Annotated in this window: 49 protein-coding genes and 2 pseudogenes (1 of these 51 cut by a window edge); 25 read left to right on the top strand and 26 right to left on the bottom strand. The window is 67.4% G+C overall.

All coding sequences use genetic code 11. From position 1 onward, the window contains the following. Positions 1-1,287, top strand: the 3' portion of a protein-coding gene (gene ptsP, locus J2852_RS27545) for a phosphoenolpyruvate--protein phosphotransferase (RefSeq protein ID WP_209881872.1). Its footprint begins 492 nt before the window's first position; the window shows 1,287 of its 1,779 coding nt (coding positions 493-1,779); its start codon lies beyond the left edge, outside the window; its stop codon occupies positions 1,285-1,287. Positions 1,288-1,332: 45 nt separating this feature from the next. Here the strand turns inward: ptsP and J2852_RS27540 are convergent, their stop codons facing one another. Next, complete coding sequence (locus tag J2852_RS27540) at positions 1,333-2,277, bottom strand: D-2-hydroxyacid dehydrogenase family protein (RefSeq protein ID WP_209881870.1); 945 nt, start codon at positions 2,275-2,277, stop codon at positions 1,333-1,335. A gap of 16 nt (positions 2,278-2,293) precedes the next feature. Beyond that, positions 2,294-3,268, bottom strand: a complete 975-nt coding sequence (locus J2852_RS27535) for a phosphoribosylaminoimidazolesuccinocarboxamide synthase (protein ID WP_209881868.1) — start codon at positions 3,266-3,268, stop codon at positions 2,294-2,296. A gap of 91 nt (positions 3,269-3,359) precedes the next feature. Here J2852_RS27535 and J2852_RS27530 point away from each other — a divergent pair, with 91 nt between their 5' ends. The 4 genes from J2852_RS27530 (at position 3,360) to J2852_RS27515 (ending at position 7,329) form a co-directional block, all read left to right on the top strand. Beyond that, on the top strand, positions 3,360-4,085 hold the full coding sequence (locus tag J2852_RS27530; protein ID WP_209881867.1) for a 4'-phosphopantetheinyl transferase family protein: 726 nt from the start codon (positions 3,360-3,362) through the stop codon (positions 4,083-4,085). Between the two features lie 59 nt (positions 4,086-4,144). Next, complete coding sequence (gene dacB / locus J2852_RS27525) at positions 4,145-5,557, top strand: D-alanyl-D-alanine carboxypeptidase/D-alanyl-D-alanine endopeptidase (RefSeq protein WP_209881865.1); 1,413 nt, start codon at positions 4,145-4,147, stop codon at positions 5,555-5,557. 87 nt (positions 5,558-5,644) lie between these two features. Beyond that, positions 5,645-6,304 (top strand): chemotaxis protein, encoded by a 660-nt coding sequence (locus tag J2852_RS27520; protein ID WP_209881863.1) that lies wholly within the window; start codon positions 5,645-5,647, stop codon positions 6,302-6,304. Positions 6,305-6,348: 44 nt separating this feature from the next. Beyond that, a complete protein-coding gene (locus J2852_RS27515; protein WP_209881861.1) occupies positions 6,349-7,329 on the top strand; it encodes an endonuclease/exonuclease/phosphatase family protein in 981 nt (326 codons plus the stop codon). An 8-nt stretch (positions 7,330-7,337) separates the two neighbouring features. On the opposite strand, the gene J2852_RS27510 is transcribed toward J2852_RS27515, so the two are convergent. The 3 genes from J2852_RS27510 to J2852_RS27500 form a co-directional block, all read right to left on the bottom strand. Then, a complete protein-coding gene (locus tag J2852_RS27510; protein WP_209881859.1) occupies positions 7,338-7,877 on the bottom strand; it encodes a hypothetical protein in 540 nt (179 codons plus the stop codon). A gap of 86 nt (positions 7,878-7,963) precedes the next feature. Further along, complete coding sequence (locus J2852_RS27505) at positions 7,964-8,194, bottom strand: hypothetical protein (protein ID WP_209881902.1); 231 nt, start codon at positions 8,192-8,194, stop codon at positions 7,964-7,966. 409 nt (positions 8,195-8,603) lie between these two features. After that, the gene (locus J2852_RS27500) at positions 8,604-10,250 is read right to left on the bottom strand and encodes an electron transfer flavoprotein-ubiquinone oxidoreductase (protein WP_209881857.1); all 1,647 of its coding nucleotides are present in this window, start codon (positions 10,248-10,250) and stop codon (positions 8,604-8,606) included. 138 nt (positions 10,251-10,388) lie between these two features. On the opposite strand from J2852_RS27500, the gene J2852_RS27495 reads away from it, so the two are divergent. From J2852_RS27495 to J2852_RS27470, 6 genes are all read left to right on the top strand, one after another. After that, positions 10,389-11,252 (top strand): uracil-DNA glycosylase, encoded by an 864-nt coding sequence (locus J2852_RS27495; protein WP_209881855.1) that lies wholly within the window; start codon positions 10,389-10,391, stop codon positions 11,250-11,252. 364 nt (positions 11,253-11,616) lie between these two features. Beyond that, a complete protein-coding gene (locus J2852_RS27490; protein WP_246500030.1) occupies positions 11,617-13,578 on the top strand; it encodes a lytic transglycosylase domain-containing protein in 1,962 nt (653 codons plus the stop codon). Continuing rightward, a complete protein-coding gene (moaB, locus tag J2852_RS27485; RefSeq protein ID WP_209881851.1) occupies positions 13,565-14,101 on the top strand; it encodes a molybdenum cofactor biosynthesis protein B in 537 nt (178 codons plus the stop codon). The genes J2852_RS27490 and moaB overlap by 14 nt, the downstream gene beginning before the upstream one ends. Positions 14,102-14,118: 17 nt before the next feature. Next, entirely contained in the window at positions 14,119-15,108 is a 990-nt protein-coding gene (locus tag J2852_RS27480; protein WP_343206834.1) for a phosphotransferase family protein, read from the top strand. 103 nt (positions 15,109-15,211) lie between these two features. Then, positions 15,212-16,957, top strand: a complete 1,746-nt coding sequence (locus J2852_RS27475) for a tetratricopeptide repeat protein (RefSeq protein WP_209881849.1) — start codon at positions 15,212-15,214, stop codon at positions 16,955-16,957. 94 nt (positions 16,958-17,051) lie between these two features. Continuing rightward, positions 17,052-18,065, top strand: coding sequence for a 4-(cytidine 5'-diphospho)-2-C-methyl-D-erythritol kinase (locus tag J2852_RS27470; RefSeq protein ID WP_209881846.1), 1,014 nt, complete (start codon positions 17,052-17,054; stop codon positions 18,063-18,065). A 7-nt stretch (positions 18,066-18,072) separates the two neighbouring features. Here J2852_RS27470 and J2852_RS27465 read toward each other — a convergent pair whose 3' ends face one another. Next, positions 18,073-18,546 carry a glycine zipper 2TM domain-containing protein gene (locus J2852_RS27465; protein ID WP_209881844.1) on the bottom strand — a complete coding sequence of 158 codons (474 nt, stop codon included), beginning with the start codon at positions 18,544-18,546 and terminating at the stop codon, positions 18,073-18,075. A gap of 163 nt (positions 18,547-18,709) precedes the next feature. Between J2852_RS27465 and J2852_RS27460 the strand changes: the two genes are divergently transcribed. The 4 genes from J2852_RS27460 to J2852_RS27445 all read left to right on the top strand — a co-directional run bounded on the left by J2852_RS27460 (position 18,710) and on the right by J2852_RS27445 (position 21,480). Beyond that, a complete protein-coding gene (locus tag J2852_RS27460) occupies positions 18,710-19,789 on the top strand; it encodes a PA0069 family radical SAM protein (RefSeq protein ID WP_209881842.1) in 1,080 nt (359 codons plus the stop codon). A gap of 105 nt (positions 19,790-19,894) precedes the next feature. Then, a complete protein-coding gene (locus J2852_RS27455; RefSeq protein WP_209881840.1) occupies positions 19,895-20,314 on the top strand; it encodes a hypothetical protein in 420 nt (139 codons plus the stop codon). A 155-nt stretch (positions 20,315-20,469) separates the two neighbouring features. Next, positions 20,470-20,976, top strand: a complete 507-nt coding sequence (locus J2852_RS27450) for a DUF411 domain-containing protein (protein WP_246500029.1) — start codon at positions 20,470-20,472, stop codon at positions 20,974-20,976. A 36-nt stretch (positions 20,977-21,012) separates the two neighbouring features. Further along, positions 21,013-21,480 (top strand): c-type cytochrome, encoded by a 468-nt coding sequence (locus J2852_RS27445; RefSeq protein ID WP_343206833.1) that lies wholly within the window; start codon positions 21,013-21,015, stop codon positions 21,478-21,480. A gap of 28 nt (positions 21,481-21,508) precedes the next feature. Here the strand turns inward: J2852_RS27445 and J2852_RS27440 are convergent, their stop codons facing one another. The 5 genes from J2852_RS27440 to J2852_RS27420 are packed head-to-tail and all read right to left on the bottom strand — an operon-like array spanning position 21,509 to position 23,911. Continuing rightward, positions 21,509-21,874: a DUF1428 domain-containing protein gene (locus J2852_RS27440; protein ID WP_209881838.1), complete on the bottom strand. Its 366-nt coding sequence runs from the start codon at positions 21,872-21,874 to the stop codon at positions 21,509-21,511. 12 nt (positions 21,875-21,886) lie between these two features. Continuing rightward, positions 21,887-22,357, bottom strand: coding sequence for a VOC family protein (locus J2852_RS27435; RefSeq protein WP_209881836.1), 471 nt, complete (start codon positions 22,355-22,357; stop codon positions 21,887-21,889). Beyond that, entirely contained in the window at positions 22,354-22,791 is a 438-nt protein-coding gene (locus J2852_RS27430) for a VOC family protein (protein ID WP_209881834.1), read from the bottom strand. Before J2852_RS27430 ends, J2852_RS27435 begins: the two co-directional genes overlap by 4 nt. A gap of 18 nt (positions 22,792-22,809) precedes the next feature. Continuing rightward, positions 22,810-23,274, bottom strand: a complete 465-nt coding sequence (locus J2852_RS27425; protein ID WP_209881832.1) for an SRPBCC family protein — start codon at positions 23,272-23,274, stop codon at positions 22,810-22,812. Continuing rightward, positions 23,267-23,911 carry a TetR/AcrR family transcriptional regulator gene (locus J2852_RS27420; protein ID WP_211112359.1) on the bottom strand — a complete coding sequence of 215 codons (645 nt, stop codon included), beginning with the start codon at positions 23,909-23,911 and terminating at the stop codon, positions 23,267-23,269. Before J2852_RS27420 ends, J2852_RS27425 begins: the two co-directional genes overlap by 8 nt. Before the next feature lie 127 nt (positions 23,912-24,038). Between J2852_RS27420 and J2852_RS27415 the strand changes: the two genes are divergently transcribed. Then, positions 24,039-25,097, top strand: a complete 1,059-nt coding sequence (locus J2852_RS27415; RefSeq protein ID WP_209881830.1) for a DUF808 domain-containing protein — start codon at positions 24,039-24,041, stop codon at positions 25,095-25,097. 76 nt (positions 25,098-25,173) lie between these two features. After that, positions 25,174-26,154 carry a S1C family serine protease gene (locus tag J2852_RS27410; RefSeq protein WP_209881828.1) on the top strand — a complete coding sequence of 327 codons (981 nt, stop codon included), beginning with the start codon at positions 25,174-25,176 and terminating at the stop codon, positions 26,152-26,154. 27 nt (positions 26,155-26,181) lie between these two features. Here the strand turns inward: J2852_RS27410 and J2852_RS27405 are convergent, their stop codons facing one another. From J2852_RS27405 to J2852_RS27385, 5 genes are all read right to left on the bottom strand, one after another. Further along, the gene (locus tag J2852_RS27405) at positions 26,182-28,320 is read right to left on the bottom strand and encodes a putative bifunctional diguanylate cyclase/phosphodiesterase (RefSeq protein WP_246500027.1); all 2,139 of its coding nucleotides are present in this window, start codon (positions 28,318-28,320) and stop codon (positions 26,182-26,184) included. A 313-nt stretch (positions 28,321-28,633) separates the two neighbouring features. Continuing rightward, positions 28,634-29,512 carry a universal stress protein gene (locus J2852_RS27400; RefSeq protein ID WP_209881824.1) on the bottom strand — a complete coding sequence of 293 codons (879 nt, stop codon included), beginning with the start codon at positions 29,510-29,512 and terminating at the stop codon, positions 28,634-28,636. Between the two features lie 53 nt (positions 29,513-29,565). Continuing rightward, positions 29,566-30,126: an Hsp20/alpha crystallin family protein gene (locus J2852_RS27395; protein WP_209881822.1), complete on the bottom strand. Its 561-nt coding sequence runs from the start codon at positions 30,124-30,126 to the stop codon at positions 29,566-29,568. 304 nt (positions 30,127-30,430) lie between these two features. Then, complete coding sequence (locus J2852_RS27390; RefSeq protein ID WP_209881820.1) at positions 30,431-32,395, bottom strand: PAS domain-containing protein; 1,965 nt, start codon at positions 32,393-32,395, stop codon at positions 30,431-30,433. A 144-nt stretch (positions 32,396-32,539) separates the two neighbouring features. Beyond that, positions 32,540-32,722, bottom strand: coding sequence for a hypothetical protein (locus tag J2852_RS27385; protein ID WP_343206835.1), 183 nt, complete (start codon positions 32,720-32,722; stop codon positions 32,540-32,542). A 59-nt stretch (positions 32,723-32,781) separates the two neighbouring features. Between J2852_RS27385 and J2852_RS32440 the strand changes: the two are divergent. Beyond that, positions 32,782-33,204, top strand: a pseudogene (locus J2852_RS32440) (IS701 family transposase); the annotation flags it as partial. A gap of 106 nt (positions 33,205-33,310) precedes the next feature. On the opposite strand, the gene J2852_RS27375 reads toward J2852_RS32440, so the two are convergent. The 7 genes from J2852_RS27375 to J2852_RS27345 all read right to left on the bottom strand — a co-directional run bounded on the left by J2852_RS27375 (position 33,311) and on the right by J2852_RS27345 (position 43,076). Continuing rightward, on the bottom strand, positions 33,311-34,024 hold the full coding sequence (locus J2852_RS27375) for a DUF2270 domain-containing protein (RefSeq protein WP_209881818.1): 714 nt from the start codon (positions 34,022-34,024) through the stop codon (positions 33,311-33,313). A 148-nt stretch (positions 34,025-34,172) separates the two neighbouring features. Continuing rightward, positions 34,173-35,489, bottom strand: coding sequence for an MFS transporter (locus J2852_RS27370; RefSeq protein ID WP_209881816.1), 1,317 nt, complete (start codon positions 35,487-35,489; stop codon positions 34,173-34,175). A 440-nt stretch (positions 35,490-35,929) separates the two neighbouring features. Continuing rightward, entirely contained in the window at positions 35,930-37,387 is a 1,458-nt protein-coding gene (locus J2852_RS27365; protein WP_209881814.1) for a sulfatase family protein, read from the bottom strand. Positions 37,388-37,475: 88 nt separating this feature from the next. Then, positions 37,476-39,161, bottom strand: a complete 1,686-nt coding sequence (locus J2852_RS27360; protein ID WP_209881812.1) for a GMC family oxidoreductase — start codon at positions 39,159-39,161, stop codon at positions 37,476-37,478. A gap of 17 nt (positions 39,162-39,178) precedes the next feature. Then, positions 39,179-40,132, bottom strand: a complete 954-nt coding sequence (locus tag J2852_RS27355) for a PDR/VanB family oxidoreductase (protein WP_209881811.1) — start codon at positions 40,130-40,132, stop codon at positions 39,179-39,181. 17 nt (positions 40,133-40,149) lie between these two features. Then, on the bottom strand, positions 40,150-41,595 hold the full coding sequence (locus tag J2852_RS27350; RefSeq protein ID WP_209881810.1) for a Rieske 2Fe-2S domain-containing protein: 1,446 nt from the start codon (positions 41,593-41,595) through the stop codon (positions 40,150-40,152). Between the two features lie 26 nt (positions 41,596-41,621). Beyond that, complete coding sequence (locus J2852_RS27345) at positions 41,622-43,076, bottom strand: NAD-dependent succinate-semialdehyde dehydrogenase (RefSeq protein WP_209881809.1); 1,455 nt, start codon at positions 43,074-43,076, stop codon at positions 41,622-41,624. Between the two features lie 608 nt (positions 43,077-43,684). Here J2852_RS27345 and J2852_RS27340 point away from each other — a divergent pair. The 3 genes from J2852_RS27340 to J2852_RS27330 are packed head-to-tail and all read left to right on the top strand — an operon-like array spanning position 43,685 to position 45,591. Further along, positions 43,685-44,482, top strand: a complete 798-nt coding sequence (locus J2852_RS27340) for a GntR family transcriptional regulator (RefSeq protein WP_209881808.1) — start codon at positions 43,685-43,687, stop codon at positions 44,480-44,482. A 48-nt stretch (positions 44,483-44,530) separates the two neighbouring features. Further along, positions 44,531-44,830, top strand: coding sequence for a hypothetical protein (locus tag J2852_RS27335; protein WP_209881807.1), 300 nt, complete (start codon positions 44,531-44,533; stop codon positions 44,828-44,830). Positions 44,831-44,832: 2 nt separating this feature from the next. Beyond that, positions 44,833-45,591 carry a class I SAM-dependent methyltransferase gene (locus tag J2852_RS27330; protein ID WP_209881805.1) on the top strand — a complete coding sequence of 253 codons (759 nt, stop codon included), beginning with the start codon at positions 44,833-44,835 and terminating at the stop codon, positions 45,589-45,591. Positions 45,592-45,853: 262 nt separating this feature from the next. Here the strand turns inward: J2852_RS27330 and J2852_RS32435 are convergent. After that, a pseudogene (locus J2852_RS32435) lies at positions 45,854-45,958 on the bottom strand (integrase core domain-containing protein); the annotation flags it as partial. A 206-nt stretch (positions 45,959-46,164) separates the two neighbouring features. Continuing rightward, complete coding sequence (gene pdxR, locus J2852_RS27320) at positions 46,165-47,652, bottom strand: MocR-like pyridoxine biosynthesis transcription factor PdxR (RefSeq protein WP_209881801.1); 1,488 nt, start codon at positions 47,650-47,652, stop codon at positions 46,165-46,167. Positions 47,653-47,764: 112 nt separating this feature from the next. Here pdxR and J2852_RS27315 point away from each other — a divergent pair, with 112 nt between their 5' ends. Further along, entirely contained in the window at positions 47,765-48,997 is a 1,233-nt protein-coding gene (locus tag J2852_RS27315; RefSeq protein WP_209881799.1) for a benzoate/H(+) symporter BenE family transporter, read from the top strand. A 904-nt stretch (positions 48,998-49,901) separates the two neighbouring features. Further along, complete coding sequence (locus tag J2852_RS27310; protein WP_209881797.1) at positions 49,902-53,696, top strand: ATP-binding protein; 3,795 nt, start codon at positions 49,902-49,904, stop codon at positions 53,694-53,696. A gap of 234 nt (positions 53,697-53,930) precedes the next feature. On the opposite strand, the gene J2852_RS27305 is transcribed toward J2852_RS27310, so the two are convergent. Continuing rightward, complete coding sequence (locus tag J2852_RS27305; protein WP_209881795.1) at positions 53,931-54,533, bottom strand: GNAT family N-acetyltransferase; 603 nt, start codon at positions 54,531-54,533, stop codon at positions 53,931-53,933. Between the two features lie 209 nt (positions 54,534-54,742). Here J2852_RS27305 and J2852_RS27300 point away from each other — a divergent pair, with 209 nt between their 5' ends. Both J2852_RS27300 and J2852_RS27295 read left to right on the top strand, forming a co-directional pair. Then, positions 54,743-56,137 carry a tetratricopeptide repeat protein gene (locus J2852_RS27300; protein ID WP_209881793.1) on the top strand — a complete coding sequence of 465 codons (1,395 nt, stop codon included), beginning with the start codon at positions 54,743-54,745 and terminating at the stop codon, positions 56,135-56,137. 149 nt (positions 56,138-56,286) lie between these two features. Beyond that, on the top strand, positions 56,287-56,980 hold a 694-nt coding region (locus J2852_RS27295), incomplete at its 3' end, for a transposase (protein WP_246500026.1).

The following is a 56,980-nucleotide window of genomic DNA, read 5'->3' as shown; positions in this document are numbered from 1 at the left end:
GCCTTCTCGCTGCTGCCCCCCGGCACGGTGATCCTGGCGGAGGAACTGACCCCCGCCGACACCGCCCTGCTGGACCCGCGCCGCGTCGCCGGATTCGGCACCGTGTTGGGCGGGGCGGAGGGGCACACCGCCATCATGGCCCGCTCGCTCGGCCTGCCGGCCGTGCTGGGCGTGGCCGGGCTGCTGACAGGGCTGAAGAACGGCACGACCGTCATCGTGGACGGCGTGCAGGGCCGCGTCATCATCGACCCCGCGCCCGAGGTTCTGGAGGAGTACGGCCACCGCCGCGCCGAGCGTGAGCGCGAGCGCGAGCAGCTGAAGAGCCTGCGCAAGCTGCCGGCGGTCACCCGCGACGGCACGGCGGTCACGTTGCAGGCCAATCTGGAACTGCCGCGCGACCTCGACCACGCGCTGGAGAACGGGGCGCAGGGCATCGGCCTTCTGCGCACCGAGTTCCTGTTCATGAACCGCGACCACCTGCCCGACGAGGACGAACAGTACGACGTGCTGCGCGCCATCGTGGAGGGCATGGGCGGCCGCACCGTGACCGCCCGCACCATGGACGTGGGCGGCGAGAAGCTGGCCGGCTGGATGGCCGGCCGCTACGGCGAGCCCGCCAACCCCGCGCTCAGCCTGCGCGCGGTGCGCCTCGGCCTGCGCGAGCCGAAGCTTTTGGAAACCCAGCTCGCCGCCATGCTGCGGGCCGGGGCCCACGGGCCGTTGCGCATCCTGCTGCCGATGATCTGCTCGGTCAGCGAGGTGCAGCGCGTGCGCGAGATGATGGGCCAGGTGGCCCGCCGCCTGCGCCGCCGCGGCGTCGCCATTGCCGACCCGCTGCCCCCCGTGGGCGTGATGGTGGAGGTGCCGGGCGCCGCCCTGTCCGCCGACGCGCTGGCCTACGCCGCCGACTTCTTCGCCATCGGCACCAACGACCTGACGCAATACACGCTGGCCATCGACCGTGGCGACGAGGCCGTGGCCTCCCTCTACGACCCGTTGCACCCGGCGGTGCTGCGCCTGATCCAGTTCACCATCGAAGCGGCTCTGCGCTCCCGCATCCCCGTCTCGGTGTGCGGCGAGATCGCCGGCGATCCGCGCTACACGGCGCTGCTGCTGGGTCTGGGCGTGCGCGACCTGTCCATGGCCCCGCCGTCGATCCCGGTGGTGAAGCGCCGCATCCGCACGGTGGACCTGATGGAAGCCAGCCGCCGCGCCCGCGTCATCATGGACCAGAGCGACAGCGGCCGGATTGCCGCGCTGCTGGACGATTTCAACGCCGTGGGGTGAAGGAGATACCCCCTCTCCCCTCTGGGGAGAGGGAGAAAAAAACCGCTACGCCAACACCCTCACCGGGTTCCCCGCGTGCCACGCGAGGATATCCTCCAGCGCATCCCGGTAGAACACCTCGTAATTCTCGCGGGTCACATAGCCCAGATGCGGAGTCAGGACCGTGTTCGGCGCGCTCCGCCACGGGCTGTCGGCCGGCAGCGGTTCGGCCGGGAACACGTCGATGCCCGCCCCCGCGATGCGATGTTCATGCAGCGCGGCCAGCAGCGCCGCCTCATCCACCAGCCCGGCGCGCGAGGTGTTGACGAAGAAGGCCGTCGGCTTCATCGCGTCCAACTCCTCCGCGCCGATCACGCCGCGCGTGCGGTCGCTCAGCACCAGATGGACGCTGACGATGTCCGACGTCGCGAAGAGGTCGCGCTTGTCCAGGCGGACGACGCCCGCCCCGGCGGCACGCTCGTCGGTCAGGTTGGGGCTCCAGGCCGCGACCTCCATGCCGAAGGCTTGCCCGACCCGCGCCACCTGCGTGCCGAGCTTGCCCAAGCCCACGAGGCCCAGCCGCTTGCCGGCCAATCCTTGCGTCAGGCCAAGCTGCCAGCGTCCCTCGCGCAACGCCCGCTCCTCGGCGGGAATCCGCTTGGTCAACGCCAGGATCAGGCCCCAGGTCAGCTCCGCCGCAGGCGTGCCGACCATGCCCGTGCCGCACACGGCGATGCCCCGCGCCTTGCAGGCCTCCAAGTCGATGGACAGGTTGCGCATGCCGGTGGTGACCAGCAAGCGCAGGTTGGGCAGCCGTTCGATCAGTGATGCGGGGAACGGCGTGCGCTCCCGCATGATGACGAGGACGCTGTAGGGTTCCAGCAGCGCCGCCAGTTCGTCCGCCGGAATCGGGCGGTCGAACACGGTCAGCGCGCTGCCGGTCGGCAGACGGTGCCATTCCGCGAGATCGCGGGCCACGTTCTGGTAATCGTCGAGGACAGCGATCTTCACGGCAACGGCATCCGGCTTAGAAATAGCGCGTCAGGTTCTCGCGGATGCGCTCGACGACCGGGGTGCCCTCGGCCGGCACCTGGAAGGTCTCGCCGGTGATGGTCTCGTAGGCCTCGATGTAGACGCGGGCGGCCTCCAGGATGACCTCGGCCGGGATTTCCGGAATCGGGTCCTTGTAGGGGTCGCAGCGCTGGGTCACCCAGCTGCGCACGAAGTCCTTGTCGAAGCTCTCCGGGCGCTGCCCGGCCTCGTACCGCTCCGGATAGCTGGCGGCGAACCAGTAGCGGCTGCTGTCCGGCGTATGGATCTCGTCGGCCAGGATGATGTTGCCGGCCTCGTCGAAGCCGAACTCGTACTTGGTGTCCACCAGGATCAGGCCGCGCTTGGCCGCCATCTCGCGCCCACGGGCGAACAGGGCCAGCGCCTTGGCCGTCACCTCGTCCCACTGCGCCTGGGTCAGCAGGCCGCGCTCCACGATCTCGGCGGCCGTCAGCTCCTCATCGTGGCCGGCGTCGAAGGCCTTGGTGGTCGGGGTGATGATGGTCTGCGGCAGCTTCTGGTTTTCGCGCAAGCCGTCCGGGAAGGTATGGCCGTACATCTCGCGACGGCCCTTCTTGTACATGGTCCACAGCGAGGTGCCGGTGGTGCCGGCCAGATAGTCGCGCACCACGATCTCAACCGGCATGATGGTCAGGCGCTTGGCCACCACCACGTTGGGGTCGGGGTATTCGATGACGTGGTTGGCGCAGATGTCCTTCGTCGCCTCGAACCAGTAGCGGGCGGTCTGGGTCAGCACCTGTCCCTTGAAGGGAAGAGCCGTCAGGATGATGTCGAAGGCCGACAGCCGGTCGGTGGCGATGATGACACGGCGCCCGTCCGGCAGGTCGTAGTTCTCGCGCACCTTGCCCCGGTAATGGTTGGGCAGTTCGGGAATGGCGGCGTCCTTGACGACGTTCGACAGGTGCGGGGCGAGCTGGGCGGTATCGACCATGGTTCCAAATCCGGCAAAAAGGGAGCCGCATGATAACGCAATCGCCGCGTGGGGCTAGTATGATCCGGCTTTCCGCCGAAGAGGTTCTGGCATGATGAAAGACGGGGAGATCCGCGTCTGCCACGCCGATCTGCGCACGCTCACGGGGCAGTTGGAGGCGTTGCGCCCCCTGCTCTCCCCCGACGAGGCCGAGCACGCCGCCCGTTACAAGGTGGCTGAATTGCGCGACCGCTGCGTGCTGCGGCGCGGGGTGCTGCGGCTCATGCTCGGCCGCTGCGTGGGGCGGGCGCCGGAAACGCTGGCGTTCGACTATGGCCCCCAGGGCAAGCCGCTGCTGCCCGGCGGCCCCGCCTTCAACCTCGCCGACTGCAAGGACGATGTGCTGATGGCCGTCGCCCCGGCGGCCGATTCGGGCGTGGATCTGGGCGTGGACATCGAGCGGATGCGAGTGCTGCCCGACGCCGACGGCATCGCCGGGCGCTTCTTTGCCCCGGCCGAGCGCACCGCCTTCGCCGCCGTGCCGGAGCCGTTGCGGGCTGAAGCCTTCCTCAACGCCTGGACCCGGAAAGAGGCCTTCATCAAGGCGACCGGCGCCGGCCTGTCCATGCCGCTAGACCAGTTCGCGGTGGAGCTGACGCCCGGCCGCCCAGCCCGCCTGCTGAGCATCGACGATTCGCTGGGCGCGGGGCGTGCGGAGGACTGGTCGCTGTTCGATCTGCGTCGCACGCCGGACACGGTCGCAGCGCTGGCCGTGCGTGGGACCGGCTGGCGGATCGTCACGATGCCTGTGGACGAGTTGCTGTCCAACGGGACGTGATCTGCCCCCTCATCAATGATACGGGCGGCGATCACAGGGTTGAGGTAGACTGCCGGACCATGCGGATCCTGCTCTATCCTGTACTCCTGCTGCTGGCCTTTGCCGCCTGCGCAGCCCCCTCCACCCCCGACGACCGGGAGGTGATCGCGCGCAACGGATTCCGGGGCGACGAGGTCGGCTACAGCCTGTTCGATCTGGACAGCGGAACCGTCCTTGCCGAACGGCAACCGGACAAACCCTTCGTCCCGGCCTCCGTCGCCAAGCTGCCCGCCATGGCAGCGGCGCTGGCCGTGCTGGGGCCGGACCATCGCTTCGACACCACCCTGCATGCGACCGGCACGCTGACGGACGGGGTTCTGCACGGCGACCTGATTTTGAAGGGCGGCGGCGACCCGTCGCTGACGACCGAAGGGTTGCTGGATCTGCTGGGCGAGTTGCAGACCATGGGCATCGCGCGGGTCGCCGGCCGGTTCCTGTACGACGCCTCCGCCCTGCCCGAACTGCCGGAGATCGACGCCGGGCAGCCCTGGACGGCGGGCTACAACACCGGGGTCGGGGCGCTGTCCCTGAACTTCAACCGCTTCCAGCTGTCCTGGACGCGCGCGGCGGGCCAGCCTGTAAAGGCGACCGCCTGGTCGGTGTCCGACGCCGGCCGCTTCCCCCTCGACAGCGTCGGGGTGGAGATCGCCACGGACGGCACCGCCCCTTTCACGCCCGTGCAGGCGGCGGACGGGGAGCGCTGGCGCTTCGCCCCACGCCCCGGCGTGGCGTCGGCCGTGTGGCTGCCGTTGAGCCGGCCGGGCCTCGCCGCCGCCCACGTCTTCCGCCGCGTCGCCGAGGGGGCCGGCGTCGCCCTGCCCGCCCCCGCTCCCGGCCTTGTTCCGCCCGAGGCCACCCTGGTCGCCCTACACCGGAGCGAGCCGCTGGCCGTGCTGGCCCGGCAGGTGCTGCGCCATTCCAACAACCTGTCGGCGGAGCTGATCGGCCTTGCCGCCGCGCGCCGCCTCGACCCCACGGTGACGACCCTGGCGCAGTCGGCCGCCGTGCTGACCGCGCAGCGCGCCTTGAGAGCGCCCGAAACCGATTGGATGGGCCTGCGCCTCGTAAATCATTCGGGGCTCAGCGCCCAATCCCGCATGACGCCGAACCAGATGGCCGCCCTGCTGCGCGGCGCCGGGCCGGAGGTGCTGGCCCTGCTGCCCGGCGAGGACGAGGGCAAGGTCATGCCCCCCGGCGTGCGGGCCAAATCGGGGACGCTGGCCTACGCCAAGGCGCTGTCCGGCACCCTGACCACGGCGGATGGGCGGCGGCTCGGCCTCGCCTTCTTCGTCACCGACGAGACGCAGCGCCGCGCCATGGACGCCACGATGGACCGCCGCATCGCCGAGATGCCGCCGGAGGCGCGCGCGTGGCTAGCCCGCGCCCGGTCACTCCAGGCCGACCTGCTCGCCCTGTGGATCGCGAAAATGTAAGGCAAATCCCCGAAGTTGCGAAGCCAGGGCACCGCCATACATAATTTCGCCATTCACAGTTTCGCGGTGCCCTTTCAAAGGACCCCCATGCCGACCTTATCGCCCAGGCCGACCTCATCACTCCGGCCGACCGGACTGCTGCGCAGGCGCTTGGAGCAGCAGGACATCGCGGCCAACCGCTACCACGACCAGCGGCTGGGGGCGGAGGTGGTGAACATCGTTGTCGGCGGCTGCGTGGTCAGCGACGATCCGAACGTGATCATCACCACCACGCTGGGGTCTTGCGTGGCGGCCTGCGTCTTTGACCCGGTCGCCGCCATCGGGGGCATGAACCACTTCCTTCTGCCGGATTCGGGCACCGACCGGCTGTCCATCTCCTCCCGCTACGGCAGCGCGGCGATGGAGCAGCTGATCAACCGCATGCTGGCGGTCACCGGCCGGCGCGACCGGCTGCGCGCGAAGGTGTTCGGCGGCGCCAACGTCAACATGGGCACGCCGCGCAGCGGCGGCATTGGCGAGCGCAACGTTGAGTTCGTCATGGATTATCTGGCGACCGAAGGCATTCCGACGATGAGCTGGGACGTCGGCGGTGCGACCCCGCGCGCCGTGCGCTTCTTCCCCACGACCGGCCGGACGCAACGGCGTCTGATCGGCGACGAAAACGCCCGCGACATCGCCCGTTCCGAAGCCTCCTTCATGGAGCGTCTGCGCACGACCGAGATCGAAGGCGATATCGAGCTGTTCTGAGCGGACGCGCGACCCGCAGGCGAACCCGCTAGCAACGAGGGGCCATGAGCCGAAGCTTCCGCATCGCCACCTTCAACCTGGAAAGCCTGGACGACACGGCCGAGCCGCCTTTCGATGAGCGCGTCGCCGTCCTGCGTCCCCAGTTGGAGCGGCTGAACGCCGACATCCTCTGCCTTCAGGAGGTCAACGCCCAGCGCATCGCCAAGGGCGAGCCGCGCATCTTCCGCGCGCTCGACCGCCTGCTGGAGGGGACGCCCTACGCCGGCTTTCACCGCACGGCCGGCGATCCGGGTCACAAACTGTCCGACCGCCACAACCTCGTGCTGCTCAGCCGTTGGCCCATCGTGGAGGCGCGGCTCCATCGCCACGATCTGGTGCCGGCGCCGCAGATGCGCCTCGTCACCGCCGACCCGGCCACCACGTCCTCCGATCCCGTCACCTGGGACCGCCCCGTCCTGCACGCCGAGATCGAGCTTCCCGGCGGGCAGCGGCTGCACGTCTTTGACCTGCACTTGCGCGCGCCCATCGCAGCACCGGTGCCGGGGCAGAAGAAGAACGCCTCCACCTGGAAGACGGTCGGCGGCTGGGCCGAAGGGTTCTACCTCGCCGCCATCAAGCGGGCCGGGCAGGCTTTGGAAACGCGGCTGGCGGTGGATCGGGTGTTCGACGCCGATTCACAGGCGCTGATCGTGGTGGCGGGCGACCTCAACGCGGAAATGGAGCAGACCCCGGTCCGCATCATCCGCGCCGATCTGGACGAGACGGGCAACGGCCATCTGGCCGGGCGGGCGCTGGTGCCTCTGGAACGTTCGGTGCCCGAGGAGCGGCGCTTTTCCGTGCTGCACGGAGGCGAGGCGGTGATGCTCGACCACCTTCTGGTGTCACGCGGCCTGCTCGGCTGGTTCCGCACGGCGGAAATCCACAACGAAGCGCTGGGGGACGAGTTGATCGCCCACGCGACTGTCAGCCACTCCCCGGAGAGCTACCACGCCCCGGTGGTCGCGACCTTTGAAATGCCGGGGTGAAACGCTGCCTACACCGTGACGGACACCAGCCCGCCCGGCGCGCCGCCGCTACTCGTGCCAGCCGACACAGACGCGCCACCGCCGGAAAAGCCCCCCGGCGCGGGTGAGGCGGCGTAGCCGGGCACGGTGGACGGGGCCGAACCGACGCCGGAGCCGCCGTCCGATGTCGGCGTATAGGTCGGCGTATAAGACGATTCCATCGCACCGGGTTCCGCCGCCCCGCTCCCGGTTGTCGTCCCCGCCCGATCGGACGATTCGCCTGCCCCGCTACCGAGGCGGACAGCGTTGCGCCGGTATTCCTCGACGACGCGCTCGGCCGGGATCTGGTCCTTGGTCTCGCCGGTGTCGGTGTCGCGGTAATAAAGGACCGCAACGCGCGCGATCTGGTCGTAGCGGAGCACCGGACTGATGAAGCCGCCGTTGGACTGGCCATCGTCTGGTCTTGGAGACCGCGCCGCATAAGCGTTCGTGGGGGCGGCGGTCGCGGACGCGACGGCGGCTGCCGCCGGCCGGTTCGCCGGGATGCTGGAAACGCTTCGGATTTCCATCGCTGCCCCGCCTTTCGCTTCAGTTCACACGACCTTCGGTTCCCGTCGCCGCGAACAGACCATCGACGACCGACAACGCCCTTCGGTCAGGCGGTGATGTTCAGGTTCTGCCCACGGGTCGGCGTCGTGTACCCGCCGCCCTGCTGGGCCTGATTCTGCTGGGTTTGATTCTGCTGGCCCTGCTGGCGCCGCGCCTCGTCGGCGGCCTGCGCCTCCTGGTTCGGGTCCGCCTGCTTGGTCTGCTGCGCGGCCGCCGGGCCGCTGCTCAGCGGGGTCGTGTACGGCTGTTGATAGACGCCGATGCCGGTGACGCCCATGGTTCGCACTCCTCCCTGTCCACACGCCTACGGAGGAGAGTAGGCAATTTTTGCCGCACCTGCAAGGTGGGTTGGCGAGCATTCGTTAACAAACGACGGGCAAATTGTCGCTCTGACAACGCTCAACCGCGAATTGTTGGTTAACGCCGTACGATTCCAATGCGCCGAACCACCCCACTCGCCAAACCGGAGCAAAGCGTCATCCTGTTCGCGCTGTGGTGGCTGCTGGATCGGCCATAAAAATAGGCTGTTGATGAACTTCGCACCGTTGCACGAAGACGATTCCGGCAACCGTGTCGGTGCACCTCTTGTTGGCGCACCTCGTCCCCGGCTGGCGGCTGCACGCCGCCGAGCCTTTGGGGACGCGAGGAGGAGCGTGATCGCCCTCCCCCGTCACATGCCGCTGTTGTTACATGCCGCCAGGATAGTTGGGCCCGCCGCCGCCCTCGGGGACGACCCAGTTGATGTTCTGGGTGGGGTCCTTGATGTCGCAGGTCTTGCAGTGCACGCAGTTCTGCGCGTTGATCTGCAGGCGCGGGGCGGTGCCGTCCTCGGCGCGCACGATCTCGTACACCCCCGCCGGGCAGTAGCGCGTCTCCGGCGCGTCGTACAGCGCCAGGTTCACCCGGATCGGCGTCTCCGCGTCGCGCAGCGTCAGGTGCGCCGGCTGGTTTTCCTCGTGGTTGGTGTTCGACAGGTACACCGAGGACAGCCGGTCGAACGACACCACCCCGTCCGGCTTGGGGTAGACGATCGGCGGCGCCTCGGCAGCCTTCTTCAGCGTCGTGTGGTCGGCGTGGTGGTGCAAGGTCCACGGCGACTTGCCCCTAGTCGCCGTCTCGAACGCCGCGTTGGCCAGCCCCGCCCACAGCCCCTTCTGGAAGCCCGGTCGGATGTTGCGCACCGCGTGCAACTCCGACCACACCCACGACGCCTTCAACCGCTCCGGGTATTCGGTCACCTCGCGGCCGTTGCTGCCGCCGGTCAGGTGCTCATAGACGGCTTCCGCCGCCACCATGCCCGACTTCATGGCGGTGTGGTTGCCCTTGATCTTGGGCACGTTCAGGAAGCCCGCCGCGTCGCCGACGATCAGCCCGCCGGGGAAGGTCAGCTTGGGGATCGACTGGAAGCCGCCCTCCGACAGCGCGCGGGCACCGTAGGCGATGCGCCGGCCGCCCTCGAAGGTCGGGCGGATGGCCGGGTGCGTCTTGTAGCGCTGGAACTCCTCGAACGGGCTGAGGTGCGGGTTGGCGTAGTCGAGCCCGACGACGAAGCCGACTGACACCAGATTGCCGTCCATGTGGTACAGCCACGAGCCGCCGTAGGTCTTGGCGTCCATCGGCCAGCCGATGGTGTGGACGATCAGGCCGGGCTGGGACTTGGCGGGGTCGATCTCCCACAGCTCCTTGATGCCGAGGCCGTAGGTCTGCGGATCGACGCCGTCGCGCAAGGAGAACTTGTCGAAGAGGGTCTTGGTCAGCGAGCCGCGGCAGCCCTCGGCGAAGATGGTCTGCTTGGCGTGCAGCTCCATGCCCGGGGTGTAGTTGGGCGTCTTCGCGCCGTCCTTGCCGATGCCCATGTCGCCGGTGGCCACGCCCTTGACGGCGCCCTGCTCGTCGTACAGCACCTCGGCGGCGGCGAAGCCGGGGTAGATCTCGACGCCGAGCTCCTCGGCCTGGGCGGCCATCCAGCGGGCGAGGTTGCCGAGGCTGATGATGAAGTTGCCGTGATTGTTCATCTGCGGCGGGGTGACCGGGAACTTGTGCGCCTTGGTTTCGGTGAGGAAGACGAAGTGGTCCTCGCGGGCCGGCGTGGTCAGCGGCGCGCCTTTGTCCTTCCAGTCGGGGATCAGCTCGTCCAGCGCGTGCGGCTCGAACACGGCGCCGGAGAGCAGGTGGGCGCCGACCTCCGAGCCCTTCTCGATCACGCAGACCGACAGCTCCTGCCCGGCCTCATTGGCGAGCTGTTTCAGGCGGATGGCCGCGCTCAAGCCGGACGGGCCGGCGCCGACGACGAGGACGTCGTATTCCATCACCTCGCGCGGTTCGCGATCCATGACCCCAAATCTCCCGATTGTCGTTGCCGCCGCCGGGGTCCGATGCGGTATTCCCGGAGGCGGTGGATGCCGTTCGCATCCGCCAAAATGGGTATCTAAGTCCATGTAAGACCACAGGAGCCGTGCTAAGGTCAAACGATGAGTGACCCAAGCCACACCCCAGCGGCCGACATCCTTGCCGCCCTGCGTTGGCACGCGGACATCGGCTGCGACGAGGCCATCAGCGACGAGCCCACGGACTGGACGACCTTCGCCGCCCGTCCGGCGGTCGCGCGCGCGCCGATGGCGCCGCCGCCGGGCGGGGGCGCGGCGCGTCCGGGCGCCACTCCGGCCGCGACTCCGCGCGCCGCGTCCTACGCGCCCGCCCCGGCCGCGTCCCAGCCGCTCGGCGCCAGCGAGGCCGGGGCCAGCGCGCGGGCGCGCGCCAAGGAGGCCCGGACGCTGGAGGAACTGGAATCCGCCCTGCGTGCCTTCGACGGCTGCCCGCTGAAGGCCACGGCGATGAACACGGTGTTCGCCGACGGCAACCCGGACGCCCGCGTCATGCTGATCGGCGAGGCGCCGGGCGAGGACGAGGACCGGCAGGGCAAGCCCTTCGTCGGAGTCAGCGGCAAGCTGCTGGACCGCATGCTGGCGCAGATCGGGCTGGACCGGACCAACGTCTACATCAGCAACATCCTGCCCTGGCGCCCGCCCGGCAACCGCTCCCCCACGCAGGCGGAGATCGCCGCCTGCCTGCCCTTCCTGGAGCGGCATGTGGAGCTGATCGGCCCGAAGGTGCTGGTGCCGCTGGGCGGCACCTCGGCCAAGACACTGCTGAACCGGGCGGAGGGCATCACGCGCCTGCGCGGGCAGTGGTTCGACTACAGCTCGCCCGGCCTTCCCGGTTCGGTGCCGGTCATCCCGATGCTCCACCCCGCCTATCTGCTGCGCAACCCCATCGCCAAGCGGGAGGCGTGGCGCGACCTGCTGGCCCTGAAACAGAAGATTCTAAACATCTAGAATATTGTTCTTTTTTGATCGTTTTCGGCGCAACTAGTCTTTCTTGTGGAGAGCGTAGATATTCGAAGCAATGTCCAGACACTCCGAACGATCGGTAAGAACCGGAAAGTCGCCGCTAGGCGCATGCGCCGAACACGACAGAATGACGCATGACCTTGCGCCAATCGGGTCTTACGGTCGGGTTAGAGCGATTTTTCCAGCCGAGCTAAGTCGCTGAAAAGCATCGTGAATACGGGCGCCTCGACCGGGCCATGCGAATCGTCTTCTTGCGGTTCGCGCGCCAAGAGGTTAGACCTTTTCCATGCTCCGGATATCTTGCAGTGCAGCAAAACCCGTCTCGCTGCGGCGGAAACTCCTGGGGGCTTTGGGACTGGCGGCTGCGCTGTGCGCGGCCCCCGACCCGGCCGGCGATTATCGCTCGGCCCAGGCCGCCCTTGTCATACACGCGCCGGATGGACGTCCCGTCATTCCGCCGGGCTTCGAACGCGCCGACCAGCCCCTGCTTCTGGCCGCGGACGCCGAGGCGCGTTCGGTCCAGCTGACGGAAGAGGATGCCCACCGTTACCGCCGCGTCTTCGCCCTCCAGGAACAGGGGGAGTGGGAGGCGGCCGACTGGGAAATCCGCCTGCTGAAGGACAAGCGCCTAGTCGGCTACGTGCTGCGCCAGCGCTACCTGCACCCCGACCGCAAGGCGAGCTACGACGAACTGGCCGACTGGATGCAGCGCTTCGGCGATCACGCCGGGGCGGAGCGCATCCACAACCTCGCCCAGCGCCGCCAGCCCGCCGGCCAGCGCGCGCCCAAGCCGCCGCGCGGCGACGACGGGGTGCGCCTGACCGGCTCCCTGGAACGGCTCGGCGGCCTGCGTCCCGAGCCCGATCCCTCACCCGAGGAAAAGATCGCGGACGACAAGACGGCCGAGGAGAAGGCCGGCGAGGACAAGGTCGGCGAGGCCGAACCCGAAGAGAAAATCACCGTCGCACCGCGCAGCCGCACCACCACGCGCCCGCGCGCCGACCATTCCGCCGTCGCCCGCGTGCAGGAACTGCTGCGCGAGGGCAAGCCGGGCGCCGCCCTGGCCCTGCTCGGCCAGGACGAGGTCGGGCGCAACCTCGACTCGGTGCAGTACGACCGGGCGCGGGCGCGCGTCGCCGCCTCGCTCTACTACAGCGGGGAGGTGTCACAGGCCCTGGCGCTTGCCTCAGCCAGCGCCGCCCGGTCGGGCGACGTCGTGACCGACGCGCATTGGATCGCCGGGCTCGCCGCGTGGCGGCTGAAGCAGCACGACCGCGCGTCCCGCCATTTCGACGCCATGGCCGCCGCCCGGCCGCGCTCACCCTGGATGGCCGCCGCCGCCGACTATTGGGCGGCGCGGGCGCACGCCAAGAAGGGCCGCAACGAGGAGGCGCGTGCCCACCTCGCCGCCGCCGCGCGCTTCCCGCACACCTTTTATGGTCTCGTCGCGCAGCGCACGCTGGGCGGCGTCGGCAGTCTGCAATGGCAGACTCCGGAGCTGACCGGCCAGCACCTCAAGGCACTGGCCGACAAGCCGTCCGGCAACCGTGCCATCGCCCTGCTCCAGGCCGGACAGCGCGACATGGCCGAACTGGAGTTGCAGCGCATCCACCCGCGCGGCGACGCGCTGGCCGAACAGGCGCTGGTGGCGCTGGCCGACCGGGCCGGACTGCCGGCGCTGGCGCTTCAGGTCGGCAACGCGGTGACCGGGCCGGACGGCGCGCCCTACACCGCCGCGCTCTACCCCCTGCCCTACTGGAAGCCGCGCGACGGCTTCGCCGTGGACCGCGCGCTGGTCTTCGCGGTGATGCGCCAGGAATCGCGCTTCGACCCGAGACTGGTCAGCTCCGCCGGGGCGACCGGCCTCATGCAGATCATGCCCTCCACCGCCCAGCACGTGCAGGAGCGCAACGCCGACATCGGCGAGGCCGACACCGGGCGCGCCGGCCTGTTCGACCCGGCCACCAACATGGAGCTGGGCCAGCGCTACCTCGCGGAGCTTCTGAACAGTTCGGACATCGGCAACAACCTGTTCCTGATGGCCGCCGCCTACAACGCCGGCCCCGGCACGCTGATGCGCTGGCGCAAGGACCTGGCCGAGATCGTTACCGATCCCCTTCTCTTCATCGAGAGCCTGCCCTACGCCGAGACGCGGGACTATGTGGAGAAGGTTGTCGCCAACTTCTGGATCTACCGCCTGCGCCTGGGGCAGGAGACGGGATCGCTGGACGCCGTTGCGGCCGGCGGCTGGCCGGTCTATATGCCGGTGGACGCCCGTCCGACCCAGGTGGCCAGCCATGCCGAAGATTGACGAGTCCCGCCCCTTCCTGCCCGTCAACATCGCTGTCGTGACCGTGTCCGACACGCGCACGCCGGAGGATGACCGTTCCGGCGACGCGCTGGTCGAGCGGCTGACCGGCGCCGGGCACACGCTGGCCGCCCGGGTCATCGTGAAGGACGACATCGCCAGCATCCGCGCGCAGGTCCAGGCCTGGATCGCCGACCCGCGGATCGACGTGGTGCTGACCACCGGCGGCACCGGCGTGACGGGCCGCGACGTGACGCCCGAAGCGGTCGAGGCCCTGTTCGAGAAGCCCATCCCCGGCTTCGGCGAGCTGTTCCGGTATCTCAGCTACGCCAAGGTCGGCACCTCGACGATCCAGAGCCGCGCCACCGGCGGCGTCGCCAACGGCACCTACATCTTCGCGCTGCCGGGCTCGCCCAGCGCCTGCCGCGACGCCTGGGACGACATCCTGGTCTGGCAGCTCGACAACCGCCATCGCCCCTGCAACCTCGTCGAACTGATGCCTCGCCTGCGGGAACATCAGGCCTGACCCGTGCGCGGCCCGACGTGATCCCGGCCCTGCACGGCGCCCTCGCGCGCCTTCCGGCCTTCGCCGGCCTGCCGCCCGACGCGCTGGAGCCGATGCCGCGCAAGGGCGTGGCGCACGACCATGTGCGGCTGAAGGGCCGGGGCCTCGTCGCCCGCGTGCCGCGCTGGAGCCAGCTGGGCCTCGACCCCGCCGCCAACCTGAGCCAGCAGGCCGCCGCCTTCCAGAGGGCAGCACCCAGCGGCCACACGCCGGAACTGGTCGCCGTGCTGCCCCCGGACGGCAGGCTACCCATGGGCGCGCTGATCGTCACGGAGATCGCCGGCCGCTCCCCGCGCCTGCCCGGCGACATGCCGGCCATCGCCCAGGCGCTGGCCTCCCTGCACCGCCTGCCCCTGCCGGAGGCGGAGGCACGCCCACCGCTGCCCTCCCCGGCCGATCCGGTGGCGGCGACCCTGGCGGTGGTCGAGCGGCAAGCCGTCTGGTTCGAGCGCGCCGGCCTGGAGCCCGCCGCCCTCGCCCGCATCCAGGCGGAGCTGGCGGATGCGCGCGCCTTCACCCTCGACGCGCCTTCACCCATCACGCTGGTCGGCAGCGATGTGCATCCCGGCAACTTCCTGATCGACACCACCGGCAAGGCATGGTTCACCGACCTGGAAAAGGCGCATTACGGCCACCCGGCCATCGACCTCGCCCACGCCAGCCTCTACACCTCGACCAAGTGGGATCGCGAGGTCGCGGCGGCGCTCAGTCCCCAAGAAGTCACAGCTTTTCTGTCCGCCTGGGAGGCTGCCGTGCCTCCTATTCTTGCAGAAACCACCCGTCCGTGGCTGCGCCCCTTGCGGCGGCTCACCTGGCTGCGCACTTTGTCATGGATGGCGCGCTGGAAGGTGGAGGGTGCAAGCCTGTCGCCGGACATGCCGGACTCCCTGTCGGCCCATATGGACAGCCATGTGGACGAGGTTCTCCGTCCGGACACCGTCGAACGGGTAAGCCGCGATTGGCGGTAGCACCCCAGCGTTCCGCGTGGTTAATGATGGGTCAAGGAATGGCGCCTTACGCTTTCCCCTTCGGCCCTTTTCAACACCCCCGGTGTGTGCAGGTGAGCGCGGCATGACGAATTTCCGAGGCACGAACTTCCGAGGCGGGAAAACGGCCCTGGCCGTGGTGCTTCTTTCGACGGTGGGCTGGCTGCCCGCGACCGGCGCGGGTGCCGCGCCCGGCGCGAACGAACGCCTGCCCCTGACCTCGGCGACCGGCAGCTATCTGGCCGGCCGCTTCGCCCAGCATCAGGACGACTGGCGCGCCGCCGCGCAGTTCATGGCCCACGCCCTGTCGGCCGATCCCGGCGATATGGCCCTGCTTCGCCGCACCTACCTGCTGAAGCTGGGCGAGGGGCAGATCGACGCGGCGCGCGACCTTGCCAAGCGGATGCTGGACAAGGATCCCGACCCGCAGCTCGCCATCGCCCTTCTGGTCGCCGACAACCTGAGCCGGGGCAAGCTGAACGAGGCCGAGGCGATGGCCGCCCGCATGCCCAAGGAAGGCATGGCGAAGTATGTCGGCCCGCTGCTGGACACCTGGCTGGCGGTGGCGCGCGGCAAGACCGATCAAGCGCTTCAGGCGCTCAGCCCGCTCGCCTCGGCCAGCGGCTTCGCCGCCCTGCACGACCTGCACGCCGCCCTTGTCCTGGAACTGGGCGGCCGCAAGGACGAGGCGGCCAAGCATTACGCCAAGGTGGTGGACAAGGAGGCGCCGCTGCGCGTCGTCCAGCTGGTCGGCAGCTTCTACGAGCGCAACGGCCGCAAGGAGGACGCGCGCAAGCTCTACGAATCCTTCCGCGCCGACAACCCGGAAAGCCTGATGATCGAGCCGGCGTTGAAGGCGCTGGCCGAGGGCAAGACCGCCGCCCCGGTGGTGGGCGACGCCAAGCAGGGCCTTGCCGAAGCCATGTTCGACCTGGGCAGCGCCCTGCACCACGAGGGGGCGGAAGAAACCGCGCTGCTGTTCGGCCGGCTCGCGCTTCACCTGCGCCCGGATCTGCAACTGGCCCGCCTGATGATCGGCGACATCATGGACAGCCGCGACCATCACGCCGACGCGCTGACCGAGTTCAAGGCGCTGGAGAAGGATCCGGTGCTCGGCTGGGCCGCTCGGCTGCGCGCCACGGAAAGCCTCGCCCGGCTGGAGCGCAACGACGAGGCCATCGCCGGCCTGACCCAGCTCTCATCCGAACGGCCGGAACGCATCGACGCGCTGGTCCGCCTCGGCGACCTCTATCGCACCGCCAAACGCTACGACGAAGCGGCGGCCACCTACACCAAGGCGCTGGAGCGCATGGGCAAGCTGGAGGAGCGGCATTGGGCCGTGCTCTACGCCCGCGCCATGTCCTATGACAAGATCGACCGCTGGCCCGACGCCGAACGCGACCTCCAGGCTGCCTTGGCGCTGAAGCCGAACGAGCCCTTCCTACTGAACTATCTCGGCTACAGCTGGGTGGACCGGGGCGTCAACCTCGACAAGGCCAAGGGCATGATCGAGAAAGCCGTCGAGCTGCGCCCCAAGGATGGCTACATCATCGACAGCCTGGGCTGGGCTCTCTACCGTCTCGGCGACTTCGAGGGGGCTGTGAACAAGCTGGAACGCGCGGTGGAGCTGAAGCCGACCGACGCGACGATCAACGACCACCTTGGCGACGCCTATTGGCGCGTCGGCCGCCGCAACGAGGCGCGCTTCCAGTGGAACCGCGCCCTGCGCACGGCCGAGGAAGAGCCGCTGAAGGAAGACATCCGCGCCAAGCTCGACAAGGGCCTGACCGACCGCCAGGCCGCCCAGGCCGAGCGGGCGAAGGTTCAGTAAGGCGAAGCTTTTGTTTGCTTGAGACGCCCCAGCCGATAGGATCACCCCCTCTCCCCAGGGGGAGGAGGGGATCGTCGACCGCTGGGGACCCGTCATGGACGCCTTCACCGAAGCCGCGCCGGCAAAGCTGAACCTGTACCTGCATGTGGTCGGCCGCCGCGACGACGGTTACCACGAGCTGGACAGCCTCGTCGCCTTCGCCGACGTGGCGGACACTGTGACCGTGCGGCCGGGCGTGACGCGGGTGGCGTTGCGTGGGGTGACACTGCCCCCGGTGGGGCCGCGCCTCGCCATCTCCGGCCCGTTCGGCCCGGCCCTGATGGATGGGAACCCGTCGGACAACCTCGTCATCCGCGCCGCCTACGCCCTCGCCGCCCGGCTCTGCCGCGAGGCCGATGCGATGATTTCCCTGGAAAAGACACTGCCCATCGCCTCGGGCATCGGCGGCGGTTCGGCCGACGCGGCGGCGACCCTGCGCGGCCTCGCCCGGCTGTGGGGCGTACCGGTCACCGAACAGGCGCTTTACGAGGTCGGCGCCTCCCTCGGGGCCGACGTGCCGGTCTGCCTCGCCGGGCAGGCCTGCTATTTCGGCGGCATCGGGGACGTTCTGGATGAGGCGTCGGCCCTGCCCGAAACGCACGTCGTTCTCGTCAACCCCGGCGTCCCGGTGCCCACCCCGGCCGTGTTCAAGGCGCGGAAGGGAAGCTTCTCCGAGCCGGCGCGTTTCACCGAAACACCGCACGACGCCGCCGCGCTGGCCGCCCTGCTGCGCGAGCGCCGCAACGACCTGACCGAACCGGCGCTGACCGTCGCCCCAGCAATCGCCGACGTGCTGTCGGCGCTGGAAGCCACGCCCGGCTGTCTGCTGGCCCGCCTGTCGGGCAGTGGCGCGACCTGCTTCGGCCTTTACGCCACGGCGGACGAGGCGACAGCCGCCGCCGCGCTCGTCCAGGGAGCGCAGCCGAACTGGTGGGTGAAGGCCGCGCGCCTGCTGCCCACCTCGGCGGATGCGCCGCCGCTGCCCAAGGGCGCGGTTGCGTCTCCGGCCGGGTCCGCCCCGCCGCCGCCCGTGCCCTTCCCGGACACCGGCGGCTGGGGCGTGGGCTGACCCAAAGTCAGCAGCGCCCGCCCCGCGTCAAGGCGCCGCCGAGCATCGCGCCGCCGAGCGTACCGGCCGCCGTGGTCGCCAGCTTGCCGTCGCCCTTCCCGAACTGCGAACCGACCAGCCCGCCGACCGCCGCACCACCCAGCACCCCGACCAGATCGCCGTCAAGCAGACCGCAATCCGAAGCCGGCGCCACCTGACGCACCACGCGCGGCGCGCGGCGAACGATCACCGGCTCCTCCTCCACGATCACCGGCGCCGGGACATAGTGGACGACCGGCGGTGGGCGGCGGACGATGACGACCCGCTCGTCGTAGTCATGTCCGCGATAGTGGTGGTGATGTTGGTGCTTCGCGCGCCAGCCATGGGCCGGCGCCCACGGCGGCGGATCGGCCAGAACCGGCGGCGCACCGGCGCCGAGGGCAACCACGCCGGCCATCACGGCAACGGCCAGGGCCTTGGGGGCGAAGCGGATGTTCATCATGGAAACTCCAGGAAACGCTCTTGCCCAGGTGAACACCTGAGGCTTGAGTGTTCTTCCATCGATCAACCGAGGCAGGGCATGACATTTTTGAGTAGCCCGCAGACGACGATCCCACGGCGCCAATGTTCTTGATTTGTTCTATTTGCCATGCCATGCTCCGCGTATGGTGGATGAATTGCCGGACATAGCGCGCAAGGGACGCGGGGCGATCAGCAACCGCAGCGGACGGTACGAGCGCGAGACGCGCGTCGCCGTGGACGACGGCTGGGACAGCAGCGATATAGTAACGGAAAAAATTCAGACCTTTGTGTTCGACGACACCGCGCGAACCATCATCAACAAAAACACGTCTCCCGATGTCATATTCGAGAGATCGATAAATCCATTTCGCGGGTGCGAGCATGCGTGCATTTATTGCTTTGCCCGCCCAACCCACGCTTATCTCGGCCTGTCGCCCGGCTTGGATTTCGAGACGAAGATCTTCCGCAAGGCCAACGCGGCCGAACTCCTGGCCGCCGAACTGCGGGCCAAGTCCTACCACTGCCAGCCTCTGGCGCTGGGCGCTAACACCGATCCCTATCAGCCCATCGAGCGGGAGGAACGAATCACCCGCGCGATCCTGGAGGTCTGCCGCGATTTCAACCAGCCCGTGATGATCATCACCAAGTCGGGGCTAGTCCTGCGCGACATCGACATCCTGGCGCCCATGGCGGCTAGGGGGCTCGTCAACGTCGCCCTGTCCCTCACCACGCTCGACCGCGATCTGGCGCGCCGGATGGAGCCGCGCGCCAGCACGCCGCACCGGCGCCTTGCGGCCATGCGGGAATTGACGGAGGCCGGCGTGCCGGTCGCCGTACTCGCCAGCCCGATGATTCCGGCGCTGAACGACCATGAACTGGAAGCCATCCTCACCGCTGCGGCGGAGGCCGGAGCGACCCAGGCCAACTACATTCTGCTGCGCCTGCCACTGGAGATCGCCGGCCTGTTCGAGGAATGGCTCCGCGAGCACGCGCCAAACCGGGCGGACCGCGTGCTCAGCCTGATCCGCCAGTGCCGCGACGGGGACCTTTACAGGTCGCAGTTCGGGACACGGATGAAGGGCTCCGGCCCCATCGCGGAGTTGTTGTCGAAACGCTTCAAGCTGGCCTGCAAGCGCCTTGGCCTCAACGGCCGCGATGCCGACCTGAACTGCGCCGACTTCAAGCCGCCACCGGCACCGGGCGATCAACTGGCATTGTTCTAACGACGCCATGGCCGCATCACAGGCTCTTCGGGAAACTCACCGCTTCTCTCCGATCCCTCGCGCGGTCTGCCGGCCGGACGACCACGGTGTTGCATGGGCCGGGGAATGATCCTAGGTTTTCAAAAAGGCCGGCGGGCCGTTCATCGCCGCGCGGCCTTCGGTAAGGATGAGGCAATCGCCATGCATCGCGGGATGCTGTCGACGGTGAGGAAGGTGGTGGTGAGCCTGCTGTTGCTGGCCGCGCTGCTCATCTATGCCCCGCCGAGCCATGCCGAACGGACGTACCACCAGCAATCCGTCGCCACCCTGGCCGAGCAAGAGCACGGGCAGGGGCCATGCGAGGACTTCCGCCTGCTGGGCAATGGTGCCTGCTGCAGCGCGGCCCAGTGCATCACCATGCATGGCGCTCTTCCCACGGCGGCGGTCGATGCGTTCATCCCTCGCCTGAACACGTCCTCTCATTTGCCGGCCCTGGCCACGCCGGAAGGGATCGGCATCGGTCCCGCTCTCCGTCCTCCGCTCTGATCCTCTGACGCCCCGAGTCCGCCCGCGTTCCACCGGAGCCTTGGCTCTGCGAAACCGACGGGTCGAACAAGCCGGTGGACACCACCGCCACCAGTGGCGAGCGGGCCGATATCGTGCTCCCGCCGGCTCCCCTCTCAGGTTCAAGCGAGACAGACATGACGAACACACGGAACAAGGCTGCCCCGGCATCGGATGCGACCGCGAAACGGAAAGCGGCTGCGGTCTTCGGCGTAGCCCTGATCGGCGCGGCCGCCCTCGGCGGCATGGCGTTCTTCGGCGGCAGCACCCCGGCATCGGCCCAGGAGGTCGAGGTGTGGAAGTCGCCCACCTGCGAGTGCTGCGGCGGGTGGGTGAAGCATATGGAAGCCGCCGGCTTCACCATGAAGGTCCATACCATCGAGAACGTCGATCCGGTAAAGGCCGCCAAGGGGGTGTCGGAGGACCTGATGTCCTGTCACACGGCCGTTGTGGGCGGCTATGTCGTCGAAGGCCACGTGCCGGCCAGCGACGTGCGGCGGATGCTGGCCGAACGGCCGCAGGCCAAGGGCCTCAGCGCCCCCGGCATGCCGCAGTCCGCACCGGGAATGGACATGCCGGGCCAGCCCTACGATGTCGTCATCTTCGGCACCCCCGATGGAAACAAGATCTATGCCCGTCACTGAAGCAAGGCGTGAACAACCGGTGACGGTGAGGTCGGCGTGCAGAATTCCGTGAAACTAAAGGCCGGAATCGGCTTGGCCGTGGGTGCGCTGGTCATCGCCACCGCCGCGGTCATGGTCGCGGGTCCAAAGCCTGGCGCCGATCCGGCCGACGCCGCGCAGGTTGCCCAAGGTCAAGCAGTCTACGCGGAGCATTGCGCGTCGTGTCACGGCGCGCGGCTCGAAGGCCAGCCGGAGTGGCAAAGCCGCAAGCCGGACGGCCGTCTGCCCGCGCCGCCGCACGACGCCTCCGGGCACACCTGGCATCACCCGGACGAGGATCTGTTCAAGATCACGAAGCAAGGCGTCACGGCGTTCGCCCCTCCCGGATACGCGAGCGATATGCCCGCCTTCGGCGGCGTGCTGAGCGACGCCGACATCTGGGCCGTCCTCGCCTACATCAAAAGCACCTGGCCCGAAGACACCCGCCGCCGCCACGCCGCCATGAGCGAGCGTGCGCGGAAGTAGGAAGCGGACCGAGGCCGTCGGCCGACGCTCAAAGCTCGACGACCGGGGCAAACCCACCGAAGATCATCCGCTTGCCGTCGAACGGCATCGGGTTCTTCTCCGGATTGAACCGGTCGTCGGTCTTCATAAGGTCGTCCATTCTCTGCATGGCGGCGTCCCGTGTGGCCTTGTTGGGCCATTCGACCCAGGAGAAGACGACGGTCTCGTCTTCCGTCGCCTGCACGGCCCTGCGAAAGTCGGTCAGCGTGCCATTGGGCACGTCGTCGCCCCAGCATTCGATAATGCGCGTGGCGCCGAGCTCTTTGAACAGGCTGCCGGCCTTGCTCGCGTGATCGATGAACTCCTGCTTGCGGGCAGTCGGAACCGCAATCACGAAACCGTCGATGTAGGACATGTCCCCTCTCCTTCAGGCTGACTGGAAGGCCGTTTCGAGCGCCGCGATGTCGATCTTGTTCATCCGCATCATGGCATTCCGCGCGCGGGATGCGGCCTCGGCGTCCGGATCGTTGAGCAGCCGGGGCAGCACGTCCGGCACGATCTGCCAGGACACGCCGAACCGGTCGGTGAGCCAGCCGCACATGCTTTCCTTGCCGCCGTCGGCGAGCAGGGCGGACCACAGGCGGTCGGTCTCAGTCTGATCCTTCGTAAGCACGCTGATCGAGGCGGCGGGCGAATGCTTGAACATCTCACCGCCCGTCAGAAGCATCATCGGCGCACCGGCCAGGGTGAACTCGACGACCAGGGGATCGTCGGGGTTGCCGTGGTCGAACACGGCGTCAATGCGACTGTCCGGCAGAAGGCTCACGTAAAATCGGGCGGCGTCGATCCCCCGGCGCGTGAACCAGAGGCAGGTGCGAACCTTCCGAGGCTCGGTCATTGGGATGCCTCCCTGCCCGCTTCTTTCGCACCGGCGTGATTCAGCATCCAGGGCGTACCGAACCGGTCGGTGAACATGGCGAAGCGCTCGGCCCAGAAGGTCTCGCCGGGCGGCATCCCCATCGACTTGGCGTCCTTCGCCAGCGCCTCGAAAATGCGGTCGAACTCAGCGCGCGACGGCGGGGCGATCGACACCGCGAAGCCCTTCGGCGTGTCATACATGCCGTCCGGCACGTCCGAGGCCATGATCGTGGCGGCGCCCAGCTTCATCGCCATGTTCATCACGAGATCATCGCCGCCGGGCATGCGGTTTTCCGCGCCCGGCGCATCGGCGTTGCGGAGCACGTAGGTGATCTCCCCGCCGAGGGTTTCGGCGTAATGGGTCATCGCCTCCAGGCAATTGCCGTTGAAGCAAAGATAGATGGTCGGTTCCATGGATTTTCCTCCCTGTTTTCAAAGCGTTCTAGCAAGGGCCAGGAGCTGGTCGGTGGCCTTGCCCCAGCCCTCGTGAAAGCCCATCGCCTCGTGTTCCTTGCGCGCCTCGACGCTCCAGTGCATGGCGCGCGCGGTGTAGCGGGTCTGGCCGGCGCCCGCGTCCTCGAACAGCACCTCGGCCGCCATGAAGGCGCGCGACGAAGGCCGCCAGCCGGGGCGAAAGGCGTCGGTGAACACCAGACGCTCCTTCTCCACCACCTCGAGAAAGACGCCGGCCTCCCCGAACTGCTCGCCGTCCGGGCCGTTCATCAGCGTGAAGAACTCTCCGCCGGGGCGCAGGTCGATCCGCGCCTCCGAAACGTACCAGGGCTTGGGGCAGAACCACTGCTTGAGAAGTTCGGGCTCGACCCAGCAGCGCCAGAGCTTGTCACGCGGCACATCCAGGGTGCGGGTCAGAACGAGATCGCTCTCGGCATCAGTCATGGGTGCTCCCTTTCGGTTCGGGCTGCGAGAAGAGCAGCGTGAGATAGCGCTTCAGGTGATCGACGCTTTCCAGCGCGACGGCGCGCTCGCCCGTCGCCTTCGCGAGGATGAAAGCACCCTGGAGGACGGCCTGGGTGTGTGCCGCGAGGCTCGCCGGGGTCCAGTCGGCTTCGATCCGGCGCGCCTTCATGGCCGCCGCGATATCCGGTTCGAGCGTCGCGGCGTGACCGAAGATGCTGGCGGCGCAAGCCTCGCGGATCGCGGGATACGACTCGTAGACCTCCTGCGCCATGGTCCCGACGAGACAGGTGAACGCGGCGAGTTCGCCGTCGATGATCGACTTGCGGAATTCGACATAGCCGAGCAGTCGGTCGAACGGGTCCTCAAGCCGGTGATAGGGCGCGCCCTCGAAGAACGCCGAGGTCGTCTCCGCCCAGTAGGCGGCGGCGGCGATGCCGAGCGCCTCCTTGTTCTCGAAATGATGAAAGAACGCGCCCTTCGTGACTCCGGCCGCCTTGCAGAGGTCGTCGACCGAGGTCGCCGCAAAGCCCTTGGCCCGTACGACGTCCCGCGCCGCTTCGAGGAGGCGGGTGCGGGCGTCGCCGCGCTCGGGGTGATGTTTCGTGGGTCTCGGCATGCCCGCATAAATACCGTACGGTTGGTATGTTTGTCAACAGGCCGGGGCCTGAGGCGCAGTGACCAAGCCGTTCGCAGCATTCGTGTGTTACACACGGACGTTGCAGCCATTGAGGGGAGCGCTCCGCGTGAGCACCGGGTTGATTGCACTGCTGGACGATGTGGTCGGGTTGGCGAAGGTCGCCGCCGCCTCGCTCGACGATGCCGCCGCGCAGGCGACGAAGGCCGGCGCCAAGGCCGCCGGGGTCGTCGTCGACGACGCGGCGGTGACGCCCCGCTACGTGGTTGGCTTCACGGCGGACCGGGAATTGCCCATCGTCGGGCGAATCGCTGTGGGCTCCCTGAAGAACAAGCTGCTGTACCTGCTGCCGGCGGCGCTGGTGCTCAGCCTCGTGGCGCCATGGGCGATCACCCCGCTGCTGATGTTGGGCGGCGCCTTCCTCTGCTACGAGGGGGCGGAGAAGGTTTACGAGGCGCTGTGGCCGCACGCCGAACACCACGGCACAGGCGGACAGGTCCCCGAACCGGGCCAGGACGCCACTGGCCTGGAGGAGGAAAAGGTCGCCAGCGCGATCAAGACCGACCTGATCCTGTCGGCCGAGATCATGGCGATCACGCTGTCCACCGTTGCGGCCGAGACCTCCTCCTTCTGGTCGCAGGCGATCATCCTCGCCATTGTTGGCACCGGGATCACCATCGTGGTCTATGGGTCGGTGGCCCTGATCGTGAAGGCGGACGACGCGGGCGTGGCCTTGGCGCAAAACGGCCGGCCGGCGTCCAGCCTGCTCGGCCTGCGCGATTCCGGCGCCGGGGAGGCGGGCGGCGCCGACCGGGCGCTGCGCCCCCTGACCCAGGGGATCGGCCGCGCCCTGGTCTATGGCATGCCCTTCTTCCTCAAGCTGCTCAGCATCGTCGGGACGGCCGCGATGCTGTGGGTCGGCGGGGGCATCATCGTCCACGGGCTGGAGGGCTACGGCGTCCCGGCCATCGGGCACGCGATCCACAACGTCGCCGTGGCCATCGGCCACGCCGTGCCGGCTGGTGCTGCGGCGGTGGAATGGCTGGTGACGGCCGCCGGGTCGGGCCTGTTCGGCCTTGCCGTCGGCGCGGTTCTGATCCCCCTCGTCCACAAGGTCGTGGCGCCGCTGTTCCGAAAGCTGCCGCTGTTCCGAACGCAGAAAGGCTGACGCCTGTTTTCGGGACCGCGCAGTACCCACCTTGCCGGTATGGGCGGCACGCTGCCGCCCACCGAAGGAGACCTGAATGCCATCGTCCAACGACTGGCGCATCCCGCCGGAGTTCCAGCCCGATCCCGGCGATCTGGCCTACGATCTGGAGCAGGCGCTTGCCTCCGTGGTGTCCCTGCGCGCGACCGTTCCGGAAGACGCCTATACGGCGGAGGCGCTGGGAACCGAACGGGCGGGTCAAGGCGCCGTGATTCGCGACGACGGGCTGGTGCTGACCATCGGCTACCTGATCGTTGAGGCCGAGGAGGTCTGGCTGACCACCAACGAGGGCCGCGCCGCACGGGGGCATGTCGTGGCCTACGATCACGTCACCGGCTTCGGCCTCGTCCAGGCGCTGTCGCCGCTCGGCGCGCCGGCCCTGCGGCTCGGCGACTCCCGCCGCGCGGAAGCGGGAGAGCCGGTGGTGGTCGGCGGGGCCGGCGGGCGCCATCACTCCCTGTCGGCCCAGGTGGTCGCCCGGCAGGAGTTCGCCGGCTATTGGGAATATCTGCTCGACGACGCCATCTTCACCGCCCCCGCCCACCCGAACTGGGGCGGGACGGCGCTGCTTGGCGCGCAGGGCGAGTTGCTCGGCATCGGGTCGCTCCAGCTGCAATACCGGGTGCAGGGCGGGCGCGTCATGCCCCTGAACATGAGCGTGCCCATCGACCTGCTGAAGCCCATTCTGGACGACATGCTGACGCTGGGCCGGGTCAGCGGACCGTCGCGCCCCTGGCTCGGCCTCTACGCCACGGAGGACGAGCGGTCGCGCATCGTGCTGGTCGGGCTGGCCGGCGACGGCCCGGCGCAGAAGGCCGAATTGCGCGCCGGCGACACCGTGCGAGCGGTCGCCGGCACTCCGGTCGCCTCGTTGGCGGAGTTCTATCGAGCTTTGTGGGCGCTCGGCTCGGCCGGGGTGGATGTGCCGCTGACCCTGGAGCGCGAGGGCGACGTCTTCGACGTGCGGATCGGGTCAGCCGACCGCAACGATTATCTGAAGGTCGGCCCCCGGCATTAATCCGGCGTTGATTGATCCGGCGTTGATTCAGGCGGGGACGACCACCTGCTTGCGCACCAGTTCGGCGAAGGCCTCCGGCGGCATGGGGCGGCCGAACAGATAGCCCTGCAACAGGTCGCAGCCAACCGACACCAGGAAATCGTGCTGCTCCGGCGTCTCCACGCCCTCCGCCACGGTGACGAGGCCAAGACCGTGCGCCATACCCACGGCGGCGCGGACCAGGGCGTTGTTCTTGACGTTCTCCGGCACGTCGATGACGAAGGCCCGGTCGATCTTCAGCTTGGACACCGGCAACTGCTGCACGTAGCTGAGCGACGAATAGCCGGAGCCGAAGTCGTCGATGGCCACCTGCACGCCGATCGAGGCCAGCTCGGTCAGCGTCCGCACGGCGGCCTTCAGGTCGCGGACCGCCGCCTGCTCGGTGATCTCCAGCCCAAGGCGGGCGTGGAGCGACGGGCTCTGGCTCAGCAGCTCTTCCAGCCGGTGGGTCAGGTTGCCGCGCAGGAACTGCTGGCCGGAGATGTTGATGAACACCCGCTCGGGCAGCACGCCGTCCTTGTCCCACAGCGCCATCTGCCGGACGACCGTGGACAGGACCCAGTCGGTGATGGGAACGATCAGGCCGCTTTCCTCGGCCACCGGGATGAACTCGCCCGGCGACACCGGACCCAGCGTGTGGTGCGTCCAGCGCAGCAGCGCCTCGGCGCTGACCACGCGACCGGATTTTCCCTCGACGATGGGCTGGTAGACCATGTGCAGCTCGTTCCGCTCGATGGCGTGGGCGAGGTGCATGGTCAGCAGCATGCGCCGCGTCGCCGCGGCGGCCATTTCCGGCGTGTAGAAGCAGACGGCGTTGCCGCCGTCATGCTGCGCCGCCTGGAGCGCTAGCTTCGCTTTGGCGTTCAACTCTTCCAGGGTGTTGATGTCGCCGTCCTGCACGGCGGCGCCGATGGACAGGCGCAGCCGCACCCAATGGCGGTCGGCGTAGATGGAGGCGGTCAGCCGGTCGTGCAGCACGTCGGCAAGATTCTGCGCGTGTTCCGCGCTGTCCACCCGCGACAGGGCTGCGAACTCGTCGGCGGCGATGCGGCAGACGTAGGTCTGCTGGGGCAGCACCTCGGTCACGCGGCTGACCATGGCCTTCAGTGCCGCGTCGCCGACGTGGAAGCCGAACGCCTCGTTGATGTCGCTGAACTGGTCCACGTCGAGCGTGTAGAGCGCGAAATGCCCCTGCCCCTCGCCCGACGGCGTTTGGGTCAGCACCGCCTCGCACTCTTCCAGAAAAGCGGTGCGGGTCAGCACGCCGGTCAGCGGATCGTGCCTCGCCAGATAGGAGGCGCGCTGCTCCGCCGCCAGCCGGTCGGAAATGTCGCGCAGGATGCCGACGAAGGTGACCTCCCGTCCCAGCTTGGCCTGCCCCACGCTGAGGTGGATGGGAAAAACGGAACCGTCCTTGCGCTTACCGAGCGAATCGCGACCGATGCCGATGATCTTGGCGCGGTCGGTTTCCAGGTAGGTGTGGATGTACTTGTCGTGGTCCCGCGCAAAGGGTGTGGGCATCAGCACCGACAGGTTCCGCCCGATCAGCTCGGCCTCGTCATAGCCGAACATGGTGCAGCAGGCTTGGTTGATCGTCTGGATGATGCCGCGCCGGTCGGCCACGACGACGCCGTCCACCGCCGCGTCCAGCAGAGTCGCCACGAAGGGATCCCGCCGTGTCACGAACTCCGCGATGCGTTCGGGATCGGTCACGTCCTGGAACACGCCGAGGAAGCCGCCGACCGCTCCCTCCCCGTCCCGATGCGGTACGACGCAGCCGGTCAGGACCGCGCGGCGGCCATTCGCGTGGTCGACAACACAATCCACCGGAGCCGCCGTGCCGGTCTCCGCCGCACTGTCGAGGGCGCGGACGATGGCGCGTGTGAAGGCGTGGTCAAGATCGGCAAGGTTCTGGCCGAGCAGCGTGTCCGGCGTGCGCCCCACGGCGGCGGCGAAGCGTTCGTCGCTGTGCAGGCAGCGGCGTTCGCCGTCCAGATAGACCAGCGCGAAAGCCGCGTGATCGAGGAAGCTGGACGCCAGGGACGCCAGGAAATCCGGGGCGCGCGGCAGGGCTGGGACACGTGGTCCGCCGGGGTCCTCATGCTGTGCCGCAGGCTCTTTGGACAAAACCGAATCCGCTTTCCAAGATGGCTCCGGTCGGGACCGGGGCAAAGAATACCGTAGCCGAGTTGTCATTATGACCGCTCACGGTCCGTTTTCCAACGATTCGGAGCGAGTCCATACCTCTCATTGCGAATGTTCGCCGCCAGTTCGCGCAACCTCCGCGCGGACCTGCTGGCCCAAGCCTCCGGGCGATAGTAATTTTAGTCCAAAGTCTTAGCCCGTTCGGTATAGACGAGCGCCGAAAATCGATCAACCCATCCGGGCGTTTTGTCACGGGAACGGCCAGATCGATACGGCGCAGTCAATGGGCAAGCCGTCAATGGGCAAGCAGCACCGGACAGCCGACCGCGTGGCTCAGCACATACCGCGTCGCGCCGCCCAGGACGATTTCGCGCAGGCGGCTGTGCCCATAGCCGCCCATGACCAGCAATCCGGCGCCCTGCTCCCTGGCCGCCAGCGCCAGCGCCTCGCCGACCGACCGTCCTTCCCGGCCGACTTTCCGGATCGAGGATTGGACGCCGTGCCACGCCAGATGCTCGGCAAGCCGTTCAGGATCGGAAGGGATCCGGCCGGTGATCGCTGAAGTCAGGCTGTTCACCACCCCCTGCTCCACAACCAGAATGGAGACAGTGGACGCGCGGGCGATGAAATCCCATGCCCCCGCCACGGCCCGCACCGCCGATGGGCTGCCGTTCCACGCGATGGCCACGCTGTCCAGCCGGGTCATCCCGCCACCCGCCAACAGCACGGGGCGGCCGGATTCGAACAGGGCGCCTTCCAGCACGCCCAACGGTTCCGGTGCGCCGGCCGGACGCGCCAGCACCGTCAAGTCGGCGAACCGCGCCTCCGCCGCCAGCAGATACGGGCCCTCACCGACGAGTTCGCGCCACCGGGCGGTCATGCCGTCCGCACGCCTGTCGGAGATCGCGGCCGAAGCATCCGCGGCGGCCTGCTCGAAGGTCCGCCGGGCCGTCGCGGCGGTCTCCACCGCCTTCCGTTCCGCCTCCGCAGCGATCGACTCGATCGCCTCCAGCGACATCCCCTCGCCATGGACCGGCAGGCCACGGCGCGGATCGCGCCGGATGTGCAGGACATCGACATGCGCGGAAAACGGCTGCGCGAGATCGAAGGCATCTGCCAACAGGTTCGCGTCCGAGGCGCTTCCGCTGGCCAGGGTAAGGATGTGCTTGATCATCGGTCCCTCCGGTAGCCCGGCACCACCTTGGTTTCCATGACGGAACGGCGGCGTCAGCCCGTGGCGATGTCGATGCGGCGCTTGGACGGCTGGCTCGGCTCCGTCTTGGGCAGGGTGATGGTGAGCACGCCGTTCTTCATGCTGGCCGCGATGGCGTCGCGGTTGACATTGGCCGGCAGCCGGAACGAGCGCGCGCACATGCCGTAGCGCCGTTCGGAGAAGTAACGGTTGGCGCCTTTCTCCTCAGTCTCGTCGGTCTTCTCCGCCTTGATGGTCAACAGATCGTCCTGAAGGTCGATGTTCACCGCCTTCTCGTCCATGCCCGGCATTTCCAGGCACACCCGGTACTCGCTCTCGCGCTCCTCGACCTCGGCCGGCGGCGTGAAGGCCGTAACCGCGTCGGAGCGCAGCAGCGGGTCCATCCCGAAGGACGAGCGCGGCCCCCAGGGGAAGCGGAACATCGAGGAGGCTTCGTCGAACAGGCGGTCGAACTCGTCACGCAGGGCCATCAGCGGGTGCCGGTTGCGTTCGGCCAACTGCCGCGCCGCCGTGCCGGTGGGGGTGTCCTGCCTGGTGTCCTGCCTGGACTTATCCGTCAGCTTCGTGTCGGCCATGGCTTCCTCCTGTTTCTTGATCGGATGAAGTCGTCACGGCTTCCAGTATCGCGCCAATGGCGCGGCGGTGCATTAACCTGGATTAAACGCCCCTTCCCCATGGATGTTTGCGATCTGCGCGAAGGCTTGGCGACGGGCCGCGACACCGTCAGCTCGCCCCGGATCGCCGTCGGCGCCACCTTCGCCTTGAACTCCGCCCGATGTCGCCTCCGTTTCCCCGTTATCGGGTTCGGCCTTCCTCGTGGGCGAACCGAGCTTAGCCGACTGTGCTTAGCCGACTGTTCGGGAACCGGAGATCACGTCACTACCCGTCGATCCGCAGGTATATACGGCAGACAAGCCCCGTTTCCTCCCAGGCCAACGCGACGCGACCCTGGTGCTGTCCGGCAATCACACGCTCCAACAACCGGGTTCCAAAGCCTTGGCGCTGCGGACGCCGGACAACCGGCCCGCCCGCTTCGCGCCACTCCAGACAGAGTTCCCGTCCGGCGTCCGACGCATCGAGGCTGGCCGTCAGAGTAATCCACCCGCCCGGCACGGACAGTGCGCCGTACTTGGTCGCGTTGGTGGCCAGTTCATGCAGAGCCAAAGCCAGATTCGACGCCACGTGCGCGGCAATCGGGGAGTCCACGAGGGCCACCCGCATCCGGCTCTCGGTGCCGACGAAAGGAGCAAGCGCCGAGCTGACCAGTTCCGAAAGGGCAACCGCTCCGTTCACCGGACCGATTGCCAAAAGATCTTGGGCCGCGGCGAGTGTCCGGATGCGCCCGATGAAACGCTTCTGGAACTCCGGCACCGACGGCGCGCTCTTGGCCGTTTGCGCGGCCAGCGCCTCGACCATGGCGAACATGTTCTTGAGCCGGTGGCGCAACTCAGCAGTGAGCAGGCGCTCCCGCTCCTCCAGCCGTCGCTGCTCCGTCACCTCGCGGACGATGACGCCGACAGCGATCACGGTCCCGTCCGCTGCCTTCAAGGGATAAAAGTCCTCGATCCAATCGCGCTCGATTGAGGGCTGAGCTGGCGTGCTTCCATGCAACTCGATTCCGAGAACCGGCTCTCCCGTGTCGAACACTCGACGGAACAGGGGTTCGGCCGCCTCGCGAAGGGTTGGAACGACGTCCCAGGCGTAGCGGCCGAGATGTTCTTCCACCGACGGGCCGTTTATCGCGGCGAGCGCCTCGTTGACCCGCAGGAAGCGCAGATCGCGATCGAACAGGCCCAAGCCGATGGGGGCTGTGCGGTACAAGGTTTCGACCTCGAGAAGCTGCAGCCGCGCGCGCGCCTCGCTTTCACGCAACGCCTCTTCCGAGCGGCGGCGCCGCGTCACGTCGTTGCCTTGAACGAAGATGCCGGAGACCGTTCCGTCCAGGTCAACGATCGGCTGGTACACGAAATCCAGAAAAAGCTCCTCAAGCGGCTGTCCCGGCTGGCGCTGCAGGCGAACCTGCATGTCATGCCCAACGAACGGGCGCCCGGATGTCAGCACGCCGTCGAGCAACTCAAGGAACCCCTGCTCCCGGATCTCCGGAAGAGCGTCGACGACGGGTTTGTCGATGATGTCGCTGCGGCCGACGATCGCGCAGTAGGCATCGTTTGCCAGTTCGAAGACGTGCTCCGGTCCTCTCAGAACGGCAATGAATCCCGGCACCTGCCGGAAAAGCTCACGCAAGCGTCGGCGCTCGGCGTCCAACGTGCGGTTTTCCTCTTGAACGGCCTGCGCACGCTGGAAGAGCCCGGCCTCGATCGTCGCCAAAGCCCCCCGGGGCTCGTTGCCGGTGGTGCCCTTGGCGGCCTCCCGCAGGCGCTGAAGTTCCGTGACGTCGTTCGTCTGCTGAAGGATGAAACGAACCCTGCCCTGCTCGTCGAGAACGGGCGTGTGGGTGGCGCTCCAGTACCGCTCTTCGAAGGCCATGCCGTCTGCGGTTGGAATGGCATACCGGATGAGCGCCAGGGTATCCGGCTGGCATCGTTCCAGGACCCGCGTGAGAGAGGCGCGAAGGAGCGCTGCGCTGGCATCATCGGGATCGTGGGGGCCGGGAGGAAACGCCTCGAAGATGTGCCGCCCGGCCAAACTCGGGAAGTCGCGTCCGGTGACCTGCAGATACGCGGCGTTAGCCCAGACGTAGCGCAGTTCCCGATCCAGCAGCATGTAGGGGTGCGGCACCGCCTCAAGCAGCGCCTTGAAGTCGACGCCGGAAAATTCTGAAAGCATCGGCTCTATTTTTGGTTGCGGACTGTCGGCGAGAATGCGTTTTGGGCTAATGGCCATTGTAACGGCCGCCCCCGGATCAAACCACTGTCACCTAAAGGATGACCGCACCCTCCCGCCATCCGCCAAACGGAATAATCCGTACGCGGTCCGGCCAGGACCGTGCTTCGAAACGTCCATGAACCATGCCGGGTTTGCCGGTTTTCATTCCCACGTCTCACGCTTCCCGGTTCGCCACATCGGGCGACCGGCTGCCGGGCACTCGGCACTGGGCAAATCCGCCGCCGGTTTGCCGAACAGATAGCCCTGCCCACAGCGGATGCCAAGCTGGCGCAGACAGTGGAGTTGCTCGTCCGTCTCGATCTGCTCGGCAATCAATTCGGTAATGATGTGCCGGGCGATTTCGACGATGGAGTGCAGGATTGCCCGATTGCGGTTGCTAACTGGAACTGGCCGATCTCGACCCGGAGTATGTCGGGGCGCCGCCCAGCTTGGGCTCCTGGACGCGGGGCCTGCTGATCCGGCATCGTCCTGCCGATGGCGAGTTGGCTTTGTTCACGACCGGGTGCCCCGAAGGCACCTCTGTGGAAACGTTGGTGCGGGTCGAGGGGCGAAGATAGGCGCTCGAGGACGCTTTTGAGACGGCAAAGAATGAACTCGGGCTGGACCACAACGAGACGCGGAGCTGGCATGGCTGGCGTCGGCACGTCTCGCTGGTGATAATCGCCTTCGCGTTGCTCTTGGTGGTCCGTCACAATGGTCCGTCACAAGGCCGATGTGCTCGCCGCGCTCCAAAAACAGCAAGGAAAGTTCTCTGCCTATGGTCCGGTGGCCGATGCAGGAGATCCGTCGCGTTGCCAACCGCTTAGCTCAGCGACGGATCGAACCGGCCGTAGTGATCGCACAGTCCGCCTGGAGGCGATGCCATCAGACCATCACCAACGAGGCCCACAGACGCAGGGCGCAATTGTAATGCTAAACATACACGTCGCCGAAAGCCCGTTCCCCTTTAGCAGGTTCGAACTTCAGGGTCGCGCCGATAAGCAAGGCGTAGAACAGCGCCACGCCCGATATGACAACCCAGCCCGGAATGGGACCGATGTCGGCGTTCGCCAGGATCTCCTGAAATGAATGGATGAAGGTCAGCCGACCCGCGGTCGCTTGAAGATGGATGGAGGAAATCTTCAACAGCCATGCGATCAGGATGATAAGGAAGATCCAGACATAGGTGCGCCGCAGGCGTCGCGACACGGCCTGCCCGAAGCCGATCGAGAATTCCGGATTGCGGAGTTCTTCGGCTAGCCCACGTCCCCAGTCGGGATCGAGGACGCCGTCGGGGGAAAAGACGGCTGCGTAGTAATTGCGCTCAAGCCTGCGGATTCTGTTGCGGTAAAAATCAAAGAACCGGTAGCGGCGTGCTTCGATGACCAGCATGAAGCCGGCCAGCATCATGGCGAAGATCAGAACGCTATGGTGCGCGTTCGGCGTGGAAAGCGAAAACGACAGCATGCCCGCCACCACGGTGATGGCCCAGTTCGTCGTCCGGTCGATACGATCGCGCCAGCTCAGGCCGCGCCCCATTTCTCCCCGATAGAAGTGGACAAAAAGGTTCACGAATTCTACGGAGCTTCGCGGCAAGGCCGGGGGCACAGAAACAAGTATCCGATCCTGATCGATGTCAGCTCTCATTACAGCCTCTGTTGCAACGCACTCCTCCGATGGGACAGACCGAAGGAGAAAGCCAGTGCGGGCATGACGCCCGCGGCCCTGTTCGGAACGCTACAGGATGGTGGATCGGGGCGGCGGGCCAAGGCCGAATGGCTGGCCCGCCGCCACTCTACTTGAGCAACGCGGCCTGATAGTCGGGCCGGGCCGCCGCCAGGGGCTTGGCACGTGCTGCGAAGCGGCGCCGGCTGGCCTCCGGGTTGATGATCAGAAGGCCGACGACGGCGGTGACGATGGCCAGGACGCCGGCAACCGCGAAGCCATTGTCGTAGCCCACGGCGTGGGTGGCCCCGCTTTGGATGAAGGTTCCCATCAGCGCCGGAGCAATCAACCCGCCCGTGGTGGCAAGCGCGCTGTTGATGGACATCATGCTGGGCCTTTGGGAATCCGGCACGATCTCGCCGACGATGGCCGAACTCAGGACAAAGGTGATCTGCGGAAAATTGCAGCCCGCCGCCAGGAAAATCACTTTCAGAAGAGGTTCCTCGACACCGTAGACGGACAGGAATATGAACGCACCGCCCAGCGCCACGAAGCCGCAGCTCAGCCACGCGCGGGCGCGGGCCGACGCCACGCCGCTTTTCAGCATCCTCTCGGACAGCCAGGAGCCGATCAGCACGATCGGAATGTTGAACGCTGTGAAGACCATGAACATCCAGCCGGTCTCAGTGGCTCCAAAATTCAGAACCGTGCTGAGATACGAAGGCGTCCACGTGAACATGATCGAGAAAATCCAATACGTGGTCCAGTAGAGAGCCATGTTCCCAAGGAATGTTCCATCGGTCAGAAGCGTCCAATAAGGCACGTAGGAGACCGCTTCGCCTTTGGTCAGCTTGGAATCGTCGCTCGTCACCTGGCCTTCGGCACCGACAATCATCCACAGAACCATCCAGACAAGGCTGGCGATACCCAGGGCCAAGAAGGCGGCGTGCCAGCTCCAACGGACCACGATGTAGGTCAGGAGCGGACCGGAGATCAGCAGCCCAGCGGTCACGCCTTGGAAGATGACGGCCGATGGCAGATTGCGCCGGTCGTTCGGAAACCACTTGTAGCAGGCGTGCAGGGCGAGCGGATAAGCAGGACCTTCTCCGGCGCCGAGGAGGATGCGGGACGCATACAGCAAGGGGACCGAGGCGGTGAACGCAAGCGGAAACTGGGAAATTCCCCAGATGGCCGCCAACACGAGCAGGATGGTTTTCGAGGATACCCGGTTGGCAACGAAACCAAAGCCGACCGCCGATATGGAGAACAGCAGGAAAAAGCTGCTGGCGATCATGCCGAATTCCGACGGCGATATGTGCAGCTCCTCCATGAGCGACTTGGCGACGATTCCCAAGATCGCCTTGTCCATGAAGTTGATGACCATAAACAGTGCCAAAGCCAATGTGATTAGCCAGCCGCGAAGATTTGTACTTCGAATGTGCGACATCTCTACCCTCCCTGGGCATTTTGGCTATGATTTTTAGCTCGCTTCGCGCGAGTGGCGTGGGGCAAGAAAGCGCCATTGCATCTTGCCCCTGTCATTTTCGAGAGATCGGCGCTTCGGCCGAAAACGTCCCGACAAGACCGGCTTCATCTTTTGTTGTGGACGCCTTGCCTCTTCCGATCACCTTGAAGGGATTGGGTCGAAGGCAAGCCCGCTCGCCCAACGCCTTATTCTCAAGGGCGGTCCTTTGACGCACTCGCAAATTCGGCCCGGCGAGAGCGCCGGGCCAACTCCGGCAAGGTTGCGAGCCCGGTGCCCCCCTTATGCGACAGTCATCGGAAGCGGCTTGTCATAGCTATAGTGCTATATAGTTATTCCGTCAAGCAGTTTCCGATACTGACGATCCGGCCGATAGGGCCGCAGGCCGCGACATCACCATCCGCTCAGTCGAAGCGGTGCACGGCCCCCGGTGCCGGTGAGAAACCCAAGTCGCCGCGCTCGATCACCGCGTGGCGACCGCCATGTTCCTCCAGCAACTGGGCTTGGCGGGCCCTGGCGCGGCGATCGACCTCAACCGGGTCGCAGATGGCATAAAGACGCTGGCGGCATTCCTCCAGCACCAAGCCGTAACGCGGCTCCGTCGCCAGATCGGTGATTTCCTCCGGATCGGTGTGGAGGTCGAACAGCTGGGCGGGATAGTCGATGTAGTGGATGTACTTGAAACGACCGTGCCGGATCATGAAGGCACCGGTCGTCGAACCCATGCCATGGTATTCCGCCATCACGTTGCGGTCCGGGTCTTTGCCCCCCGCGAGGTCAAACAGGGACGTTCCGGGGAAGCCGTCGCGCAATGCCGGTTCCCGGTTGCCGACCGCGTCCAAGATGAATGGATACACGTCCACGTGGCTCGCCGGCGTGTCGATTACGCTGCCCTTCGGCACGTCCTTCCCGGCGATGATCAGCGGCACGCCGGCAGCCTCCTCGAACAGCGTGGACTTGCCCCACAGGCCCCGCGTGCCGAGGTTGTCGCCATGGTCCGCGGTGTAGACGATCCTGGTGTTGCCCGAGAGGCCGGTGTCGTCCAGCGTGTTGACGATTTTACCAACGTTTTCGTCGAGGAAGGAGCACAGCCCGTAATAGCCGGCGATCGCCTTCTTCACCGTTTCCCGGTCGAAGTAATCGTCGTAGTTGAAGCTGCTGCGATAATCCCTGAGGTAGGGGTGATCGGGCCGCTCCGGCTTTTCATACAGCTTGGGCAGCGGCAAGTCCTGTTCGTAGTAGCGGTAGTAATGCTCGGGCGGGGCGGTCAGCGGGAAATGCGGGCACACGAAGGAGACGAACAGGACCCACGGCTTTTCCGGACGCCGCCGGGCTGCCTCGCGCAACCAGATCTGCGCGCGCGCCGCGATTTCGCGGTCATAGAAGGTGTACTGGCTTTCGCCGGGGCCTGCGTAGCCGGCCATCTTGTACGCGCCCTTGCGAACCGGAAGCTCGCTGCGCACCAGCCCCATCAGGTCCCCCTTGCCCTCGATGATGTGCATCGGGACGATTTCCTGGCTGAAGCCGTGATCCTCCTCCGGCTGGCGGAAGTGCAGCTTGCCGATCGACACGACCTCGTGCCCGCGTTCGCGCAGCTTGTGATGCCAGCTGGGGATCGCCCCGTCATAGGCGTCGGCGTTGTCCCAGTAACCGATCTCGTGGATGTATTTGCCGACGGCGAAGGATGCGCGGGCGGGAATGCACACCGGGCTGGTGCAGTAGGCCGACGAAAATCGCGTTCCGGACGCGGCCAAGGCATCGAGATTCGGCGTCTTGACGATTTCATGGCCATAGCAGCCCAAGGCCTTCGACGAATGCTCGTCCGACATGATGATGACGAGATTCTGCGGTTCGGTTTCCATGAGGACTCCTGTGATTCGATTGGCTGGGACCGGAGGTCTTCGCTCCGCGCCCCTTTGGTTCACGACTGGCGGGCGAAACCGTCCCGTTTCAGGAATTGGCAGCCACGCCGATGTCCGCGTTGGGCGCCGAACGGACGATGGAGCGAGCCAGGCTGGCGGAAGCGCTGTCGGCGGCGTCGGCACGGGCGTCGGCGCGGATCATGTCCGCCGCCTTCTCGCCGATCACCATGGCTCCGGCGTTGGTGTTGCCGGACAGCAGCAGCGGCATGATCGAGGCGTCGGCCACGCGCAGGCCGGTCACGCCGCGCACCCTCAGTTGCGGATCGACCACCGCGTCGGCGTCGGCCCCCATGCGGCACGTGCCCACCGGGTGGAAGATCGTGGTCGCGTAGTCGCGCAGGAAGGCCAATGTTTCATCGTCGGAGGCCACGCCGGGACCGGGGCGGTATTCCGACTCGATGTAGGGCGACAGCGAACGCGACGCGGCGATGCGGCGGGCCAGCCGCACGCCGGCCAGCATGGTGGCCCGGTCCTCGTCGGTGGCCAGATAGTTGAACCGGAAGGCCGGCGGATCGAGCGGGCTGGACGAGCGCAGCGTCACCGCGCCACGGCTGGTCGGGCGAAGCTGACACACCGACATGGTGAAGCCGGAGAAATCATGCGGCTTGCCCGCCGTCATGTCGGCGCTGATGGTGCCGAAGTGGAACTGGATGTCCGGCCTCTCCACCCCGGGGCAGGCCTTCGCGAACATCCCGCCGAGCTGGATGCCGGCCGCGACCGGCCCTTCCTTGCGGACGATCCAGCGCATGCCGATTTTCGCCTGGCCCCACAGCGTGCGCAGATCGTCGTTGGTGGTGATCGGCCGGGTGCAGCGGTAGATGAGCCGTGCCTGCAAATGGTCCTGCAGATTGCGCCCCACCTCTGGCCGGTGATGGACGACGGGAATGCCCTTGGCTCCCAGCTCTTCCGCGTCCCCGATGCCCGACAGCAGAAGCAGCTGCGGCGACTGGAAGGCCCCGGCGCTGAGGATGACCTCCCGGTTCACGCGGGCTTCCATGGGCTGATCGCCACGGAGGTAGCGCACGCCCACGGCCCGCTTGCCTTCGAAGATAATGCCGGTGGCCTGCGCCTCCGTCTCGACGGCGAGGTTGTCGCGTCCGCGCAACGGGCGCAGATACGCTTTCGCGGCCGAGCAGCGCAGGCCGTTGTGCGTCGTCAGCTGAAAATATCCGGCGCCCTCCTGGCGGGCACCGTTGAAATCATCGGTCCGTGGAATGCCCAACTCGGCGGCACCGCCGATGAAGGCTTCCACCAGCTCGTGGCGCCCTCGGATGTCGGACACCCGCAGGGGGCCGTGGCCACCATGATAATCGCTTTCCCCGCGCTCGTTGCCTTCGGAACGTTTGAAGTAGGGAAGGATGTCGCGCCACCCCCACCCGTCGTTCCCCAGCGCCTGCCACGCGTCGAAATCCTCCGCCTGCCCGCGAATGTAGACCAGACCGTTGATCGAGCTGGAACCGCCGAGCGTGCGGCCGCGCGGCTGGTAGATCCTTCGCCCGCTCAAATGCGGCTCGGGCTCGGAATGGAATTGCCAGTTGACCTGGGGGTCGAACATCGTCTTGCCGTAGCCGATGGGGATGTGAATCCACATCTTGCGGTCGGGGATGCCGGCCTCCAGCAACAGCACGCGGCTGGTGCCGTCCTCGGCCAGCCGCGCCGCCAGCGCGCAGCCGGCCGATCCGGCCCCGACGACGATGTAGTCGAATATGCGCATGTCGTGCCCCTTCTTGTTCACAGGTCCAGCACCAGGGCGCCGTCACCGACCCGCGCGCAGCAGATCAGGACGTGAGTCTGGCGCTCCTCCTCGCTGAGCACGAAGTCGTTGTGCTCGGGACGGCCGCCGACGTAGCGGACTTCGCAGGTGCGGCACATGCCGGCCTCGCAGGAGGACGGGTAGTCGATCCCCGCCTCGCGCACCGCCTGAAGGATGGTCTGGGCCGGCCCCACGGGGATCCTCCGCCCGGACCGTTCGAGAACCACCTCGCCGCCGTCCCCCGCCGTGGCGGCGGAACCGGCCGACGGCGGGATGGCACCGAAATGTTCGAAATGTACTGTTTCCGGCGGCCAGTGGGCGGCCGCCTCCTGCGCCGCCTTCATGAAGCCGGGCGGGCCGCAGTAGTACAGGTGCGTGCCCTCGCGGGGAGACCGCAGCAGGCCGGCGATGTCCAGCCCGTTCCGGGGATCGCCGCCGTCGTGGTGCAGGCGCGCACGGCCGTCGGCGACCTCCGAGGCGAGACGATCGGCGAAGGCCGACCGCTCGCGCGTCCGGGTGCAGTAGTGCAGTTCGAAGCTTTGTCCGGTCCGACGCAGCTGCTCCATCATCGCCAGGATGGGCGTGATGCCGATGCCCCCCGCAAGCAACACCGAATGGCGCGCCCCAGCCGCCAGCGGGAAGAAGTTGTGCGGCCCGGACACGTCGAGCAGGTCGCCGGCGCGAACCCGCTGGTGCATGGCCCGCGATCCGCCCCTCCCGTCCGGAGCGTCGAGAACGGCGATGCGGTAGTGATCCCGCTCCCAGGGCGGATCACACAGCGAATAGCGCCGTGTCATTCCGCCCGGGACGTGGACATCGAGATGCGCGCCCGCATCAAACGCCGGCAGCTCCCGGCCTTCCGGATCGACCAGTTCGAAGGAGAGGATGCCTTCGGCTTCATAAGTGATGGAACGAACGCGCAACGTCAGCATGTCGGCTTCCTTCACGGTCAGGCGAGGGCGGAACTCGTGGACCGGGGCGCCGGGGCGCCGTCAAGACCACCGTCGATGAGGTCCAGCTGCCGCCGCACGTGGGCGTCCCGCTCGTTGGCCGGTAGGGCATCCGCCGAGCGCATGATTTCGAACACGCGCTTGCCCAGCTCCATGATTTGCTTGCGGTCCACGTCCGCCGGCAGCTCCGGCACGTGAAGCACCGTGTCCTGCGCGTACAGCGGCAGGCTCTCGCCTTCGGCGGACAGGGTTGCGTAGAGCGGATCCGGCGCGGTCTTGCCACGCACGGCGTCGCGCAGCAGCTTCCGGCACATGTACACGCCCACGTCCGACGTCCCCGGATGTTCGAGCGCGTGGATCGCGATTGGCCGCTGGCTGACCAGGGCTTCCCAGTCGCCCGGCGCGCGCTGGCCTTCCTCGTAGGTGCGGTTGCCGGTCTGGCCGACGAGAAAGTCGATCTTGTCGACGCCGCAGTCCTCGGCGCAGCCCAGTCCGTCCGGATCGACCTCATCGTTGAAATGGCGATAGCCGAATATGATCATGTTGGTGTCATCGACCGGCACGTTCCAGCGCGTGCAGCCCGAGGTCGAATGCCGTTCGCGTGCCGCGGTCGGCACGAGGGAGCCGATCTGCAGGTAGTTGGGGAAGATCATCTCGGTGATGCGGATCCACACCTTGTCGTCCGGCAGGCGGCGGCCGGCGATGAACACGATGCCGTTGCCGTTGCGCGTCGCCTCCCATTGCATGATCGGCATGTCGCCGAATCCTTCGAGCGTGACGCCCTCGGCCGTCGCCTCGTCCACGCCGTCCACGGTCATGTGGTTGTGCAACACCGCGGTGTGCATGTGGTCCATGATGTTCTCGAACACCTGCAGCCAATTGCAGGGGTAGATGTTCGAGAAGGGAACCAGCTTCGTGCCCTTCGGCAGCGAATAGGTGTCGAACTCGGGGAAGGGCGGCTTCTTGTCCGGCGGCCCCATGTAGGCGAACACCAGCCCATCGCGCTCGAAGGCCGGGTAGGCGCCCTGGCAGACGGTCTGCTTCAGGCGCGTGGCATCGGACTCGCAGGGCGCGTCGAGCAGGCTGCCGTCCACGGCGTAGTGCCAGCCGTGATAGCAGCAGCGGATGCCGTGCTCGGCGATCACGCCATATTCCAGCGAGGCGCCGCGGTGGGAACAGTGGCGGTGCAGCACGCCCACGGCGCCGCTCTTGTCGCGGAAGGCGACCAGATCCTCGCCCATGATGCGGATCGCCTTGGGCACGTCGGTCAGTTCCTGCGACAGGCACACCGGCTGCCAGAAGAGGCGCATGTATTCGCCCATCGGCGTGCCGGCGTTGGTGCTGGTCAGCTCCAGGTCGGGAGCCGGCACGTCGCGCTTGAAGTAGCCGCCGTAGCGGGCGGGCTGTTGGGCGGTGGCCGGAGCATTGTTCACGGAAGAGTTCATGGCGTTTCCTTTCCGATGCGTGGTGTTCACACCACGGTGTTTGACTGGCTGATGAAGCGGGTGTGCAGGTAGGCGTCGAGCCCTTCCGGGCCGCCCTCGTACCCCAGCCCGCTGTCCTTCAGACCGCCGATCGGCGCGTCGGCCAGCGAAGGGGTGAAGCTGTTGATGCCGATCCAGCCGGCCTCGATGCGCTCCGCGAACTCCGCGGCCCGGTCCAGCCGATTGGTGAAGGCGTAGGCGGCGAGCCCGACGTCCACGCCGTTGGCGCGCGCAATGACCTCGTCGAGATCCTCGAAGGTCAGGACCGGCGCGACCGGGCAGAACGGTTCCTCGGTCATGATGCTCGACGCCTCGGCGACGCGGCTCAGCACCGTGGGCGCGAAGAAGAAGCCTTCGCGGCCGACGCGCTCCCCGCCGGTCTCCACCCGCGCGCCGCGCTGGCGGGCGTCCTCGACCAGACGCTCGGCGGCGTGCAGGCGCCGTTCGTTGTTCAACGGCCCCATTTGCGTGTCCGGCGCCATGCCGTCGCCGACGCGCAGGGATTGCGCCAAGGCGGAGAGGCGCTCGATGAAGGCCGGCGCTATGCTGGCGTGCACGTAGAAGCGGCTCGGCGACAGGCACACTTGGCCGGCGTTGCGGAATTTGAACGCCGCACAGGCCCGCGCCACCGGTTCGACGTCGACGTCGTCGAACACCACCACGGGGGCGTGTCCGCCGAGTTCCATCGTCACCGGTTTCAGGTGCCGCGCCGCCTGGGTCGCCAGCAGGCGGCCGACCCCGACCGAGCCGGTGAAGGTGATCTTGCGGATGGCCGGCGCGGCGATCACACGCTCGGAAATCCGTGCCGGCACGCCGAACAGGAGGTTGAGCGCGCCGGCCGGGACCCCGGCGTCGACGAAGGCACGGACCAGTTCGATGCAGATGGCCGGTGTTTCCTCGGCCGGCTTGAGAACGATGGTGCAGCCGACGGCCAGCGCGGCGGCAATTTTCCGCGCCGCGAGGAAAGCTGGGAAGTTCCACGGCGCAAAGGCCGCCACCGGGCCGACCGGACGCTTGACCGTGGCTTGCGTCAGCAGGCGGGAGCGCGGCGGCAGGATGCGTCCGTAGGAGCGCTTGGCCTCTTCGGCGCAGTAGGTGATGCTGTCGATGACCCGGTCGAGTTCACCGTGGGAGTCGGCCAGCGGCTTGCCGTTTTCCAGCGTGAGAATGGCGGCCAGCGTGGCGCGCCGCTCCTCGATCAGCGCGGCGGCTTGGCGGAGGATGGCGGCACGGTCCCACGCGCTGGTCTGCGACCACGCCACAAAGGCGTCCTCCGCCGCGCGCACCGCTTCGTCGATGTCGGCGTCGGTCGCGACCGGCAGCCGCGCCAGTTCACCACCAGTGGCCGGGTTGATGACCGGCAGCAGATCCCGCCCGGCGGCGCCGCGCCATTCGCCGGCGACGAACAGCGCCAACGACTTTGGGTATGCGGTCGTGCGCATTGATTTTTGTCTCCTTCCCGAGGGCCAGCAAGGCTTCGGCGATCGGCCGCGCACGCGGAGACGCCGGTTTTTGGGATCGCCCTGCCTGATCGGTGACCGGCCCGTTCCGTCCTGCCCTTCGCTTTGGAGCAGTTCGCTCGCGCCCTCCCGACCATCAGAGCTATAGTGCTATATAGGACATGCGTCAAGCAGTTTTCCGGCCGAACAATTCCAGGCTTGTCCTGCGCACTGTTTCCGCAGCGGTGTGATGGGCCGCCGGCTTCGGCACCAAGCGCCAGCGCTAGAATCAGCCGTGATTTTCCGCCTTCCCCCGCATGGGGCCACAGCCATCAATTGACTTTGGAGCTAAGGAGTTATATAGCTCTTTGGGATAGCGGTGAGGCGTCGCAACCCAAACGGACAATCCGACGCGGAGTTGCAACGTTTTCATGAGGCCGGTGTCCCGTGAGATTGGTCGGCCCGCCCTTCTGTCATTCTCATGACGGCGGCAGATCCGGTCCGTCCGCATGGTCTGCCGGCCTGACGACCGAGCACGATACGACGGCCGAAAGGGGTGACGATCCCAACATCGCTGGACAGCGGACGGGCTGCGCATTGGAGACAGGATCTTGACCGTAAACGATAGCCCCACGATCAATTTCAACGAGCGGTTCGGTCATGTCGGCACCCGCGGGTTGCCGAAGTACGCACAGCTGCGCGAAATGCTGCTCGAAGCGATAAAGTCGGGTTATTGGAAGCCGGGTGACAAGCTGCCCACGGAACTTGAGTTCGCGGAAATCACGCGCTTCAGCCTGGGCACGGTGCAACGCGCGCTCCGCGACCTCGCCGAGGAGGGCATCCTGGTGCGGCGGCATGGTCTCGGCAGCTTTGTCGCCGAAAACCGCAAACAGGTGGAAGCTCCGTGGCATTGCCGATTTCTGGACGATTCCGGGGACGGTGTTCTCCCGATCTATTCCAAGACCCTGGCCCGCCGGACGATCGCGGAACCCGGCCCTTGGACGAAGCATCTCGGCCGGCCATCGGGTGGGCTTCTCAAGATCGACCGGCTCATCAACATCAACAACGAATTCACCGTCTACAGCCGCTTCTTCGCCGATCCCGGGCTGTTGAAGCCGCTCGCGACCGGCCCTCTCCAGAATCTGGACGGGGCAAATTTCCGAGCGCTCATCATGCAGGAGTGCCACCTGCCGATCACGCAGGTCGTGCAGGATGTGCGCGTGGCCGTCCTTGATCCGGAAGCGGCCGGCAATATCGGCGTCAAGGACGGAACCACCGGAATGCTGGTCCAGGCGGTCGCCCGCGCGGGCCGCGACACCTGCTTGTATTATCAGGAATTCTTCATTCCCCCGACAACCCGCGCTCTCCGGCTGACGGACGGAACCCCGTCCTTCGATCCTTCCTTCTGAAAAGCTGTTCGTAACGAGCTCGTCCTGACGGGTTTCAAAGCCTGTTTGATGGAAATTGTCTTGCGCCTGTTGGTCGCCACAGGAGGAGTGGACGTGCAGGTTTCCAGCAAGCCCCCACAAAATACCGGCGTTATCCCGCTGCCCATCCGTTGGATCATTGAGGCGACCTTCGCCACCCAAACCAACCGCTATCGCCGCCTGACCAGAAACCTGGAGCAGGCTGAGGTCGCAGCCGACGATGCCGGTCAGATTGCTGCCTTCAACCGTGCCTCAGGGCCTACAGCCGAGAGGTTGATCCGCCCGCCTAGTCAAACAGGCTCTCCAGATCTCATCAACATTCAGGGGTGAGCATGAACAATCGTTACGGCCGTCTGGCTGCTCTCGTCTATGACCTCGACAAGCCTGTGGGCCGCGTATTCGGCAAGGAGATCGAGTTCTACCGCAGCCGATTGTCGGAATGTCGTGGGCGCATCCTGGAGCCTGGCGTCGGCACTGGGCGCCTGCTGATCCCGCTCCTTGAGGCCGGCTTGCCCGTCGAGGGTTTCGACGCTTCCGAGGACATGCTCGAGCGCTGCCGCACCTCTTGCCGGAAGCACGGCCTGTCACCCCGCCTTGAGCTGATGCGATTTCAGGACTTCGCTTACGAGTACAAGTTCGACGCGATCATCATGCCGCTCGGTACCTTCCAGCTGATCGGAGATTTTGCCGAGGCGCTGTTGGTCCTCCGGCGCTTTCACGATCACCTCCTGCCCGGAGGCCGGTTGATCGTGGACCTCGACCCCCTCAGCGACTTTTTCGGCGACAGCGCCGGGGTCCGAAGCTGGCCGACCGAGGACGGTGACCTCATCACCTTGCAGGCCCAGCAAGCCAGCATCGACCATGTTGCCCAGCGGAAGGTATCGCATTTGCGTTATGAGCGATGGCGTGACAGCCGCCTCATCGAGACCCAGCTTGAGGTATTCACTCTTCGCTGGTGGGGTGTCAACGAATTCGCACTGGTTCTCAAGGCCGCTGGATTCGGTGACATCGTCATCTCGGGAAGCCATGAGCACGGGCGCGTACCAACCTGCGAGGATTGGATGATCACCTTTGAAGGGCAGCGGTCCTGATAGCCAAAGGCGACGAGATCAGAGGAACGCTTTTGACCTGCTCCCCAAATTTTCTCTGCTCCCAAATTTTCTCTGCTCAGAGTGGGAGTCCTTTCACGTAATGCCCTGAACGGACGTCGATCGGCGTGGCGCCACTGATATCGAAGGCGTTTGATGGCTTTCATCAAACGCCTTCGGTTCAAACCCGGCAGCACATGGCGCAGCCATGTGCGAGAGGGGCATACGGCCGGCCGACCATGAACCATTCATGCGCCGGCCGTATGAGACCGGAGTGCGGTGGGACGTGGTTGTAGTCATTTCGCCACGCTTGCAGGACGGCACAGGCATGGGAGAGCGCTGTGAACAGCGTCTCGTTGAGGCATTTGCGCGTGAAATCGTCCACCACCGTCAGGATGCGGAAGCGCGGCCGTCGATCAAGGCGCCGCTGAGAAGTCAAAAACGTCGATAGCAGAACCGGCGCCGCTCGGCCGCCAGCTCCCGCGGGCGGGCTCGGAAGACAGAACCGGTGCGAATCCTGACGAAACCTATCAGTTCACCGACGGCTATCTCTCCAAGGCATCCGTCAGACGACGCTTACCGAGGGATCGAGCCGAGCGCATTGGCCAATGCCTTGACGGCAACCTCGATCTCCTCGGGGGTATAGGCGGCAAAGCCCATAAGAAAGCCGGTTTCGGCCTCACCTGAAGCGTGAAGCGCAGACAGCCCAAACAGCTCGATGCCAACCCGTCGAGCGGCCTCGATTGCGGCGCGTTCGGAGATGTTGCAGGTCAAGACGCACGGCATTTGCAAGCCGCCGATCGGTACACGGGCCTCCACAAACGGGGAAAGATGTTTCTCCACGAGCCTAGCCAATGCCTTCAGACGCTCGGCGTAGATCGCCCGCATAGCACGGATATGGGCCCCGAAATGGCCGCCTTCCATAAACCAAGCCAGCGTCAGCTGCGTGATCTGGGCTGTATGCCCGTCAAGCACCGTGCGTGCCACGGTCATGGGCTCCACCAACTGGGGCGGAAGAATGAGATAGCCGATCCGCAGACTCGGAAAAAGGGACTTGGTGAAGGTGCCGATGTAGATCGTCCGATCATGCGGATCCAACCCCTGAACGCAGGCTGTTGGCTTGCCCGAATAATGGAACTCGCTGTCGTAGTCGTCTTCGATGAGCCAAGTCTGGTTGCGGGCCGCCCACTCGATCAGAGCGAGACGGCGATCCAGCGCCAATTTTGCGCCTGTCGGAAACTGGTGCGAAGGCGTCAGAAAAACCGCCTTGGCGCCTCGAGGATCGCCGATGATCTGCTCCACCACGATGCCTTGCCGATCCACCCGAACAGGCACGCTCTCCAACCCCGCCGCGTCGAACGCCCTGCGCGCACCGTGGTATGCCGGGTCTTCGATAAAGATCCGGTCCCCGGCGTCGAGCAGCATCGTTGCGCACAAGCTCATCGCCTGCTGCGAGCTTGTGAGAACAAGGATACGATCAGCTGTGGCACGGGCGCCGCGCTCGAGGTTGACATAGTCGGCAATTGCCCTTCTCAGCGGTTTGCAGCCTTGCGGGTCACCGTGCAGAAGGGCTTTCGTCCCGTAATGCTTCAAAACCTGCCGATTCAGCCGCTCCCATAATTGCAGCGGAAACCCCCGTGTTTCCGGTATTCCGTGCGTGAACGGCCGCGGGACCAGGATTCCGCGCACGCCACCATCGCGGAACATGGTGGCTCCCCGCCCGCTGAGGTTCGGCGCCTGGTGGCCCATCATCGCATCACGCCGTGATCTGCGTTGTCCCGGCTGGAACTCCGTGATCTCGGCCACGAAGCTTCCGCTGCCGACACGCCGCTCGATGAACCCTTCGGCATGAAGCTGCGTGTAGGCCGCCTCGATCGTATCGCGAGACACGCCAAGCGACTTGGCAAGTCCTCTGGTGGCTGGCAACGGTTTGCCCGGCCCAAGCACGCCGTCGAGGATCAACTGGCGGATTGCTCGTTGTATCCGGGCGCGCAACGGCATCCCCGCGTGGGCGGGATGGGCTATCCAGGCCTGCACGGATTCAAGTTGGGAATGCTTGAGCAATTGGTCTGGTCCCCTCGCGTGAATTGGCGGGAACAATCGGTCCATTGCCCGGCTAGAAGTCAAGGCATGTTTTCGGCCTTTGCGCCCGCTCGTTCAGGAGATCGACACGACCATGCGGCCCAACTCGCGATCCACCGCCTTCAGACTGAATGATCTTACCCATCCCGTCGTCGCCGGCCTGATCTCGGTCATCGTCAATTATGGAGGCACGTTCATCCTGGTGTTTCAGGCCGCGCGTGTTGCCGGCCTCAGCCCTGAGCTCACGGCTTCCTGGGTCTGGTCGGTGTCCATCGGCGTCGGCCTGACCGGCCTCGTCCTGAGCTGGCGCTACCGCGAACCCATCATCACCGCTTGGTCGACGCCGGCCGCCGCTTTCTTGGTGACGGCGCTCGCCAACACCTCCTATCCGGAGGCGGTCGGGGCCTATATTCTGTCTGCAGCCGCCTTTGTCGCGCTTGGGGTTTCGGGATGCTTCGAAACGCTTATCCGACGGATCCCACCCGGCATCGCTTCGGGCTTGCTTGCGGGCATCCTGCTGCAGTTCGGCATCGGAGCCTTTGGCGGCGCGAGTATTGACCCTGTCCTGGTCGGCCTCCTGATCACTGCCTATGTCTTGCTTAAGCGCCTTTCTGCGCGCTATGCCGTCGTGGGCATATTGGTCATCGGCCTTGCCTTTCTGCTGGTGCAGGGCCGCGTCGATCTGTCTGGCCTCCAGTTCAAGCCTGCCATGCCGGTCTTCACAATGCCCGAGTTCTCTTTGAATGCGGCCCTCAGCGTGGCCCTGCCGCTCTTTCTCATCACGCTAACCGGTCAATACATGCCGGGCATGCTTGTACTGCGAAACGACGGCTTCAAGACGAGCGCTAACCCCATCGTAACCATGACAGGCCTCGGTTCGCTCATCATGGCCCCGTTTGGCTCGCACGCCTTTAACATTGCCGCCATCACGGCAGCCATTGCCACGGGGCGCGAAGCGCATGAGGATCCGTCCAAGCGGTGGGTTGCCGGCATCGCGGCAGGCATCTTCTACGTCTTGGTGGGTGTGTTCGGCGTGACGCTGGCGGCCGTCTTCATGGCGTTCCCGGCGACCTTCATCACCACGCTGGCCGGTCTTGCATTGCTCGGCACCATCGGCGGCAGCCTCACCGGGGCCATGGCTGACCCATTGTCGCGCGAAGCCGCGCTGATCACGTTTCTCGCCTCGGCTGCAAACATCACCATGCTTGGGATCGGTGGCGCGTTCTGGGGCTTGGTGATCGGTCTTGTCGCCTACGTGGTCCTGAACGGCAGGCTGCCCCGCCGGCGTCTCGTCGAGCCCGCGATCAACGAGAGCCCTGCGGAATAAGAGGTTGTTTGTAGGAGGGGCATCCCAGTTGGTGCCGGCCGGGATGCCGCCTTTAGTTGAGCAGGAGTGTTGCTAGCGGGGGCTGCGAAGGCGGCCATGTCCGGTTCATGCGTGATCATAATGACCGTGATGCCTTGTTCATGGTTCAACCGCATTAGCAGGTCCATAATTTCCAGGCTCATCCGAGTGTCGAGGTTGCCAGTCGGCTCGTCAGCCAGCAGGACTGCGGGGTCGGCGACGATAGCGCGAACGCTGGCAACGCGCTGGTGCGGGCCAGCAGGTTGAAGCCCTGGAAGACGAACCTCAGGGAGCGGCGGCGGAGCATGAACCCGTCGAAGGAGGCCAACAACGGCTGACGTCTTGCACCGTGCAACGCCGCCCGTCCTTTTCCGGTACAGCGTCATGGCGTCCGGCAGACCACGACAGGTCAAACTCCACCGTAGTCGCCGAACACCCCGGGTACCTCGATCCGCATCCGTTCCGCCAACCCGTGTGTGGCACCGCTCGAGCAGTCGTACAGAGGCTTTCGGCGCGCCAAGGCCGGTCATCGTTAGCAATCGCCCTCGCTGCCTCGGCAAGCGGTAGAGAGGCCCCTCCCCTTCTGCGGCATCCACACTGACGACTTTGCCCCTTACCAAACGGTGAGATCGTCGGCTTTGCCGCCATGACCTGTGCTTGCCGCTGCGGCAAAGGAATCCCGACGCATCTCCTCTCGGATGAGCGCAGGCGGATATGAACGCGAAATCCGTTTGGGCGCAAAACGTTCGAGTGGCAAAATTGGCTCCTACGCGGCTCCAGCGCCAAGCACGGGACAGCAATGGGAGCTTGGAGACTCAACCTCTTTGGCGGGTTCGACCTCCGAACGCCGGCGGGCACGCCGTTTCCGTTGACAGTCAGGAAGGCCATGGGCCTGCTGGCGTATCTGGCCCTGCGTCCGGATCAGGCGCAATCCCGCGAAAAGCTCGCCGGCCTCCTGTGGGGGGACAGCTCCGATGCCCAGGCCCGCAGCAGCCTACGTCAGGTGATCGCCACCCTGCGCCGAACCTTTCCCGACGAGGGCGCCCCGGTCCTGCGCGTGGAGGGGGAACTGGTGGCGCTGATCCCCGGCGCCATGGAAACCGACGCGGTGGCGTTCGAACAGGCTATCGCCGAGGGGACGCCGGATGCCCTGGACCGGGCCGCCACGCTCTACCGTGGGGACCTATTCGAGGGCCTGTTGCTGAACGCGGACATCTTCGAAAGCTGGTTGATGGTCGAGCGGCAGCGCCTGCGCGAGATGGCGCTGAGCGCCATGGCGCGGCGGCTCGATCAGGCGCTGGCGGCCGGCGCGACGGAGGCCGGTGTACGCACCGCGTTGCGCCTGCTGGCGCTCGATCCCCTTCAGGAGCCGGCCCACCGCGCGCTGATGCAGCTCTATGCCCGCCAGGGGCGGCACACGGTCGCGCTGAAGCAATACCAAGCCTGCCGCGCCATGCTGGAGCAGGAACTCGGTGTCTTGCCCGAGCCGGAAACCGAGCGCGTGTACCGCGCCATCCGTGAGCGCCGCCACGCCCGCAACCGGAAGGAGGAGCAAGCCCCCGCCGGCATGCCGTCGGCGGAGCCCTTGCCGGAGGGGCAGCCCAAAGCGCCGCCCTCCCCGGAAACGCCCGCACCGGAGATTCCAGCTCCGGAGGTCCCAGGGCCGGAGGTACGGCATGGAACCATTCTCTGCGTGTCCCTGGCCGGGATGGAGCGGGTCGGCGCCGCGCTCGACCCGGAGGACGCACACGCCTTCACCACCGGGCTGTTCGACCGCATCGGCGGCATCGTCGCGGATTATGGCGGGGAGACGCTGCGGCACGCCGGAGACACCGCACTTGCCGCGTTCGGGGTGCGGCGAGCCTTCGGCGACGAACCCTGGCGCGCCGTGCGCGCGGCCCTGGAGATACATGCCAGCCTCGGCGACGCGACCAAAGAGCACTCGGTCAGAGAGTACCCTGTGACCGCACGCACGGGGGTGGCTTGCGGCATGGTCGTGGTGGATGGGGCCGGCGGGCACGCCGTCACCGGCCGGGCCATGCACGACGCGCCGCGTCTCGCCGCGCTGGCCGCGCCGGGCGAGACGCTGGTGTGCGACGGGGTGCGCGGGGCGCTGGGCGAGCGCATCGGCGTGCAGCCGGCCGCCACGGCCGGCGACGGCCGCGCGGTCTGGCGCCTGACCGGCCTGCACAACGTCGACGTGGTTCTGCCGCAGCGCCCGCTGGTCGGGCGGCAGGCGGAATTGCGGCAGTTCGGCGCGGCGCTCGCCGCCTGCCGTGAAACCGGCGGCGGGACCACGATTCAGCTGCGCGGCGAACCCGGCATCGGCAAGAGCCGCCTGATCGAGGAGTTCAAGAGCGTCGCGGTGTCCCAGGGCGTGCGCTGCGCCGCCGGGGCGGTGGTCGGCGTCGGCGTCGGGCGCGGCCAGGACGCTCTGCGGGCGCTGATGCGCGGCCTTGCCGGCTCGCCGGCCGAGTTGGACCGGCTGTTCGCCGAAGGGCGCCTGCCCGAAGGCGCGCGGCTGCACCTGCCCCCGCTGATCGACCAGCCTCAGCCGCCGGAGCTGCGCCGTACGTACGAGGCGCTGGACCATCCCGCGCGCGACCGCGGTCGGCGCGACACCATGGCCGACCTCGTGCGGGCCCGCAGCGCCGAGCAGCCCGTGTTGCTGGTCGTGGAGGATGTCCACTGGGCCGACGCGCAGGTGCTGTCCTATCTGGCGATGCTGGCGGGGGTCGTGGCCGATTGCCCGGCGGTGTTGACGCTGTCCACGCGTGTTCAGGGCGATCCGCTGGGGGCGGAGTGGCGCACCCAAGTGGCCGGGGGGCCGGTGCTGACCCTCGATCTGGCGCCGCTGCGCCGCGCGGAGGCGCTGACGCTCGCCGGCCACTACGCCGACGCGGGCGACCCGTACGCCGAGCGCTGCGTGGCGCGGGCCGGCGGCAACCCGCTGTTCCTGGAACAGCTGCTGCGCAGCCGGGAGGACGAGGCGACGGTGCCCGGCACCATCCACGGCATCGTCCTGACCCGCACCGACGCGCTGGCGCCGCGCGACCGGCGGGCTCTCCAGGCGGCGTCCGTCCTCGGCCAGCGCTTCGCCCTGGACGCCTTGCGGCACATGATCGGCGATCCCGGCTACGGCTGCGCGCCCCTGATCGGGCAGGCGCTGGTCCGCCCCGATGGCCCCGACGGCAGGGAGTTCCTGTTCGCCCACGCCCTGGTGCAGGAGGCGGTGTACGGGGCGCTGCTCCGCTCCCAGCGCACGGACCTGCACCGGCAAGCGGCCAGCTGGTACGCGGCGCGCGATCCGGTCCGGCACGCCGAACACCTCGACCGGGCCGAGGATCCGGGCGCCGCCGCAGCCTACCGCCGGGCGGCCGAAGCCTGCGCCGCCGATTTCCGCTTCGAACGGGCCATGGGGCTGGCGGACCGGGGGCTGGAGCTGGCCGCCACGCCGCCGGAGCGCTTCGCGCTCGCCTGCCTGCGGGCCGAGCTGTTGGAGTCCCTGGGCGAGGTGCACCGGGCGGCGGAGGCTTTCGCCGAGGCCCGCGCCCTGGCCACCGACCACGCGGAACGCTCCCGCGCCTGCCTCGGGCTGGCTGCGGCCAAGCGGGTGACCGAGGACCTGGACGGTGCCATGGCGACGCTCGCCGAGGCGGAGGAGGCGGCGGTCGCGGCCGGGCTGCTGGCCGACCGGGCGCGCATCCACCACATGCGCGGCAACCTGTGCTTCCCCCGGGGCGACCTGGAGGGCTGCCTGCGCGAGCATCGGGCGGCGCTCGACTGGGCGCGGCAGGCCGGCGCCGCGGACCTGGAGACGGCCGCGCTGGGCGGGCTCGGCGACGCGCACTACGCCCATGGACGCATGGCGACGGCGCACGAGCACTTCGCCCGCTGCGTCGCGCTGGCGCGGCAGCAGGGGTTGCGGCGGGTCGAGGTGTCGAACCTCTACATGGTCGCGATCACGCGCCTGTACCTCAACAACCTGCACGGCGCCGCCGGGGATGCCCGCGCGGGAGCGCGCGCGGCGCAGGCCATCGGCCACCGCCGGGCCGAGCTGCTGTCGCACATCTGCGCCTACGAGGTGCTGCTCGAACTGGGCGAGGAGGACGCCGGGCGCGACCATCTGGCCCGCGCGCGGGCGCTGACGCAGCAGTTGGGCGCGCACCGCTTCGAGGCGGAGCACCTGCTGTTTGAGGCGAGGCTGGAACGCGCCGCCGGCAATCCGGAATCCGCCTGCGCGCGGCTGCATCGGGCGATGGAGATCGCCCACGAGACCGGGCCGGGCTACATCGGGCCTTCCATTCTGGCGGAACTGGCGCTGTGTTGCGACGATCCGGCCGCCCGCCGCGCGGCGCTCGACGAGGGGGAAGGGCTGCTGGCCGGCGGCAGTGTCGGGCACAACCACCTGCAATTCTACCGCGAGGCCATCGACACCGCGCTGGACCTCGCCGACTGGGCGCTGGCCGAACGGTACGCCGGCGCGCTGGAGGCCTACGCCGGTGCGGAGCCGCTGCCCTGGTGCACGCTGTTCGCGGCGCGGGGCCGGGCGCTCGCCGCCTGGGGCGGCGGCCGGCGCGACGAGGAGGCCCGCGCCGCGCTGGTTCGCGTGCTGGAGGAGTGCCGGGACGCCGGCTACGTCCCGCCCGTCGCACGGCTGGAGGCGGCGCTGCGCGGGTGACCCGCCCTTAACACCACTCTGCCATTCCGATCTCCCGAGAGCGGCTTGCCGGTTGCAGGTAGCCCCTCTCCCCTCGCGGGAGAGGGGTTGGGGTGAGGGGGCGTTACGGCCGGCAGGCCGGAAAAGAGTCCGATGTGCATCTTCGCCTGCGGCGAAAACCCCTCATCCCAACCCTTCTCCCTCAAGGGGAGAAGGGCTTTAGAAATCGCTCTCCTCGGATGTGGCAGAGTGGCCTCAGGAGTGCGCGTGGTACAGCAGCGCCTCGCCGGTGTGGCGGATCATGGGGTGCGGGACCACGGCGCGGCGGTCGATCACGGCGAAGCCCTGGCCCTGGAAGAGGCGGCGCGAGGCCGTGTTCGCCGCGAAGACGATGGCGCTCATGCCGTCCAGCGCCTCCGCCCGTGCCCGCGCGCGGGCGGCCGCCAGCAGGCGGGTGGCGACGCCGTGCCGGCGGAACCCCTCCTGTACGCCGATTCCGGCGATGTACAGGCTGCCGGGGACCTCCAGCTCCGCGTAGGGGCGCAGGATGGGATCGGCCTCCGGCTCCGCCGTCGCGTCCGCGCGCGGCGGCATGGCGAAGGCGAGCGTGAATCCGATCACCGCGTCGTCATGCTCGGCCAGGACGGCGTTGCGGTAGCCGAACCCCACGCCGTCACGGGCGTAGCGCCGCGCGCCGACGTCGAGCAGGTCTTCTCCGGGGGCGGCGAGCGTGCTCCAGATGTAGTCGGCGACGCCGTCCGCGGCCATGCGGATCAGTTCGGCGATGCGCCGGCTGTCGTCGCGGCGCGCGGGGCGCAGGGTGAAGGCGGCGGCCGGTGCGGTGGTGTCGGTCGGCATGGCGGGTTCTCCGTTCGGCGGTTGCAACGCCCCCTTCCTGCCGGCCCACCCGTCAGCCCGGCGTGTGCGCGCCCGTGAAGCGGGCGTGAAAATGCGTCGCCGAGGCCGGAAAACGCATTTTCACGCTCCGCTCCCCGCCGGTTTCACGCGCGCATCACGCCGCTGCGTCAGAAAGGTGCCCATCGCAACGTCCTTCAGGGAGAGAGACCATGACGCTGCACGACACCCGCGGGCTGGCCGTGTCCACCCGCAGCCAGAGCGCGCTGGACCGCTTCGACGCCGCCGTGGAGCTGCTGAACGGGTACTACCTCGACTTCATCGCCGTCATCGACGAGGCGCTGGAGGAGGATCCGGGCTTCGTGATGGGCCACTGCTTCAAGGCGGGCGTCTACGCCACCTGCAACGAGGCCGCGGTCCAGCCCGACCTGCGCCGCAGCGTCGAGGCGGCGGAGGCCCTGTCGGCCGGGGCCAACGACCGCGAACGCGCCCACATGGCCGCCGCCCGCGCCTGGATGGAGGGCGACCTGGAGCGCGCCGCCGCCCTCTACGGCCGGATCGTGCAGGAGCACCCGCGCGACATCCTGGCGCTCCAGATCGGGCACCAGACCGATTTCTTCCTGGGCGAGTCCCGCATGCTGCGCGACCGCGTGGCGCAGGTGCTGCCGCACTGGGACGAGGGGGTGCCGGGCTTTGGCCATGTGCTGGGGATGCACGCCTTCGGGCTGGAGCAGAACAACCTCTACGACCGCGCCGAGGAGGCCGGGCGCCGCGCGCTCGCCCTCAACCAGCGGGACCCGTGGGCGATCCACGCCGTGGCGCACGTGATGGAGATGCAGGGCCGGGTCAGCGAGGGCGTGGAGTGGCTGGAGAGCCGGAAGGCGCAGTGGGCGGACAACAACGCCTTCTCCTTCCACAACTGGTGGCACCTGGCGCTCTACCATCTGGAGCGGGGGGAGACAGACCGGGTGCTGGCGCTCTACGACGCGCAGGTCCGGCCGAACCCGGCGTCGATGGCGCTGGAGCTTGTGGACGCCTCCGCCATGCTCTGGCGCCTGCACCTGCGCGGCGTCGATGTGGGCGACCGCTGGCGCAACGTCGCCGATTCCTGGGAGCGGACGGCGGCCGACGGCTACTACGCCTTCAACGACGCGCACGCCATGATGGCCTTCGTGGGCGATGGCCGCGACGACGCGGCGGAACGCGCTCTCGCCGCCCAGGAGGCGGCGGCGCAACGGGGCCGGGGCACCGGCGCCATGATGGCGCGCGAGGTCGGGGTGCCGGTGTGCCGGGCCTTGCTGGCGTTCGGCCGGGGCGATTACCGGACGGCGGCCGACCTGCTGTACACGGTGCGCACCCGCGCCCACCGCTTCGGCGGCAGCCACGCGCAGCGCGACCTCATCGACCTGACGCTGGTCGAGGCGGCGATCCGCGGCGGCAACGCGCCGCTCGCCCAGGCGCTGGTCGCCGAACGCACCGACCTGAAGCCCTCCAGCCCGGCCAACCGCACGCTGACGGCGCGGGCGGTCGGGATGGCCAGCGGCCGGACCGGCGCCGGACGGCTGGGGAGCGTGCTTTTCCAAGACTGCGCCATCGTGGAAGGCTGATGCCGCGGACGTGTCCGGAGATGGGAGTTCCGTCTCCGGACCTCCGGCCGACCCGACGTCCGCGTCTGGCGGATAGTGTTGAAAAAGTCGGGGGTTGCCGGCGGCGTGAAGTCCTGATTCAGTCTTCCTGAGCAGAGGAGGGCGCAGCGATGATGGGCGAGCGGACGGTGATGCAGGAGGCGCTGTTCTATGAGTTCAGCCTCGAGCGCCACGTCCCGTCGAACCACCTGCTTCGCTCGATTGACCGGTTCGTCGACCTGTCCGGCATCCGCGCCCATCTGCAACCCTTCTACAGCGTGATCGGACGCCCTTCGATTGATCCGGAACTGATGATCCGGATGCTCATCATCGGGTACTGCTTCGGCATCCGCTCGGAGCGCCGGCTGTGCGAGGAGGTGCATCTGAACCTCGCCTACCGCTGGTTCTGCCGGCTCGGCCTGGAAGGCGACGTGCCGGATCACTCGACCTTTTCCAAGAACCGTCACGGCCGGTTTCGCGACAGCGATCTCCTGCGCAAGCTGTTCGAAACGACGGTGCAGCGCTGCCTGGAGGCCGGGCTGGTCGGAGGTGACGGCTTCGCGGTCGATGCCAGCCTGATCCGGGCCGACGCGAACAAGCAGCGCTCGGCGGCGGGATCGGATGCGGTCGACTGGGAGGCGATGGCGGCGACCCGCCGCTCGGTCCGGGAGTATCTCGACACGCTGGACGAGGCCGCGTGGGGCTCCGCCAGCGAAGTGAAGCCCATTCGTCGGGAGTATCCGGAATTTCGTGCTCGGCGGGGCGGATTTCAGTTTCAGGCGTTCATCGCCCTTGCGAACCGGTCGCCGAAGATAACGGCCATCT

The organism is Azospirillum soli, from assembly GCF_017876165.1.
GTDB lineage: Bacteria > Pseudomonadota > Alphaproteobacteria > Azospirillales > Azospirillaceae > Azospirillum > Azospirillum soli.
Note: the sequence above shows the minus strand (reverse complement) of the source record. Positions and strands in the feature narration are given on the sequence as shown.

What these genes read in the sequence shown, in the direction of transcription:
- J2852_RS27535 (WP_209881868.1), bottom strand. Translation starts at nt 3,268, where the DNA reads ATGGTCGATACCGCCCAGCTCGCCCCGCACCTGTCGAACGTCGTCAAG.
- J2852_RS27530 (WP_209881867.1), top strand. Translation starts at nt 3,360, where the DNA reads ATGATGAAAGACGGGGAGATCCGCGTCTGCCACGCCGATCTGCGCACG.
- dacB (WP_209881865.1), top strand. Translation starts at nt 4,145, where the DNA reads ATGCGGATCCTGCTCTATCCTGTACTCCTGCTGCTGGCCTTTGCCGCC.
- J2852_RS27520 (WP_209881863.1), top strand. Translation starts at nt 5,645, where the DNA reads ATGCCGACCTTATCGCCCAGGCCGACCTCATCACTCCGGCCGACCGGA.
- J2852_RS27515 (WP_209881861.1), top strand. Translation starts at nt 6,349, where the DNA reads ATGAGCCGAAGCTTCCGCATCGCCACCTTCAACCTGGAAAGCCTGGAC.
- J2852_RS27510 (WP_209881859.1), bottom strand. Translation starts at nt 7,877, where the DNA reads ATGGAAATCCGAAGCGTTTCCAGCATCCCGGCGAACCGGCCGGCGGCA.
- J2852_RS27505 (WP_209881902.1), bottom strand. Translation starts at nt 8,194, where the DNA reads ATGGGCGTCACCGGCATCGGCGTCTATCAACAGCCGTACACGACCCCG.
- J2852_RS27500 (WP_209881857.1), bottom strand. Translation starts at nt 10,250, where the DNA reads ATGGATCGCGAACCGCGCGAGGTGATGGAATACGACGTCCTCGTCGTC.
- J2852_RS27495 (WP_209881855.1), top strand. Translation starts at nt 10,389, where the DNA reads ATGAGTGACCCAAGCCACACCCCAGCGGCCGACATCCTTGCCGCCCTG.
- moaB (WP_209881851.1), top strand. Translation starts at nt 13,565, where the DNA reads ATGCCGAAGATTGACGAGTCCCGCCCCTTCCTGCCCGTCAACATCGCT.
- J2852_RS27475 (WP_209881849.1), top strand. Translation starts at nt 15,212, where the DNA reads ATGACGAATTTCCGAGGCACGAACTTCCGAGGCGGGAAAACGGCCCTG.
- J2852_RS27470 (WP_209881846.1), top strand. Translation starts at nt 17,052, where the DNA reads ATGGACGCCTTCACCGAAGCCGCGCCGGCAAAGCTGAACCTGTACCTG.
- J2852_RS27465 (WP_209881844.1), bottom strand. Translation starts at nt 18,546, where the DNA reads ATGATGAACATCCGCTTCGCCCCCAAGGCCCTGGCCGTTGCCGTGATG.
- J2852_RS27460 (WP_209881842.1), top strand. Translation starts at nt 18,710, where the DNA reads ATGGTGGATGAATTGCCGGACATAGCGCGCAAGGGACGCGGGGCGATC.
- J2852_RS27455 (WP_209881840.1), top strand. Translation starts at nt 19,895, where the DNA reads ATGATCCTAGGTTTTCAAAAAGGCCGGCGGGCCGTTCATCGCCGCGCG.
- J2852_RS27450 (WP_246500029.1), top strand. Translation starts at nt 20,470, where the DNA reads ATGACGAACACACGGAACAAGGCTGCCCCGGCATCGGATGCGACCGCG.
- J2852_RS27440 (WP_209881838.1), bottom strand. Translation starts at nt 21,874, where the DNA reads ATGTCCTACATCGACGGTTTCGTGATTGCGGTTCCGACTGCCCGCAAG.
- J2852_RS27435 (WP_209881836.1), bottom strand. Translation starts at nt 22,357, where the DNA reads ATGACCGAGCCTCGGAAGGTTCGCACCTGCCTCTGGTTCACGCGCCGG.
- J2852_RS27430 (WP_209881834.1), bottom strand. Translation starts at nt 22,791, where the DNA reads ATGGAACCGACCATCTATCTTTGCTTCAACGGCAATTGCCTGGAGGCG.
- J2852_RS27425 (WP_209881832.1), bottom strand. Translation starts at nt 23,274, where the DNA reads ATGACTGATGCCGAGAGCGATCTCGTTCTGACCCGCACCCTGGATGTG.
- J2852_RS27420 (WP_211112359.1), bottom strand. Translation starts at nt 23,911, where the DNA reads ATGCCGAGACCCACGAAACATCACCCCGAGCGCGGCGACGCCCGCACC.
- J2852_RS27410 (WP_209881828.1), top strand. Translation starts at nt 25,174, where the DNA reads ATGCCATCGTCCAACGACTGGCGCATCCCGCCGGAGTTCCAGCCCGAT.
- J2852_RS27400 (WP_209881824.1), bottom strand. Translation starts at nt 29,512, where the DNA reads ATGATCAAGCACATCCTTACCCTGGCCAGCGGAAGCGCCTCGGACGCG.
- J2852_RS27395 (WP_209881822.1), bottom strand. Translation starts at nt 30,126, where the DNA reads ATGGCCGACACGAAGCTGACGGATAAGTCCAGGCAGGACACCAGGCAG.
- J2852_RS27390 (WP_209881820.1), bottom strand. Translation starts at nt 32,395, where the DNA reads ATGGCCATTAGCCCAAAACGCATTCTCGCCGACAGTCCGCAACCAAAA.
- J2852_RS27375 (WP_209881818.1), bottom strand. Translation starts at nt 34,024, where the DNA reads ATGAGAGCTGACATCGATCAGGATCGGATACTTGTTTCTGTGCCCCCG.
- J2852_RS27370 (WP_209881816.1), bottom strand. Translation starts at nt 35,489, where the DNA reads ATGTCGCACATTCGAAGTACAAATCTTCGCGGCTGGCTAATCACATTG.
- J2852_RS27365 (WP_209881814.1), bottom strand. Translation starts at nt 37,387, where the DNA reads ATGGAAACCGAACCGCAGAATCTCGTCATCATCATGTCGGACGAGCAT.
- J2852_RS27360 (WP_209881812.1), bottom strand. Translation starts at nt 39,161, where the DNA reads ATGCGCATATTCGACTACATCGTCGTCGGGGCCGGATCGGCCGGCTGC.
- J2852_RS27355 (WP_209881811.1), bottom strand. Translation starts at nt 40,132, where the DNA reads ATGCTGACGTTGCGCGTTCGTTCCATCACTTATGAAGCCGAAGGCATC.
- J2852_RS27350 (WP_209881810.1), bottom strand. Translation starts at nt 41,595, where the DNA reads ATGAACTCTTCCGTGAACAATGCTCCGGCCACCGCCCAACAGCCCGCC.
- J2852_RS27345 (WP_209881809.1), bottom strand. Translation starts at nt 43,076, where the DNA reads ATGCGCACGACCGCATACCCAAAGTCGTTGGCGCTGTTCGTCGCCGGC.
- J2852_RS27335 (WP_209881807.1), top strand. Translation starts at nt 44,531, where the DNA reads ATGGAAATTGTCTTGCGCCTGTTGGTCGCCACAGGAGGAGTGGACGTG.
- J2852_RS27330 (WP_209881805.1), top strand. Translation starts at nt 44,833, where the DNA reads ATGAACAATCGTTACGGCCGTCTGGCTGCTCTCGTCTATGACCTCGAC.
- J2852_RS27315 (WP_209881799.1), top strand. Translation starts at nt 47,765, where the DNA reads ATGCGGCCCAACTCGCGATCCACCGCCTTCAGACTGAATGATCTTACC.
- J2852_RS27310 (WP_209881797.1), top strand. Translation starts at nt 49,902, where the DNA reads ATGGGCCTGCTGGCGTATCTGGCCCTGCGTCCGGATCAGGCGCAATCC.
- J2852_RS27305 (WP_209881795.1), bottom strand. Translation starts at nt 54,533, where the DNA reads ATGCCGACCGACACCACCGCACCGGCCGCCGCCTTCACCCTGCGCCCC.
- J2852_RS27300 (WP_209881793.1), top strand. Translation starts at nt 54,743, where the DNA reads ATGACGCTGCACGACACCCGCGGGCTGGCCGTGTCCACCCGCAGCCAG.